This is a genomic window from Brachybacterium sp. EE-P12, assembly GCF_003711805.1.
Lineage (GTDB): Bacteria > Actinomycetota > Actinomycetes > Actinomycetales > Dermabacteraceae > Brachybacterium.
In genome coordinates, this window is the sequence record NZ_QXCP01000005.1 from 1 (window position 1) to 57,671 (window position 57,671).

A 57,671-nucleotide genomic window follows, 5' to 3' on the forward strand; every position below is an offset into this window, starting at 1 on the left:
CTCGATCGCGCCGATGGTACTGCACTCGGGAGGGTGTGGGAGAGTAGGTCGCCGCCGGACATCTTTCATCGGGAGTGGTGGAGTGCTGGAACCCCGTCAGGGTGTTCGCCTCCACCACTCCCTTTTGTCATGCCCGAAACCGGACGCGCCCGTCCGGGACCGCGCGCCTTCGCGGTGGTCGGAGGGTGATGAGGAGGGTCCAGCCGGCGCACGGTCGGTGATGGCGGGCTCTGTGTCGTGCCCGCGGAACTTCCCTCGTGCTCGACGACGTCGTGACCGGGGCGACGCAGAGCGGCCGCGGCGACCGATGCACGCAGTCCCGACCGACAGAAGACGATCACGCCAGCCGCGCGTGGATCCGCCTCGTGGCCCAGATCCGGCCGGCCCAGGTCGCCGGCGAGGACGACGTCGCTGCTGAGCAGGCCCCCGGGGAGCGGGCGAAAGACTCGTCGGACACCAGGAAGGCGAGCCGCTCGGGAGTGTGTCCGGAGGTGTGGCGCGCGGTGCGAGCGCCGAGCGCGATCGGGTCACCGTCGTGGAGGCGTTGCGCCTCGTCGTCGTTCGGCCAGTCCTGATCGCCCTCCTCGGAGACGTGGGCGGTCGCGCACGTCGCGGGTCCCTGTGCCGCGGCCCACGGGCCCGTCCCGTCGGCCCAGCGCACCTCGTGAAAGCAGTCACGGATGACGCCGTTACCCGAGGGTCAAGGGTCCGCCCTCGCTTAGAGTCGCGGGGGACAAGCGCATAGGGCGAGACGAAGAGGCGGACGGTCCAGGTGGCTGATCACAGCAACGACGGGAGCGACCGCGGCCGCGACGACAGGGGTCGTGACGGTCAGCGGCATCACGAGCACGGCTCGGCGCGCCGGTCGGGTGCGCCCACCGGCGCACGACGCGACGGAGCCCGCGATCGGCGGGACGGCACCTCGCGGCCCTACCGCGGCGATCGGGACCGCGACGCCCGACGCGAGGGCGGTCAGCGCGGCGAGCAGCGGGGTCGCCAGGACCAGCGCCCGCGACGCGACGACCGCCGAGGCCGCTCGGACGACGGCCGCGGCGGGGGGCGCGGCCGACGCGACGTCCGTCCTGACCGCGAGCAGCGGGACCGCCGCGACGACCGGGGACGTCGTGACGACCGCGATCGACGCGATGGCCGCGGGCATCGGGACGACGGTGCCCGGAACGGCGCCCCCCGGGACCGGGGGCGCGAGGGCCGACGCGGCGGCCGTCCCGGCGAGGAGCAGCGCGCCGATCGCCCGATCGAGCCGCGCGTCCCGGAGGGCATCACCGGCCGGGAGCTGGACAAGGACACGCGCGAGGAGCTGCGGGGCCTGAGCAAGGAGACCGCCGAGCGCGTCGGCCGCCATCTCGTCTCCGCCGAGCTGCTGCAGTACAGCGATCCCGAGACCGCCCTCGCCCATGCGCGTTTCGCGGCGCGCCTCGGCGGCCGCGTCGGCGTGGTGCGCGAGGTCCACGGGATCTTCGCCTATCACGCCGGGGACTACCGCACCGCCTCGAGGGAGCTGCGCACCGCGATGCGCATCACCGGCCGCACCGACGTGCTGCCGATGATCGCCGACTGCGAGCGCGGGCTGGGACGCCCTGAGCGTGCCCTCGACATCGCCGCTTCCGAGGCCGCCAACGACCTCGGCGTCGAGGCCGCGATCGAGCTCATGATGGTCGTCGCCGGCGCCTACGCCGACACCGGGGACGTCCAGACGGCTCTGCGCACCCTCGAGATCCCTGCGCTGCGCCACAAGGTCGACGGCCGCTGGCAGGTGCGGCTCTGGGTCGCCTACGCCGACCTCCTCGAGCGTGCGGACCGCGAGGACGAGGCGCGGCGCTGGATCACGCTCGCCGCCGACGCCGACACCGACGGGCTCACCGACGCCGCCGAGCGGCTCGGGCGGCCTGCCCCCGTTCCGGCGGAGGACCCCGTGTGGGAGGGTGACGAGCAGATCAGCGTGCTCGACGCCTTCGACCCGGAGGCCGAGGAGGAGCCCGACGCCGCGGAGCCGACGGACGAGGGCGCGGAGGAGCACCAGGAGTCCGAGGTGCGGGACCGGGAAGCGCAGCCGGATGAGGAAGCGAGCCCCGCCTCCCGGGAGGAGCCCGCATGATCCGTCGTCCCGACCTCTCTCTCCTGGACCTCCACGACGCGCTGCTGTTCGACCTCGACGGCACCCTCATGCACGGCGCGCGCCCCATCCCGCACGCCGTCGAGGCCGTCGAGGGCGCACGCGCCGCCGGCCGCGCCGTCGTCTTCGCCACCAACAACGCCTCGCGCACCCCGCAGCAGGCCGCCGACCACCTCGCGGTCATCGGCCTCACGGCGAGCCCCGAGGAGTTCATCACCTCCCCGCAGGTCGCCTCCCGGCTGCTCGCCGAGGATCTCGACCCCGGCGCGAAGGTGCTCGTCGTCGGCGGCCCGAGCCTCGCCGACCAGCTGCGCACCGACGGGCTCGAGCCCGTCGACGCGGACGCCGAGGACGTCGCCGCCGTCGTCCAGGGCTGGTCCCCGGACCTCGACTGGCCGCGCCTGGCCGAGGGCGCCTACGCCATCCGCCGCGGCGCCCGCTGGATGGCCACCAACATCGATGCGACCCTGCCCACCGAACGGGGCATGGCCCCCGGCAACGGATCCCTCGTCGCGGCGCTGCGCCACGCCACCGGTGCCGTCCCGGAGGTCGCCGGCAAACCCGAGCCGGGCATGTTCACCGTCGCGGCGAGCCGGATCGGCGCACGCCGTCCGCTCGTGATCGGCGACCGCCTGGACACCGACATCGAGGGCGCCGTCCGCGCCGGGATGGACGCGCTGCTGGTGCTCACCGGGGTCGACACCGTCGAGACCGCGCTGCGCGCCGAGCCCGTGCGCCGGCCCACGTCCATCGCCCCCGACCTCTCCGAGCTCGGCGCTCCCTTCCCGCTTCCCGTCGTGGACGGGGAGACCGCCCGCTGCGGAGCCGTGAGCGTGCGCCGCGAGGGCGAGGACATCGCCGTCGTCCACGGCGTCCCGGAGGATCCGCGCGTGCTGCGCGCCGTGCTCGCGCTCCTGCGCGCCGTCAGCCCCGAGCAGGCCTGGCACGGACGACTCCTGGACCGCGACGGCGCCGACGCCCTGCCCGCCGCCGCCCCGGCGCGGTGAGCGGGGACCGGCTCGACGTCGCGCTGCTCGCCGCCGGACTCGCCCGCTCCCGCACCCACGCGCGGCGCATCGTCGAGGAGGGGAGGGCACGGATCGACGGCCGACGGGCCGACAAGCCCTCCGCCCCCGTCGGCCCCGACGCCCGGCTGAGTGTCGTGGACGTGCCCGACGGGATCGAATACGCCTCCCGCGCCGCGCACAAGCTCTCGGGCGCGCTCGCGCTGCTCGGCCTCGATCCGCGCGGGCTGCTCTGCCTCGACGCCGGCGCCTCCACCGGCGGGTTCACCGACGTGCTGCTGCGCTCAGGCGCCGCGCGCGTGATCGCCGTCGACATCGGCCACGACCAGCTCGCCGCCCATGTGCGCGAGGACCCCCGCGTCGAGGTGCGCGACGGCACGAGCGTGCGGGACCTCACCCCGCAGCTGCTCGGCACGCGCGTGGACCTCGTCGTCGCGGATCTCTCCTTCATCTCCCTGCGCACCGTGCTCGCCCCGCTCGGCGGGCTCGTCGTCGCGGACGGGCAGCTGCTGCTCATGGTCAAGCCGCAGTTCGAGGTGGGGCGCGAGGCGCTGCCCCGCACCGGAGTGGTCACCGACCCCGGCGAGCGGATCCGCGCCGTCCGCGGGGTGGTCGACGCCGCTGCCGAGGTCGGCCTCCACCTCGCCGCCGTGGGGCCGAGCACCCTGCCCGGCCAGGACGGCAACCGCGAGTACTTCGTGCATCTGCGCCCCGCACCGGCCCGCGCGCCCGGCGCCACCTGCGCCCCTGACGCCGAGGCCTGTGACATGATCGGGGCTGCCGTGCGCGGGGACGTCCCGCAGCGCCGCCGCGACCACCACACCCCCGAGGAGGACTGACCCATGCGACGGTTCCTCCTGTACGTGCACACCGGTCGCCGCGCCGCCCTGCGCGCCACGCTCACCATCCTCGAGGAGCTGCGGCGCCGCGGCGTGCGCGGCGTCATCGTCGACGAGCAGGTCGACGAGATCCTCGCCCTGCCCGAGGACATGGCGCCCCCGCGCCTGCTGACCTTCCTCACCAACGGCGGCGTCGACGTGCTCGACGCCGTCTCCGCCGCGGACCTCGTCGAGCTCGGGATCGTGCTCGGCGGCGACGGCACCATCCTGCGCGCCCTCGAGGCGGTGCGTGAGGCGGACGTGCCCGTGCACGGCGTGAACCTCGGCCACGTCGGATTCCTCGCCGAGAGCGAGGTCGAGGACCTCTCCATCACCGTCGCCCGTCTCCTGGACGGCGACTACGAGATCGAGAAGCGCTCCACCCTCGACATCGCCGTCCTCGACGAGGACGACGAGCAGATCGCCCACCACTGGGCGCTGAACGAGGCGTCCCTCGAGAAGGCCGACCGGCAGAAGATGATCAACGTCGCCATCGAGATCGACGGCCGCCCCGTCTCGAGCTTCGGCGCCGACGGGGTGCTGCTGTCCACCTCGACCGGCTCGACCGCCTACGCCTTCAGCGCCGGCGGGCCCGTCATCTGGCCCGAGGTCGACGCGATGATGCTGATCCCGCTCGCCGCGCACGCGCTCTTCGCCCGCCCGCTCGTGCTGGGACGCTCCTCCGAGGTCGCCGTCGAGATGACCGTCGACAACCGCGAGGAGGCGATCCTCACCCTCGACGGGCGACGCAGCGAGGACATCGTCGCCGGGATGCGGATCGAGGCACGGCTGTCCGAGCACTCCGTGCGACTGGTGCGCCTCTCGCCGACCCCGTTCGCCGATCGACTGGTCGAGAAGTTCCAGCTGCCCGTCGTGGGCTGGCGGGGCCGCGGCCCGCGCACCCGCTGAAGGACCTCGCCGTGCTGTCCACCCTGCGCATCCGCCACATCGGCGTGATCGACGACGCCCTGCTCGAGTTCGGCCCCGGGTTCACCGCCCTGACCGGCGAGACCGGTGCCGGCAAGACCATGATCGTCACCGGGCTGACCATGCTGCTCGGCGGGCGGCTGGACCGCGGCCGCACCAGCGGCTCGAGCACCGTCGACGGCACCCTGGCCCTCGCCGGGCACACCGAGCTCGCCGAGGCGATGGACGAGCTCGGGGCCGACGAGGACGACGGCGAGGTGCTCGTCGTGCGTCGCTTGACCCGCGACGGCCGCTCCCGCGCCCAGATCGGCGGGGTCCCCGTCCCGATCGGGACGCTCTCGCGGCTGGTCGGCACCGCCGTGACCGTCCACGGTCAGTCCGACCAGCAGCGGCTGCGCGACCACGACGCGCAGCGCGAGGCGCTGGACCGCTTCGCCGGCGAGGAGATCCGCCCCCTGCTGGAGCGGCACCGCGGGATCTGGCGGGAGCGCACCGCCCTCACCGAGCGCCTCGCCGAGCTCGAGTCGCTGCTGGCCGAGCGCGACCGGCGCGGCACCGCCCTGGCCGAGGCGCTGGACCGGCTCGAGGGGGCCGATCCCCAGGTCGGCGAGGACGAGTCCCTGCGCGCCGAGATCGAACGGCTCGGCAACGCGGAGGAGCTGCGCGGCGCCGCCGGCCAGGCCGCCCTCGCGCTCGTCGGCGACGACGACGGCCCGTCGGCCGGCTCGCTGCTCGACATCGCGGGGGAATCCCTCGCCCGCGCCGCCCGCACCGATCCGACCCTCCAGCCCCTCACCGAGCGGCTCGACGCGCAGCGCATCGAGCTGTCCGACATCGCCGGGGAGCTCTCCAGCTACGCCGACGGCATCGACGCCTCGCCCGGCCGGATCGAGGAGGCCAACGAGCGCCTCCACGAGCTGACGGTGCTCGTGCGCGACCTCGGCGCCCTGCTCCCCGGCGAGGACGGCCCCGCCGAGGACGTCACCACTCTGCTGGAGACCTCGCGCGCCGCGGCGCAGGAGCTGGACCGCTTCGAGGGCGCGGAGGAGGAGCGGGGGGCCGTCGCCGCCCGCCTCGCGCAGAGCGAGGGCGAGCTCGACGCCGCCGCGGAGCAGCTCACGGCGGCGCGCACCGCGGCCGCGAACGCGCTCGCGGACGCCGTCCAGGAGGAGCTGCGCCGCCTCGAGATGCCCGACGCCGGGATCCGCGTCGCGGTCACCGGGCGTGCCCACCGCTCCCACGGGCGCGACGAGGTCGAGATCCTGCTGGCCCCGCACCCCGGCGCCGACCACCTGCCCGTCGCGCAGGCCGCCTCCGGCGGCGAGCTGTCCCGCGTCATGCTCGCCCTCGAGGTGGCGCTCGCCTCCTCGCGCAGCGACCGCACGGCCGCGCCCGTGTTCGTCTTCGACGAGATCGACGCCGGGATCGGCGGGCGCGCCGCCCTCGCCGTCGGCCAGCGCCTGGCACGGCTGGCCCGCCACGCCCAGGTCATCGTCGTCACCCACCTCCCGCAGGTCGCCGCGCACGCCTCCACCCACCTGCGGATCGTGAAGTCCTCGCAGGACGGCGAGACCAGCTCGACCGTCGAGACCCTCGACCGTGCCGGCCGGATCCGCGAGCTCGCCCGCATGCTCGCCGGGGATGACGCCTCCGACGTCGCCCTCGCCCACGCCGAGGAGCTCCTGGACGAGGCGCGACGCGCGGAGGACGCCGGCCGCGGCCGGGGCGGGGCCCGATGAGCGGCGCCCGCGCGGAGGGCGTGGCCCGGCTCGGCAAGCGCACCAAGGACCTCACCAAGCGGCTGCGGCCCGGCGAGATCGCGATCATCGACCACGAGGACATCGACCGCGTCGCCGCCGAGGCGCTGGTCGAGCGGGAGCCCGCCGCGGTCCTCAACGTCGCCGCCTCCACCTCCGGCCGTTATCCCAACGCCGGACCGCGGATCCTCGTCGACGCCGGGATCATGCTCGTGGACTCCCTCGGCGACGAGGTGTTCGAGGGGATCCGCGACGGGGAGACGATCACCGTCCAGGAGGGGCGGGTCAGGATCGGTGAGGACCTGATCGCCGCCGGCACCGCGCAGGACGACGCGACCATCGCCGCCTCGCAGGAGGCGGCTCGGGAGGGGCTCTCCGAGCAGCTCGAGCTGTTCGCCGAGAACACGATGGAGTACATGCTGCGCGAGCGGGACCTGCTGCTGGACGGGATCGGTGCGCCGGAGGTCACCACCCGCCTGGACGGGCGTCCCGTGCTGATCGTGGTGCGCGGCTACCACTACAAGGAGGACCTCGCGACCCTCAAGCCGTTCCTGCGCGAGAACCGCCCGGTGATCATCGGGGTCGACGGGGGCGCGGACGCGGTGCTCGAGGCCGGGTTCCGGCCCGACATGATCATCGGCGACATGGACTCCGTCTCCGACCGCGCGCTGCGCGGCGGCGCGGAGCTCGTCGTCCACGCCTATCGCGACGGCCGCGCCCCGGGGATGGACCGCCTGGCGGAGCTCGGCCTGGACTCCGACGCGATCTCCTTCCCGGCCTCCGGCACCAGCGAGGACATCGCGATGCTGCTGGCCGACGAGAAGGGCGCCTCCGTCATCGTGGCCGTCGGCACCCACGGCACCCTCGAGGAGTTCCTCGACAAGGGCCGCGCCGGCATGAGCTCGACATTCCTCACCCGGCTGCGGATCGGCTCGAAGCTGGTCGACGCGAAGGGCGTCTCCCGCCTGTACCGTCAGAGGATCTCCACCTTCCAGCTCGTGCTGCTGGCCGTCGCGGGTCTGGCCGCCCTCGCGGTGGCGCTGTGGGCCACACCGGGCGGGCAGGCCCTGGTGCAGATCCTGTTCGCCCGTCTCGACGGGCTCCTGTCCTGGTTCACCACGCTGTTCACACCCCGGGCCACCGGGTCGTAGGAGGGTCCCGACCCCGTGATCGACTTCCGCTACCACCTCGTCTCGCTGATCTCCGTGTTCCTCGCACTCGCCGTCGGCATCGTGCTCGGCGCGGGCCCTCTGCGCGAGAGCCTCGGCGACCAGCTCGCCGGCCAGGTCGAGCAGCTCCGCACCGAGCAGGAGCAGCTGCGCACCGAGGCCGAGCAGCTCTCCGCCCAGAACGACCAGCTCTCCTCCTTCGTCACCGAGATCGGACCCGACCTCGTCGACGGGACGCTCGAGGGGAAGCGGGTCGCCGTCCTCACCGACGACACCTCCACCCGCACCCCCGTCGAGCGGATCACGTCGCTGCTGGACGAGTCGGGCGCCTCCGAGGTCGTGGTCATCGAGCTGCAGAGCACCCTGTGGGAGCCGGGCCGCGAGCAGGAGCGGGCCGATGCGGTCGCCGCGGTGCGCGAGATCGCGCCCGCCGTGCTCGAGGAGGGGGACGGCGAGGAGCTCACCGACTCCCAGCGGCTCTCCGCGATGCTGCCGCGGCTGCTGGCGGGGGAGGAGGACTCCGGCGTGGACGCCGCTCTGCGCGGCCAGCTGTGGCAGGTGCTCGTGGACCGTTCGATGGTGTCCGTCGGCGGGGAGGTCCCCGCCGCGGTGGACGCCGTGATCCAGGCCAGCGCCGCGCCCGAGGAGCTCGCCGACGAGACCGAGGACGACGACGCCGCGGCCGAGCGCGCACAGGGCCTGCTCGCCTCCCGCACCAGCATGCTCGGCACCCTCGCCGGGACGGGGCTGCCTGCCGTGGTCTCCGCCGTCACCCCGGGCAACGACGCCTCCACCGGGATCCTGCGCACCGTGCGCGGCGAGCGCACGTACGACGCGCTGTCGACCACCGACCGGCTCCAGGAGTCCGACGGCCCGGTCCTGGCGGTGCTCGCCCTGGTCGAGCAGACGCGCGGCGGCTCGGGCGCCTACGGCACCACCGCCGACGCCGACGATCGTCTGCCCGCCCTTCCCGAGACCGCCGAGGTCGCCGCCGACGGCGAGACCGACCAGGGAGCCGGCGGCGAGCAGAGCGGCGGGGACGCGCACGGCGAAGGCTCCGACGCGCCCTCCGACGGCGGGGGAGCGGAATGATCCCCGCGCTGCGCGCCGAGCTCGCCCGCACGAACTTCGCCGGACGCGAGGTGAGCCTCGCCGAGGGCGCTCTCGTCGTCGCCGGGACCTGTGCGCTCGCCGCCCGGACCGGCCGGCCCGCGGACCTCGCCGCGCTCACCGGGATCGGCGGCCTCGGCCTGCTCGACGACCTCCTCGAGCCCCATCAGCGCCGGGCCGGGCGCCCCGTGTCCAAGGGGCTGCGCGGCCACCTCAGCTCGCTGCGGCGGGGACGGGTGACCACCGGCGCCGCGAAGGCGCTCGGCATCCCCGTGCTCGCCCTCCTCGCCACCGCTGCGGCGCCGGGCCCGCGCGGCGGCCCGATGGTGCCGCTGGACGCGGCGCTGATGGCCGGCTGCGCGAACCTCGCCAACCTCCTGGACCTGCGGCCCGGCCGGGCGCTCAAGGCGATGCTCCCGCCCGCGGCGCTCCTCGCCCTGGCCGCGGGGCAGGACGCACGCTCCCGCAGCGGCGCGCAGCTCGCCGTCGCCGCCCTGGTGCCGGGGCTGGCCGCCCTGCCCGTCGACCTGCGCGAGCGGGGCATGCTCGGGGACGCCGGGGCGAACGTGCTCGGCGCCGCCGTGGGCGCGGCCGCGACGCGCGTCCTGCCCGTCCCGGCGCGGTTCGCGCTCCTGGGAGGCGTCGTGGCGCTGACCCTCGCCAGCGAGCGGGTGAGCTTCAGCGCCGTCATCGAGGGCACCCCGGCGCTGCGGTCCCTGGACCGGCTGGGGCGCCTGCCCGTCCCGGACGCGGGCACGCCGAGCGGGGGGGAGCGATGACGGGGCCCGGCACCGCCTCCCGCCCTTCCGAGGCCGTCCCCTCCCGCGGGGGCGGCATCGCCCGCTCCATCCTGCGCGGCGCCGGAGTGATCCTCGTGGTCACCGTCGTCGCCCGGATCGCGGGCTTCGTGCGCTATCTCGTCTTCGGCGCGAGCGTCGGCGCGGGCGACGTCGGCACCGCGTACACGACCGCGAACATGCTCCCGAACGTCCTGTTCGAGATCGTGGCGGGCGGGGCTCTGGCCGCTGCGGTGGTCCCCCTCGTCGCAGGGCTCGTCCCCGAACGGAGTCCCGCCCGGGAGGATCCCGTGCGGGCCGAGGGACCCGCCGCAGCGGGGGAGGCCCGGGCGGCCGAGAGCACGACGATGAGCACGCGGGAGGCCGAGCGCGCCCGCCGCGCCGCCGGGGGAGCGGCGCTCGCCGACCGGATCATCTCGGTGCTGCTGACCTGGACGGTGCTCGGCACGGTGCTGCTCGCCGCGGTCCTGATCCTCCTCGCCGAGCCGCTCGCCGAGCTGCTGCTGGCCACCGACGAGGCGGGAGCGGCGGGCGTCGGCCTCGGCGCCACGCTGCTGCGGATCTTCGCCGTGCAGCTGCCCCTGTACGGGATCTCGGTCGTGCTCGCCGCCTACCTGCAGGCCCGTCGCCGGTTCCTGTGGCCTGCGATGATGCCTCTGCTGTCCTCCCTCGTGGTGATGGGCAGCTACCGCGTCTACGCGCTGCTCGTGCCGTCGGTGGCGACGATCTCCACCATCGACCGCACCGCCGTGTGGTGGCTCGGCTGGGGCACCACCGCGGGCGTCGCCGTCATGGCTGCCCCCGTCGCGGTCGCCGCCGCCCGGGCGGGCCTGCGGCTGCGCCCCGCCCTGCGTCTGCCGTCCGAGCACGTGCGCCGTGCCCTCGCTCTGGGCGGGGCCGGCCTCGGCGCGGTCGGCGCCCAGCAGCTCGTGCTCGCCCTGGTGATGGCCCTGGCGATGCGGGCCGGCGGCGTCGGCACGCTGCCCGTCTTCCAGTACGCCCAGGCGCTCTACCTGCTGCCCTACGCGGTGCTCGTCGTGCCGCTGGTGACCTCCGTGTTCCCGCACCTGTCCGAGCTGCGCCTGGTCGGCGACGTCACCGGCTTCGCCCGCGTCGCCGCGGTGTCCGTCCGCACCGTCATGGCCGTCTCCGTGGTCGGCGCCGCGATGCTGATCGCCGCCGGTCCTGCCCTCGGCCAGTTCTTCCGCCACATCGACCGCGCCGAGGCGACCGGGGTCGGCGCCGCCACCGCCGGGCTCGCCCTCGGCCTGGTCGGCTTCGCGGTCTCCACCCAGTGCACCCGCATCCTCTCGGCCGCCCTGCGCGCTCGCGACGCGCTCCTCGTCGGTGCCGTCGGCTGGGGGATCGCGGGGGTCGTCCTGCTCGTGGTCGTCCTGCCCAGCCCCGTCCGCTCGGCCGCCGAGGCCGCCACCGCATTCGCCCTCGCGATCGCGGCGGGGATGGCCGTGGGAGGCCTCGTCGGGCTCTCCCGGATCTGGGACATGCTTGAGCACGGCGGGCACGCCCGCCAGGTCCTGCGCACCTCGGTCGCGGTCCCCTTCGCCGTCCTCGTCGGCGCCGTGCCCGGGCTCCTGCTGGACCGCCTGCTGGTGACCGTCGAGACCGGCGAGGCGATCTCGGTGCTCGCCGGGATCCTCAGCGGCCTCGTCGCGGCCGTGCTCTCGGCCGGGCTGCTCGCCGCGGTCGACCGGGAGCTGGCCCGCAGCGTGCTGGGACGGCTGCGGAGGGGACGCTGATGCGCGTCCTGCTCGTCCGCCCCACGGCGAGCGGCGGCCTCGCCGCCCACGTCGACCAGGAGCTCGCGCTGCTGGAGAGCGCGGGGCACCGCGTCGCCGAGGCGCCGGTGCGGATCCGGGAGCGCCCCAGCCCCCGGCTCGACGCCGCCACCGTCGCGACGCTGCGCCGAGTGCTGCGCCGGTGCCCGGAGCCGGTCGCCGTGCACGCGCACGGCCTGCGCGCCGGAGCCCTGGCCGCCCTCGCCGTGCCCCGCCGCGGCGGGCACCGCCTCGTGGTCACCCTCCACAACCGCACCATCGGCTCCCGCGCCACGCGCATGGTCGGCAGCGCGCTGCTGCGCCTGCTCGCCCGGCGCGCCGACGTCGTCCTCGCCGTCTCCCCGGATCTCGCCGTGCAGGCCCGGGGCGCTGGGGCCCGGGAGGTGCGACACGCCGTGGTGCCCGCCCCCTCCCGCACCGGTGTCGCGGAGATCACGGGCGCCCCGACGAGCACACCGCCAGACGCGCCGCAGCGCCCGCCGGCACCCGGCGCGCCGCACCCGGACGGCCCTCTCACCGCTCTGGTCATCGCCCGGCTCGCCCCGCAGAAGGGCCTCGACGACCTGCTCGACGCGGCCGCCCGGCTGCGCGGCCGGGGAGTGAGGATCCTCGTCGCGGGCGACGGGCCGCTGCACGACGAGCTCGCCGCACGGATCGCCGCCGAGGGCCTGCCCGTCGAGCTCCTCGGGCGCCGCCAGGACGTCCCCGACCTGCTCGCCGGCGCCGATCTCGTGCTCTCCGCAGCCCGCTGGGAGGGACAGCCCGTCGCCCTCCAGGAGGCCCTCGGCGCGGGCCGCGCGATCATCGCGACCGACGCCGGCGGCACCCGCTGGGTGACCGGCACCGCCGCGCACCTCGTCCCCGTCGGCGATCCCGCCGCTCTCGCCGAAGCCGTGCTCGCGCTGCGCGATCCCCTCGAGCGCGGCCGCTGCGAGGCCGCCTCCCGGCGACGTGCCCGCGAGCTCCCGGGCGCCGAGGATCTCCTCGCACAGCTCGAGGAGGTCCTCGCCCCCGCCCCGCGCCGATGGTAGGTTGGCCGTCCGTGGCAGACACGAGCGCGAGCACCCCCCAGTCCGGACCCGTCCCACCGACCGGCACCGGCACCATCCCCAGGATCGGGGCGGCCGCAGCTCCCCGCCCCTTCCGCAACGCGGGCACCACCAAGCACATCTTCGTCACCGGCGGAGTCGTCTCGAGCCTCGGCAAGGGGCTCACCGCCTCCTCGCTGGGGATGCTGCTGCGCAGCCGCGGGCTGCGGGTGACGATGCAGAAGCTCGACCCGTACCTGAACGTGGACCCGGGCACCATGAACCCCTTCCAGCACGGCGAGGTGTTCGTCACCGAGGACGGCGCCGAGACCGACCTGGACATCGGCCACTATGAGCGGTTCCTGGACGAGGACCTCACCGCCGACGCGAACGTCACCACCGGCCAGGTCTACTCCACCGTCATCGCCAAGGAGCGTCGCGGCGAGTACCTCGGCGACACCGTCCAGGTCATCCCCCACATCACCGACGCCATCAAGGAGTCGATGCGCTCCCAGGCCGGTGAGGACGTCGACGTGATCATCACCGAGATCGGCGGCACCGTCGGCGACATCGAGTCCCAGCCCTTCCTCGAGGCCGCCCGGCAGGTGCGCCAGGACGTCGGCCGCGACGACGTCTTCTTCGTGCACGTCTCCCTCGTGCCCTTCATCGGCCCCTCCCAGGAGCTGAAGACCAAGCCCACCCAGCACTCCGTCGCCGCGCTGCGCTCGATCGGCATCCAGCCCGACGCGATCGTGCTGCGCTCGGACCGGGCCCTGCCCACCTCCGTCAAGGCGAAGATCTCCTCGATGTGCGATGTGGACCTCGACGCGGTCGTCACCTGCGCCGACGCCCCCTCGATCTACGAGATCCCGCTCGTGCTGCACGGCGAAGGGCTCGACGCCTACGCGATCCGCCGCCTGGACCTGCTCAGCCACGACGTGGACTGGACCCGGTGGGAGGAGCTGCTGCGCCGCGTCCACCACCCCGCTTACGAGGTCACCGTCGCGCTGGTCGGCAAGTACGTGGACCTCCCCGACGCCTATCTCTCGGTGACGGAGGCGCTGCGCGCCGGCGGCTTCCACCACAGCGCGAAGGTCACGATCCGCTGGGTCGAGTCGGACCTGTGCACGAGCGAGGACGGGGCCCGCGAGCAGCTCGCGGACGTCGACGCGATCGTGGTCCCCGGCGGCTTCGGGGTGCGCGGCGTGGACGGGAAGGTCGGCGCGCTGCGCCACGCCCGCACCCACGGCCTGCCCGCCCTCGGACTGTGCCTGGGCATGCAGTCGATGGTCATCGAGTACGCCCGCACCGAGCTGGGGCTGTCGGACGCGCACTCCACCGAGTTCGCGCCCGACACCGCCCATCCGGTCATCGCCACCATGGCCGAGCAGGAGGACATCGTGGCCGGCTCCGGCGACCTCGGCGGCACGATGCGGCTGGGCGCCTACGCGCACACCCTGGCCGAGGACTCCCTCGCCGCGCAGGTGTACGGCGCGACCGAGGTCTCCGAGCGCCACCGCCACCGGTACGAGGTCAACAACGCCTACCGCGACCGGCTCGAGGCGGCGGGGCTGCGCATCTCCGGCGTCTCCGAGCTGGCCGGGGAGCACTCCCTCGTCGAGTTCGTCGAGCTCGACCCGGCCGTGCACCCGTTCTACATCGGCACCCAGGCCCATCCCGAGCTGAAGTCCCGCCCCACCCGCGCCCACCCGCTGTTCGCCGGGCTGATCGGCGCGGCGCTCGAGATCCAGAAGGCGACGCGTCTGCTCGAGGTCGCGCCCGACGGGACGGTGCCGGAGCTCGCCGGCGACGAGGACGGCGGGCAGGTGAGCTCCGATGACGAGCGCTGACGCGGCCCGCGCCGACGGCCCGCTGCGGGACGAGGCGGACCGACGCCCCGTCCCCGCGCAGCGCACGGTGCACGAGGGGATGGTCTTCGACCTCGTGCGCGACACGATCGACTTCGCCCCGGGCGTGCGCTTCGACCGCGAGTACCTCCGCCACACCGGGGCGGTCGCGGTCCTCGCCGTGGACGAGGCCGACCGGGTGCTGCTGATCCAGCAGTACCGCCATCCGGTCGGCCACCGGCTGTGGGAGATCCCCGCCGGGCTGCTCGACCTCGCGGGCGAGCCGCCGCACGTCGCCGCGGCGCGCGAGCTCGCCGAGGAGGCCGGCTGCGAGCCGGTGCGGATGTCCACCCTCGTGGACCTGCGGCCCAGCCCGGGCGGCAGCGACGAGGTGATCCGGGTCTATCTCGCCGAGGGCGTGCGCCCGAGCGAGGAGGAGTTCGAGCGCGTCCACGAGGAGGCGGAGCTCATCTCCCGCTGGGTGCCGCTCACGGAGGCGGTCGCCGCCGTGCTCGAGGGCCGGATCACCAACGCCACGACGGTCGCGGCGCTGCTCGCCCTGCAGGCGCTGCGCAGCGGGGGAGCAGGCACCCCGTCGCTGCGCCCGGCCGATGCGCCGTTCATGCTGCGCCCGGGCCGCGGCTGAGCCGCGAGGCAACGTCAGAGCCGCGAGCGCTCCGGGAGCACGGCCCACGCCGCTCACGAGGCCGTGAGCGCCTCCCGCAGGGCGACCAGGCCGAGGCGGAGCACGTCCTCGCTGTCCGCCGTCCCCGCACCGTGCAGGCGCGCGTAGCCGGGAGCCAGTCGCTCGTCGACCGGCGTCGTGAGCTCCTCCTCGTCGAGCGCGCTGGTCATCGCGCTGCCGATCACGAGGTTGGACAGGGCGTAGGCCGCGGCCAGGGGATCCCGCGCCCCCTCGTGCTCGAGCAGTCCGCACATCCGCTCCGACAGCGCCAGATGGTGCGGCCCGCGCAGCGCACGACGGGGGAGGACCTGCAGCGCCCAGGGGTGCCGGCACAGATGCCGGAAGTGGCTCAGCAGCAGCTCGTCGAGCACCTCGGGCCCCGCGGTGCGCGCACGGACCAGCGCCTGCACGGCCGGGTCGGCGCCGAGCGCCGCGTCCAGCGCGAGATCGAGCACGTCCTCGAGGGAGCGCACCCGGGAGTAGAGGCTCGAGGGCGCCACCCCGAGCGCCGCCGCCACCGCCCGCAGGGTCAGCGCCTCGAGGCCGCCCTCGTCCAGCAGGGCGAGGGCCGCCCGTGCGATCCCCTCCGCATCCACCGCGCGGGAGCGGTGCACGGGGCGATGATCCGTCCAGTAATTCATGGACTCAGGCTAACCGAATGCTGTTAGTTTAACGGCATGCTCCGCTCAGATCTGCTCCCGCTCGCCTCCGACCGGGCCCGGCTGCGTCCGATGCGCGCCGAGGACGCCGTCGCCTACGCCGAGGGCACCGCCGATCCGGAGGTCCGCGCCCATGCCCACCTGCCCGCCCCGCGCTACACCCCGGCGTCGGTCCGGGCCATGATCACCGAGGACGCGGAGCCCGGGCTCGCCCGCGGCGACCTCGCCGTGCTGACCATCGCCGAGCCCGGGACCGACGCCTTCGCCGGTTCCCTGGTGCTCTTCGACGTCGCCGAGAACGCGGCCGAGGTGGGGTTCTGGATGCACCCCGCCCATCGTGGCCGAGGCCTCGCACGTGCTGCTGTGGACCTCGCCGCCGCGCTCGTCGCCGGCAGCGGCCTGCGGCGCCTGCGCGCTCGCACCGCTCCCGAGAACGCCGCCTCGCGGGCGCTCCTGGCACGCGCGGGCTTCGCGGAGGACGGGCGGGGCGCTGGGACTGCACCGTCGGGCGAGACCGTCGAGCTCGTCTCCCTCGTGCGCGAGCTGCCACGCCCCATCGACCTCCCCGTGGACACGGACCGGCTGCGTCTGCGCCTCCACCGTGAGCAGGACCGGGAAGCGTTGCTCGCGATCTACTCGCGCCCCGACGTGGCCCGTCACCTGCTCGAGGAGCCGTGGACGACGGAGGACTCCCGTCGCAGGATCGAGGAGCGGCTCGCGCGGACCGGGCTCCACACCGGCGAGGGCGCGCTCGCGCTCGTGATCGAGCACGAGGGACGCGTCATCGGGGACGTGGCGCTGTGGCTGACCGACCGCGCGCACCTCGCCGCCGAGATCGGCTGGGTACTCGATCCCGCCGAGGGTGGGCAGGGCCTGGCGACCGAGGCCGTGCGCGCCGTGCTCGACCTGGCCCTCGGGAAGAGCGGACTGCATCGCGTCGCCGCCCGCATGGACGCGCGCAACACCGCCTCCGCCCGTCTCGCCGAACGGGTCGGCATGCGGCGCGAAGCCCACCTGCGCGAGGACTGGTGGAGCAAGGGCGAGTGGACGAGCACCCTGGAGTTCGGGGTGCTCGCGAGCGACCGCTGAGCTCAGCGTGCCTCGACGAGGGCCCGATGGATCACCGGCGCGGTCTGCTCCGCCTGCCAGGGACGGGCGCCGAGGTCGCGCAGCGCCTGCTCGACCTCCGCCTCGGTCCCTGTCTGCTCGTGCTCCCACACCCACTGCCGCAGCAGGGCCGGCTGGAGGACGTTCTCCGGAGGCATCTCGAGATCCTCCGCGCGCTCGTTCACCGCGGCGCGCACCAGCTGGTAGCGCTCGGCCACCTCGGGATGCTTCTTGGACCAGAGCTTGTGGGGCGGGGGATAGGAGCGCTCGGACCGCTCGGGCAGGTGCGAGGCGGGCAGCTCGATACCGGCGCGTGCGGCCTGCCACCACCGGTCCTTGTGCTTGAGCTTCGACGGCAGCGCCCGGTCGAAGGCCTCCCGGCCGCGCGGTGCCTCCTTCGCCGCGGCCACGAGGTCGCGGTCGCGGATCACGCGGTGCGGGGAGAGATCCGCCTCGCTCGCCAGCTCGTCGCGCCGGGTCCACATCTCCCGCGCCGCGGCGAGCTGCTTCGCGGTGCGCAGCGAGCCGAGGCCGTGCAGGCCCCTCCAGCTCGCCGAGCGCGTCGGGCCGTGCTCGCGCGTGCTCTCGTGGGCGAACTCCTGCTGCGCCCACTCCGCCTTCCCGGCCGTCTCGAGACGCTCCTGCAGCACGTCCCGCACCTGCACCAGCACCTCGACGTCCAGCGCCGCGTAGACGAGCCAGCTCTCCGGCAGCGGCCGCTTCGACCAGTCCGCGGCCGAGTGCTCCTTCGCCAGGCGCAGGCCGAGGGTGTCCTCGACGACGGCGCCGAGCCCCACCCTCTCCATGCCCAGCAGCCGGGCGGCGAGCTCGGTGTCGAACAGGGATCCGGGGTGCAGGCCCAGCTCGGCGAGGCTCGGCAGGTCCTGCCCGGCCGCGTGCAGCACCCATTCCCGCTCGGCGAGGAGCGTGCGGAGCGTGCCGGGCATCGCGAAGGCGAGCGGGTCCAGCAGCGCCGTGCCGGCCGCCTCGGTGCGCAGCTGCACGAGATAGGCGCGGGAGCTGTAGCGGTAGCTCGAGGCGCGCTCCGCGTCGACCGCGACCGGCTCCTCGGGCGCTGCGGCGGCGGCCTCGCACCACTCCAGCAGCGGCTGGATGCGGTCGATCACCGGGACGAGGCCGTCCTGGGGAGCGGTGAGGTCCTCCAGGGTCGGCGTGGAGCTCTTCGTGTCCATCACAGGTCCTCGTCGTCCTCCGTACGTGGTGCGCGGGCGTGATGGGTCGGGGCGATCGGCGCGATCTGCGGCGGGGCCGGGGGCAGGCCGCCGGCGGCCGCGAGCATCGCCGTCCAGGCCGCGAAGTGCGGGGCGAGCGCGAGGTCGTCGCCGTCCTCGGGCTCCGGCGTCCACGAGACCCGCATCTCCACGTCCACCGTCGAGGGGCGGGAGGCGAGCGCGCCGTAGGACTGGGAGACGACGCGGGTCGCCGTGCACCCGAGCTCGCGCGCATCGGCGCCGTGCAGCTCGAGCGATTCGGTCACCCACGACCAGGCGACGTCCCCGAGCATCGACTCGATCGCGAACTCGGGCTCGAGCTGCGCCTGGACCAGCGCCACCATCCGCGAGGTGCCGTCCCAGGACTCCTGGCCGGCGGGATCGTGCAGCACCACCAGGCGGCCCGCGGCGAGCTCCTCGTCATGCACCAGGATCTCGCCGGTGCAGGCCCACGTCGACGGCGCCATCCGGGACGGGGCCGGGATGGTGTGCCAGGTGAACTCCGAGCGCTGTCGAGCGCTGGTCATGGCGTCGATGGCGGCGCGGAAGGTGTCGTCGCCGGTGCGGATTCGATGGACGGACACGCAGGGAGGCTACCGCCGGCGCACGGGCCCGCCCGGCAGGCGCGCCGGGAGGGTGCGCCGGGAGGGTGCGCCGGGGGAGCGCCCATCGGGCGTGGGCCGACGGGCAAGGGTCGCCCGCAGGGCCGCACGACCTCCCCGCGGAGGATCAGCCGGCGGCGGGGGCGTCGTCGCTGTGGAGCAGGCTGACGGAGTTGATGCAGTAGCGCTGATCCGTCGGCGTCGAGAAGCCCTCGCCCTCGAAGACGTGGCCCAGATGCGAGCCGCAGGCCGCGCAGCGCACCTCGATGCGCCGCATCCCCAGCGAGGTGTCCTCGAGCAGCTCGACGGCGTCGGAGTCGCTCGGGGCGTAGAACGCCGGCCAGCCGCAGTGCGCGTCGAACTGGGTCTCGGCCGTGAACAGCTCGGCGCCGCAGGCCCGGCACGCGTAGGTGCCCGCAGGGCGCACCTCCTCGTACTCGCCGGTGCCGGGGCGCTCGGTCGCGCCCTGGCGCAGCACCTGGTACTCGGCGGGGGAGAGGCGCTCGCGCCACTCCTGCTCGCTGATCGCCACCGGGTAGGGACGGGAGCCGATGGGATGGGTGGACATGGTGCCTCCGCTCTGCGGCGCCTCGCGCCGCCTGGTCCGCGCGCCGGGCCGGACGGGTGCGTCGCAGTCCGCGCGGACGGGTGTTCTCAGGCCCGATGCTAGTGCGTCGATAGGATGCGCGGCATGATGCATGACCTCTCCCGGCTCCGCACGGCCCCTGGCGGCACGCTGCTCCAGCGCATGCTCCCTCCTCGTCCTGACCAGGCGCGATGGCCTCATGTGGCGGGATACGGGCTTGCCGGGGCGGCCGGGGCGTTCGCGCTCAGCGCAGGTCTGCTCACCGTCGGGGCCCGGGTCATGGCGCGCCTCCCGCTCGTGCCGCGCGAGAGCCTGCGCGGCCGTCGTGATGTCACCGTCCGCGCGGTGCACCCCGAGCGTGTGCATCTCGACGACTCCGCCACGACGCGCCGCGACGGACTGCTCGCGCTGCGCCAGTCCGGCGGGACCGTCCACGTGCGCCTCGGGGCGGTCGACGGCCGCCCCACCCCCACCACCGTCTCCCGGCCGCTGCTGGCGGCGGACACCGCCGAGCCGCTGCGCGTGGATCGGGCCACGACCAACGGCTTCTTCTGGGCCGGCACTCCGCGGACCGCGCACGGTCTGGACACCGAAGAGGTGGAGATCAGCTCGCCCGTCGGCCCGATGCCGGCCTGGCGCGTCCGCCCCGACGAGAGCGCCGGCTCCGCTGCCGGGCAGGCGGACACCTGGGCGATTCTCGTCCACGGGCACGGCTCGGCCCGCGGGGAGGCGCTGCGCATCATCCCGCTGCTGCACCGGCTGGGGCTGACGAGCCTCGCGATCACCTATCGCAACGACGTCGGCGCCCCCGCCTCCGCGGACCGGATGCACCACCTGGGCTCGGCCGAGTGGGAGGATGCGGAGGCCGCGATCGACTACGCCGTCGACCACGGGGCGAAGCGCCTCGTGCTCGTCGGCTGGTCCATGGGCGGAGGGATCGTGCTGCGCACCTCCGTGCGCTCCGCCCACCGCGACCGCATCGCGGCCCTCGTGCTGGACTCGCCGGCCGTCGACTGGCAGGACATCCTCGTCTACCACGCCACTGCGCTGAGGGCCCCCGCGCCGATGCGCCGCCTCGCCCTGTGGATGATGACCTCCCGGATCGGGGCGCGCATGGTGCGCCTGCACGAGCCGCTGGCGCTGGACGAGATGACGCCCGACCACTACGGACGACACCTGCGCCACCGCACCCTGCTCTTCCACGCCCTGGACGACGCGACCGTGCCCCCGGCGCCGAGCCGGCATCTCGCGGCGCTGCGACCGGACCTCATCGAGTTCGAACCCTTCGAGGGCGCCTCCCACACCCGCGAGTGGAACCGCGACCCCGCCCGCTACGAGCGCCTGCTCGCCGACTTCCTGGGGGACGTGCTGGACCTGCGCGAGGAGGCGGCCGCGCTCGAGGTGCCGGTGCGGGATCCCGCGACCCCTGCCCTCGCGGGATCGATCGGGCTGCGGCTGTGAGCACCGCGCGCCGAGACGCCCCTACACTGACCGGCGTGACCGACTCCCTCTGCGACCGCCGTCCCGAACCGACCCTGGAACGGCTGCTCGCGGACCTGGTGCCGCCGCCTCGCTTCGCCGAGGCGCGCCTGGTGACCTACGAGCCGGACCCAGCGCATCCCTCGCAGCAGGAGGCCAAGGAGCGCATCGGCGACTTCGCCGACTCGCTCGCCCGGCCCCGCGGCGGGTTCCTGTCCCGCCTGCGCCGACGCAGCGAGCCGGCCCGGGGGATCTACCTCGACGGCGGCTTCGGCGTCGGCAAGACCCACCTGCTCACCTCCCTGTTCCACGAGGTCGAGGGGGAGAAGGTCTACGGCACCTTCGTGGAGTACACCGACCTCGTCGGCGCGCTCGGCTTCCAGAAGGCCGTGGACCTGCTGGGCACCTCCCGCCTGGTGTGCATCGACGAGTTCGAGCTCGACGACCCCGGCGACACGCTGCTGATGACCCGGCTGATCCGCGAGCTCTCCGACCGGGGCGTCGCGATCGTCGCGACCTCGAACACCCTGCCCGACGCGCTCGGGGAGGGCCGCTTCGCCGCCCAGGACTTCCTGCGCGAGATCCAGGCGATGGCCGAGCGCTTCGAGGTGCTCAGGATCGACGGCGAGGACTACCGGCGCCGCGACGGCGTCAGCGAGATCGCGGCGCTGCCCGAGGCGGAGGTGCGCGAGCATGCGGACGCGCAGGAAGGGGCGACCCTCGACGAGTTCGACCCGCTGCTGACGCATCTCACCCGGGTCCACCCCTCCCGCTACGGCGCGCTGATCGACGGAGTCGCCGCCGCGCACCTGGTGGGCGTGCACGGGCTCACCCACCACCACGACGCGCTGCGCTTCGTCGTGCTCGTGGACCGGCTCTACGACCGCGAGGTGCCCGTGCTGCTCTCTCTCGCCGCGGCGGCCGACGGGGGCGCGGCCCCTGCCGGCGACGGCGTGCTCGAGGAGCTCTTCTCCGCCGAGCTGCTGCGCTCCGGCTACCGCAAGAAGTACTTCCGGGCCCTCTCTCGTCTGGCCTCCCTCGCCCGCGACGGTCGGGTCCTCAGCCGCTGACCTCCGCGCCGCGCAGCACCGCGGCGCCCGGGCCGTCCAGGCGCACCGTCCCGTCCTCCCCGTGCCCGGGCGCCCCGAAGCCCGCGAGCAGCTCGCTCGCCCGCAGCACCCGCCCGGCCTCGAGGACCAGGGCGTCCGGCCCGCGGTGGGCGAGCACCGCGAGCTCCCCGCGCCGCATCAGCACGGCGTCCTCGCAGAGCACCTCGACGCCGGTCGCTGCGAGGTCGCCCGCGCCGAGCTCGGCATGCGCGCGGCGCAGTGCGATCAGCTCGCGGTACCACTGCAGCATCCTCGCGTGCTCGCCCTCCGTGCGCTCCTGCCAGCGCAGCTGGGAGCCGACGAAGGTCGCCCTCGCCTGAGGATCCGGCACCTCCTCCGCCCAGCCCATGGCCGCGAACTCCTCCACTCGGCCGGCGCTGACCAGCGGACCGAGCTCCTCGTCGTGGTCGGTGAAGAACGCGAACGGCGTCGAGGCCGCCCACTCCTCGCCCTGGAAGAGCATCGGCGTGCCCGGGCCCAGCAGGATCAGCGCGATCGCGGCGGCATGCGCGCCGGGGGCGATCCCGTGATGGATCCGGTCGCCCGCGGCGCGATTGCCCACCTGGTCGTGGTCCTGGAGGAAGGTGACGAAGGAGTGTCCGTCGTAGTCGGGGGAGGAGGGGTCCACCGGCGCGCCCCACACCTGACCGCGGAAGCTCGACCAGGTCCCGGCGTGCAGGAAGATGCCCGGCAGCACGCGGGCGAGCACCTCGGTGTCGCCGAAGTCGCCGTAGTATCCGGTGCGCTCGCCGGTGATCCAGGCGTGCACGGCGTGGTGCACGTCGTCGGCCCACTGCATGTCCATGCCGAGGCCGCCGGCGGCGGTGGGCGTGACCGTCGAGGGCTGGTTCCGGTCGGACTCGGCGATCAGGGCCAGAGGCCGGCCCGTCTCCTCCTCCCAGGCGCCGACGGCGTCGGCCAGCTCGGCGAGCAGGTGCGGGGAGGAGTCGTCCTTCAGCTCGTGCACCGCGTCCAGCCGCAGCCCGTCCAGCCCCAGCTCCACCAGCCACTGCCGGGCGCTGCCCAGCAGGAAGTCGCGCACCTGGCGGGAGCCCGGCTGGTCGAGGTTCACGGCCTCGCCCCAGGGCGTCTCGTGCTCGGCGGTGAAGTACGGACCGAACCGGCCCAGGTAGTTGCCCGAGGGACCCAGGTGGTTGTGGACCACGTCCAGCACGACGGCGAGGCCGCGGTCGTGGGCGGCGCGCACGAAACGGGCCAGCGCCGCCGGGCCCCCGTAGGCGGCGTGCACCGCGTACAGCCCCACCCCGTCGTAGCCCCAGCCGCGCTCGCCGGGGAAGGTCGCCAGCGGCATCAGCTCGACCGCGTCGACGCCGAGGTCGACCAGTTCGTCGAGATGCTCGATCGCCGAGTCGAGGGTGCCGCCGGCCCCGTCCGGCCCCGGGGCGAAGGTGCCCACGTGCAGCTCGTAGAGCACCGCCCCTCGCAGGTCCCGGCCCGGCCAGCGCCCCGAGGGCGCGAGAGCGGCGGGGTCGACGACCTCGCTCGCACCATGGACGCCGTCGGGCTGGGACAGGGAGCGGGGATCGGGCAGCCACGGCTCGGCGTCGTCGAGCCGGAAGGCGTAGCGGGCACCGGGCACGGGCGCGGGATCGGCGAGCTCGAACCATCCCCCGCCGGCAGCGTCCATAGGATGCTCGACCCCGTCGATCCGGATCCTCACGGCACGGGCCGACGGGGCCCAGACCCGGTAGCGGTCCCGGTCCCCGAGCGGGGTCGGCGGGATCGGCGGCGCCGGGCGTCCCGTCGGCGCGGCCGACGAGGCGTCCCGGGGCGGGTGGCTCTGCGCAGGGCGGGTCATCGCTCCTCCTCCGCGACGGGAGCGGCGACCGGGAGGGCGCCGGTCGGGGTCGCGCCGACTCGCACCAGCAGCGCGACCGGCCAGTTCTCCAGAAGCGCCTCCAGCGGCACCATCCCGCCCGCGTGCTCGGTGCCGTCCAGGGCGCTGCGCCACCTGCCCTCGGGCAGCGCCACACGGCCCTCGCCCCAGCCGCCGCGCTGGGAGAGGCCGTGGGCGAGGCGGGTCACGACGGTGACGACCTCGACCGGCCCCTCGCCCCGGGCCCGGCCGAAGGCGACGGCGTGGCCCGTCGTCGTGGGCAGCGCGTGATAGGCAGCCTCCCGCCCCTGGAACAGGTCCGGCCGCTCCCGCCGCAGCACCAGCGCGCGGTGCGTCAGCCACAGCTTCTCATCGCCGATGCCCTCCGGTCCGGCCCCCTCGATCATCCGCTCGAGCCGCGCCGCGTGCGCGGCATGGTCCACCTCGCGGCGGTTGTCGGGATCGACCAGGGAGAGGTCCACGCTCTCGTTGCCCTGGTAGACGTCCGGAACGCCCGGCATCGTCAGCTGCACCAGCTTCTGGCCCAGGATCGCGGCGCGCTGCACGGCGGCGGTGCGCCGGGTCCACGAGTCGAGGATCGCGGCGACCTCCTCCGAGGCCAGCGCCGCCCGGCCCAGCTCCTGCACCTCCCGCTCGTACTCCGCATCCTGCTCGGTCCAGGTGGTGCGGGTCTTCGCCTCGCGCATCGCCTTGGCGAGATAGCCTTCGAGCCGCTCGGCGTCCAGCGGCGCCGCCCCGGAGCCGGGCAGCTCCCAGCACGCGGCGAGGGTCTGCCACAGCAGCAGCTCGATGGCCCCGTCGACCCTGTCACCGCGCGCCGCGGCGGTCGCGCGGTCGAGATCCTGCACCACCAGAGCCCACTCGAGGGGCTGCTCGGTGAGGACCGCGAGCCGGGCCCGCACGTCCTCGCTGCGCTTCGTGTCGTGGGTGGACAGGGTGGTCATCGCGTCCGGCCGGGTGCGCACCATGTGCTGGGCGTGGTCGTGCAGCTCGTCCGGCTCGACGCCGATCCGGTCGGGATCCGCGCCCACCTCGTTCACGGCCAGGAAGCGGGTGTAGCGGTAGAAGGCCGTGTCCTCGAGCCCCTTGGCGTGGACCGGGCCGCAGGTCTGCGCGAAGCGCACCACCACCTCGTCCCGCTCGGCGCTGCGGCGTCGGCCGGCGCTGCCCACCTCGTCGCCGCACACCAGCGAGAGGACCAGCTCGAGCGTCGCCGCCACGTCCTCGCCCTCCCCGAGGCGGGCCCGTGCCCGCGCCGCCGCCTGCTCGACCACGGCGCGCTCGGAGCCCGGAGCGTGCTCGCCCGGGACGATGTACGCGCGATAACGATCCATCGAGCCCAGCAGTGCGACGACGACCTTCTGGATGTTGCGCCGGGTGGTGTCCCGCAGCCGGATGTCGTCCTGGCAGATCCGGTGGATCAGGGTGGTCAGCCGCTCGATCTCCGCCCACAGGCTCGTGGAGACCACGAGATCGGTCGACTCGGCGGCGACCTCCTCGAAGGGGCGCAGGTCGCCGGTGCGGCGCTGCCACAGGTGGGTCAGCCCCAGCGCGCCGTGCGGGTCGTGGAACAGCCCCGTCACCCGCCACAGCGCGTCGTAGCCCGTCGTGCCCGCGCAGGGGAAGTCCCCGGGCAGACGCTCCTCGCCCTCGAGGATCTTCTCGATCACGGTCCACGCACCGCCGGTGGCGCGCTCGAGGTCGCGCAGGTAGCCGCGCGGGTCGGCGAGACCGTCGGGATGGTCGATCCGGTACCCGTCGATCACGCCCTCCGCCTGCAGGCGCAGCAGCGTCGCATGGGTCGCCTCGAACACCGCAGGGTCCTCGACCCGCACCGCGGCGAGGGTGTCCACGTCGAAGAACCGTCGATAGTCCAGCTCGTCGTCGGCGATCTTCCAGTACGCCAGGCGGTACCACTGCCGGTCCAGCAGGTCCGCGAGACCGAGGTGCTCGGTGCCCGCCGCGACGGGCAGGACGTGGTCGTGGTAGCGCACGACGGTCTCGCGCTGCGCGGACCCGTCCGCCTGCGGGACCTCCTCGCTGTCGAGGCTGATCTCCCCGTCGGCCAGGACCGCGCCGACGGGCCGACCGAGCACGGGCACGAGCACCGAGCGCTCGCCGGTCAGATCCACGTCGAACCAGTCGGCGTAGGGGGAGGCGGGGCCGTCGCGCAGCACCGACCACAGCGCCCGGTTCCGCCAGATCGGGGTGGGGAACGACATGTGGTTCGGGACGACGTCGACGATCATGCCCATGCCGTGCGCGTGCGCGGCGTCGGCGAGGCGGCGCAGCGCCTCCTCCCCGCCGATCTCCTCGCCGATGCGGGAATGGTCGACGACGTCGTAGCCGTGGGTGGAGCCCGGCGCGGCCTGCAGCACGGGGGAGCAGAACACGTGCCCCACCCCGAGGCGGGCGAGATAGGGCACCAGCTGCGCGGCGTCGTCGGCCGTGAACCCGGCGTGCAGCTGGAGGCGATAGGTCGAGGTGGGCACCTGCCGCACCGCCGGCAGGGCGCCGGTGACGGTGCGCCGGGCGGCATCGGCGGCAGCGTCCTGCTGCGGGGGACGGGGACCGGTCTCGATGGTCACTTCGGCTGTCCTCCTCGGGTCCGGGCGGACCCTGTCGGCGATGTCCGGCGGCCTCGCCGCGGACGGGGGAACGCTCCTCGCTCAGGCACGGATCGGGTGCTCGATCTCCTCGGCGGCACGGTCCTCCTCCTCGGCCTCGACGGCGGGGCGCATGAGGATCAGCAGCGAGTGCCCGGGCCGCACGATCGACTCGCCGGCCTCGACCACGGTGCTGACATCGATCGTGTCGCCCGTTCCGAGCACGACCTCCCAGGCCTGCCCGTACTCCGTGCCGGGCAGCACGAACTCCACCCCGTTGCCGGAGGCGTTGAACATCACCAGTGAGGAGTCGTCCACGATCCGCTCCCCGCGGCTGGTCGGCTCGGGGATCGCCGAGCCGTTGAGGAACATGGTCAGGCACTTGTTCTCCGGGTCCTCCCACTCCTCCTCGGTCATGGGGGCGCCGTCGGTGGCGAGCCATTCGACGTCCTTGAGCACGGAGCCGGAGTCCTCCCGCACGACGCCCTGCAGGAAGCGGCGGCGGCGGAAGATCGGGTGCTCGTGGCGCAGCGCGATCATGCGCCGGGTGAACCAGAGCATCTCCTCCTGGTGCTCGTCCAGGTCCCAGTCCACCCAGGAGAGCTCGTCGTCCTGGCAGTAGGTGTTGTTGTTGCCCTGCTGGGTACGGCCCATCTCGTCGCCGTGCAGGATCATCGGCACGCCCTGGCTGAGCAGCAACGTGGCCATGAGGTTCTTCGCCCGACGCTTGCGCAGCGCGAGCACGCCCGGGTCGTCGGTCTCCCCCTCGACGCCCGAGTTCCAGGAGCGGTTGTGGCTCTCGCCGTCCGTGCCGCCCTCGAGGTTCGCCTCGTTGCGGCGCTCGTTGTAGGAGACCAGGTCCCGCAGCGTGAAGCCGTCGTGGGCGGTGACGAAGTTGATCGAGGCGATCGGCGTGCGGCCGGTGTGCTGGTAGAGGTCCGAGCTGCCGGCCAGGCGCGAGGTGAAGTCGCCGACGGTCCCGGGCTCGGAGCGGTGGAAGTCCCGCACGGTGTCGCGATAGCGGCCGTTCCACTCCGACCACAGCGGCGGGAAGCCGCCCACCTGGTAGCCGCCCTCGCCGAGGTCCCACGGCTCGGCGATGAGCTTGACCTGGGAGATGATCGGGTCCTGCTGGATGATGTCGAAGAAGGCGGAGAGGCGGTCCACCTCGTGCAGCTCGCGCGCGAGAGTGGAGGCGAGGTCGAAGCGGAAGCCGTCCACGTGCATCTCGGTGACCCAGTAGCGCAGCGAGTCCATGATCAGCTGGAGCACGTGCGGGGTGCGCATCAGCAGCGAGTTCCCGGTGCCGGTGGTGTCGTAGTAGTGCGCCTCGTCGCCCTCGACCAGGCGGTAGTAGGAACTGTTGTCGATGCCGCGGAAGCACAGCGTGGGACCGAGGTGATTGCCTTCCGCGGTGTGGTTGTAGACCACGTCGAGGATCACCTCGATGTCGGCCTCGTGGAGGTTCTTGACCATCTGCTTGAACTCCTGGACCTGCTGGCCCAGCTCGCCCGCGTAGGAGTACTCGTTGTGCGGGGCGAAGAACCCGATCGTGTTGTACCCCCAGTAGTTGCGCAGGCCCTTCTCGACGAGGTGGCCGTCCTGCACGAACTGGTGCACGGGCATGAGCTCCACCGCGGTGACCCCGAGCTGCTGGAGATGCTCGATCACGGCCGGATGCCCCATCGCGACGTAGGTGCCGCGGATGTTCTCGTCGATCTCCGGGTGCAGCATCGTCAGGCCCTTGACGTGCGCCTCGTAGATCACGGTGTCGTGGTACTCGTGGGCCGGGGGATGGTCGTTGCCCCAGTCGAAGAAGGGGGAGACCACCACGGAGTGCATGGTGTGGGCGGCGGAGTCCTCCGTGTTGCGCTCGGACGGATCCTCGAAGTCGTAGCTGTAGAGCGAGGGATGGTTGCTCGCCATCCCCGCGATCGCCTTGGCGTAGGGGTCCAGCAGCAGCTTCGAGGGATCGCAGCGCAGACCCGAGGCCGGATCGAAGGGCCCGTGCACGCGATAGCCGTAGCGCTGACCGGGCTGGACCGCGGGGAGGTAGACGTGCCAGACGTAGGCGTCGACCTCGGTGACCTCGACCCGCCGCTCCGTGCCGTCCTCGTCGATCAGGCACAGCTCCACCCGCTCCGCCGCCTCGGAGAAGAGCGCGAAGTTCGTGCCCGAGCCGTCGAAGGTGGCGCCGAGCGGATACGACTGACCTGTCCAGATCTGCATGGCCCCACACTAGTGCGCGGGCGGCGGACGGGCCCTGGCTCGTGCAGGGCACGGAGGCGGGGCGCGGCGGTGGAGCTCGGCCTGCGGGGTCGGCGGCCGGCGGCGGAGCGCCGGGGACGACGAAGGCCCCGGCCGGAGCCGGGGCCTTGTGTGGTGGGCGATACTGGGTTCGAACCAGTGACCTCTTCCGTGTCAGGGAAGCGCGCTACCGCTGCGCCAATCGCCCGTCGCGCCGGAGGCGCGGGGGAGGGATGGAGCGGACGACCGGATTCGAACCGGCGACCCTCACCTTGGCAAGGTGATGCTCTACCAACTGAGCTACGTCCGCACATCGGCCAGGCCGACGAGGAGTCACTCTAGGGGCGACCGGCCGCTCGGCGCAAACCGGGAAGCCCCTCAGTGTCCGAGGTCACGGCGGGAATGCCGTCCAGGCGGCACGGCGCCGCGGAGGGGGATCAGCGGGATGCAGGTCACACCCGCATGTGGCGCGAGCACCCCGAGACAGCGTGTAGGCTTCTACGAGTCCGATCGAGAGAGCGGACGGCACCTCAGGGCGATTGGCGCAGGGGTAGCGCGCTTCCTTCACACGGAAGAGGTCACTGGTTCGATCCCAGTATCGCCCACGGCAGGATCCTTGGATCCCTGTCCTGCGGACGTAGCTCAGCTGGTAGAGCATCACCTTGCCAAGGTGAGGGTCGCCGGTTCGAATCCGGTCGTCCGCTCCGGGGGGACGGCGCTCCCGACATCACGTCGGGAGCGCTGTTCCGTATGATGCGAGAGCATCACCCGGTGGGTTGGCCGAGAGGCGAGGCAACGGCCTGCAAAGCCGTGTACACGGGTTCGAATCCCGTACCCACCTCGAACGGCACCCTCGGGTGTCGCCCCGGGCGATTGGCGCAGCGGTAGCGCGCTTCCCTGACACGGAAGAGGTCACTGGTTCGAACCCAGTATCGCCCACCATCGCGGAAGGGCCCCGGTCTTCGGACCGGGGCCCTTCGCCATGCCGTCCTGCCGCGGTGCGCCATCCCGGCCCGGGGTGCGACGAGAGCCCCTGCCGTCGGCAGGGGCTCTCGGGGGTCGGTCGCGAGGAGCTCGCGCCGGGCGTCAGCCGCGGGAGCCGGAGCCCTCGTCGTCGGCCGGGCTCCCGCCCGCCCCGGCCGCCGGGGCGGCCGACCCCTCGGAGGAGGCGGCGGCGTCGCCGCGGCGGCGCGCCTTGTCCGCCGCCATCTTCTCGGCATCGGCGGCCGAGACCTCGACCACGGCCTCCACGGTGCGCAGCTCGAAGGCCTCGCCGTCGTGGCGGTCGACCGCCGAGTCCACCGCCTCCTCCAGCACGTGGCGCGCCAGACGGTTGCGGATGATCAGCGGGTCCTTCGAGAGGTCCTTCCAGATCGCCACGCACAGCAGGAGCATGACGAGCACGAACGGCAGGGAGGAGACGATCGTGATGTTCTGCAGGCCGTTGAGCGCCGCGGTGCGATCGCTCCCGCCGGCCAGCAGCATGATCGCCGCGACCGCACCGGTGGCCACGCCCCAGAAGATCACGGAGCGACGGCTCGGCTCCTCCGCGCCGTGCTCGGACAGGCCGCCCATGACGATCGAGGCGGAGTCCGCGCCGGTGACGAAGAAGATCGCGACCAGCACCACCGACAGGGCGATGAGGACCATCGCGATCACGCCGCCCACGGGCAGGGACTGGAGCAGCTCGAACAGGATCGAGTCGGTGACGATGTCCGGGACCCCGTCGACCAGCTGAGCGAGCATGCCGCCGGTGTCCTGCGCGCGCTCGGCGCGCTCCTGGAGGCCGATCGCCCCGCCGCCGAAGACGGAGAACCACAGCAGCGAGACCACCGAGGGGACCAGCAGCACGCCGACCACGAACTGACGGATCGTGCGGCCGCGGGAGATCCTGCCGATGAACAGGCCCACGAAGGGCGACCAGGAGACCCACCACGCCCAGTAGAAGATCGTGTAGGAGCTCATCCACTCGGCGAGCGACTCGTCGCCGGAGGAAGCGGTGCGCGAGGCCATCTGCGGCAGGTCCGCGATGAATCCGCCCACCGCGTTGGGGATGATGTTGAGGATGAACAGAGTCGGTCCGCCGATGAAGACGATCACCGCGAGCACCACCGCGAGCACCATGTTGATGTTCGAGAGGTACTGGATGCCGCGCTCGATCCCGGAGACGGCCGAGGCGACGAAGCACGCGGTCAGGAACGCGATGATCAGCACCAGGACGGGGGAGGTGACGTCCTCCATCAGCCCGGAGGAGGTGAAGCCGCCGCCGATCTGCAGGGCGCCCAGGCCCAGCGAGCACGCCGAGCCGAACAGGGTCGCCAGGATCGCCAGGATGTTGATGACCTTGCCGCCGGCACCGCGCGTCGCCCGCTCCCCGAACAGGGGGGTGAACATCGAGGAGAACAGCTGGGAGCGTCCCAGCCGGTAGGTGCCGTAGGCCATGCCCAGGCCCACGATCGCGTACATCGCCCACGGGTAGAGGGTCCAGTGGAACAGCGCGGTGCCCATCGCCGTGGTCGCGGCCTCGGGCGTCTGGCCCTCGACGGTGCCGGGCGGCGGGGACATGTAGAAGTACAGCGGCTCGGCCACGCCGTTGAACATCAGGCCGATGCCCATGCCGGTGGCGAACATCATCGAGATCCACGAGGCGGTGCGGAACTGCGGGGTCTCCCCGTCCTTGCCCAGCGGGATCCGGCCGAACCGGCTGAACGCCACGACGAGCACGAAGAGCGTGAAGACCGTGGCGGCGATGACGTAGAGCCAGCTGAAGTTCTCCAGCACGCCGCCGAGGGCCTTCTCCGCCACGGTGCCGAGCGAGCTCGCGGAGACGATGCCCCACACGATGAAGCCCAGAGCGATGGCGCCGGCGCTGCCGAACACCACCCAGTCGGTCCCCGGGGAGGTCTGGGTCCCGCGTCGGCGTCGGGGTCGCGCTCTGCGGAGGTCGTGGACCAGATCCTTGGTGGTCTGAGTGTTCTGGCTCATGATGACGCCCCGGCGCACCGAGGACGGTGGGAGGAGGGGGCGCTCTCCTTTCGGGAAGGGGACGAGAACGAGCTCACGATACGCCGGATCCAGGCCTCCGGTCGTCCGACGATCGGGCGTACGTGCGTCCGGGGGCCGGGATGTCGGCGAGATGTGCACGGCGCCGCCCCTCCCGGCAGGTCCGGGGGGCTGTGCGCCGTCCCGTCACCGCTCGGGCTCCCCGTACCATTCTCCGTGGAGCCGGCATCGTCGGCCGGCTCGACCCGAGAACGAAGGAGCACCCCCGTGGCCCAGATCGCCATCACCCTCGACGGAATCTCTCAGCACCTCGAGGAGGGCACCACGGGCACCGCGCTCTTCGAGCAGGCCCCCTCCGTCGTCGCCCTGCGCATCGACGGGGAGCTGCGCGACCTCGCGACCGTGCTCGAGGACGGCCAGAGCGTCGAGGGCGTGGACATCTCCAGCCCCGACGGGCTCTCGATCCTGCGCCACAGCGCCGCTCACGTGCTCGCCCAGGCCGTGCAGAGGACGAACCCCGACGCGAAGCTCGGGATCGGCCCGCCCATCACCGACGGCTTCTACTACGACTTCGACGTCGCCGAGCCCTTCACCCCCGAGTCGCTCAAGGCGCTCGAGAAGGAGATGACCCGGATCGTGAAGTCCGGGCAGCGCTTCGTGCGGCGCGAGATCACCGACGACGCCGCGCGGGCCGAGGAGGCCTCCGAGCCGTACAAGCTCGAGCTCATCGGCCTGAAGTCCTCGGCGGGAGATGCCGCCGAGGGGGCGAGCGTCGAGGTGGGCGAGGGCGGCCTGACCATGTACGACAACGTGGACAAGAAGGGCGAGGTGGTCTGGACCGACCTCTGCCGCGGCCCCCACCTGCCCTCGACCAGGCTCATCGGCAACGGCTTCGCGCTGACCCGCTCCGCCGCCGCCTACTGGCGCGGCAGCGAGAAGAACCCGATGCTGCAGCGCGTCTACGGCACCGCCTGGCCCTCCAAGGAGGAGCTGCGCGCGCATCAGGAGCGGATCGCAGAGGCCGAGCGCCGCGACCACCGACGCCTCGGCAGCGAGCTGGACCTGTTCTCGTTCCCCGACGAGATCGGCTCCGGCCTGCCCGTCTTCCATCCCAAGGGCGCGATGATCCGGATGGAGATGGAGGACTACTCGAGGCGCCGTCACGTCGAGGCCGGCTACTCCTTCGTCTCCACCCCTCACATCACGAAGAAGAACCTCTTCGAGACCTCTCGACACCTGGAGTGGTACGCCGAGGGCATGTACCCGCCCATGCACATGGACGAGGAGGTCGACGACGACGGCAACGTCACCAAGCAGGGCCAGGACTACTACCTCAAGCCCATGAACTGCCCGATGCACAACCTCGTCTACCGCTCACGCGGCCGCTCCTATCGGGAGCTCCCCCTGCGGCTGTTCGAGTTCGGGCACGTCTACCGCTACGAGAAGTCGGGTGTGGTGCACGGGCTCACCCGGGCGCGCGGCTTCACCCAGGACGACGCGCACATCTACACCACCCGCGAGCAGATGAAGGAGGAGCTCGCGAGCCTGCTGCAGTTCGTCCTGGACCTCCTGCGCGACTACGGGCTCGACGACTTCTACCTCGAGCTGTCCACCCGCGACCCGGAGAAGTCCGTGGGCGACGACGCGGCCTGGGAGGAGGCCACGGCCACCCTCGAGGAGGTCGCGGCCTCCTCGGGGCTCGAGCTCGTCCCGGATCCGGGCGGCGCCGCCTTCTACGGCCCCAAGATCTCAGTCCAGGCCAAGGACGCGATCGGGCGCACCTGGCAGCTCTCGACCATCCAGCTCGACTTCTTCGAGCCCGAGCTCTTCGAGCTCGAGTACACCGCCCCCGACGGCTCCCGGCAGCGGCCGGTCATGATCCACCGGGCCCTGTTCGGCTCGATCGAGCGCTTCTTCGGCGTGCTGCTCGAGCACTACGCCGGCGCCTTCCCGGTCTGGCTCGCGCCGGTCCAGGTCGTCGCGGTCCCGGTCGCCGCCGAGTACGTGCCCTATCTCGAGCAGGTCGCGGCGAAGCTGCGCGCCCGCGGTGTGCGGGTCGAGGTGGACGCCTCCGACGACCGCATGCAGAAGAAGATCCGCACCCACACCAAGGAGAAGGTGCCCTATCTCCTCATCGCCGGCGGCGAGGACCAGGCGGCCGGCGCGGTCTCCTTCCGGATGCGCGACGGCAGCCAGGACAACGGCATCGACGTCGACGTGGCCGTGGAGCGGATCGTCACCGCCATCGCGGACAAGGTGCAGGTGTGAGCTCGCAGGAGGAGCAGGGCGCCTCGCGTCCGGTCCTCGAGGACGCCCGCGACTTCGCGGGCGTCCCCGACGACACCGAGCGACTGTGGACCCCGCACCGGATGGCGTACATCGGCGGCGAGAACAAGCCCGTCGACCCGCACGACGGGGAGCAGTGCCCCTTCTGCGCCGGCCCGCGCCGCAGCGACGAGGACGCCCTGATCGTCCACCGGGGCCGCACCGCCTACGCGATCCTGAACCTCTACCCCTACAACGCCGGCCACCTGCTGGTGTGCCCGTATCGGCACGTCTCGGACTACACGGAGCTGACGGAGGAGGAGGTGGCGGAGGTCGCCGAGATCACCCGCACCGCCATGCGCGTGATCCGGGAGGTCTCCGCCCCGGCCGGCTTCAACCTGGGCATGAACCAGGGAGAGGTCGCCGGCGCCGGGATCGCCGCGCACCTGCACCAGCACGTGGTGCCGCGCTGGGCGGGGGATGCGAACTTCCTGCCGATCGTCGCCCGCACCAAGGCCGTGCCGATCCTGCTGGCGGACACCCGCCGGCTCTACGCCGAGGCGTGGCCCGGCACCGGACGGCCCTGAGCTAGCATGACCGGCGACGTCCAGGGGAAAGGACCGCGGTCCGGGCGCGGCCCCGCGAGGTCAGCGCACCGGGGGAGAGGCAGGGCCAGGCAGTGACCAGCTCGACCGGCGCCCCGACGCGCTCCGCGGATACCCCTCGCACCGCGGGCGGTGCGGACTACGGCTACGACATCGCACGGGTGGACCCGCGCGCGCCCGGACGCCTCGGCCCCGGGCACCGCCCGACGGGCCGGCCCCGACGGCGGTGGCTGCGATGGCTGCTGCTGGGGCTGTCCGTGCTGGCGCTGATCGCCTCGCTGATCGTGCTCTACGTCTTCGTGATCCTCCCGCTCGGCTTCGGGACCTCCCTGGTCGCCTTCACCGCGGCGCTGGTCCCGGTCGCACTCGTCTTCACCGCGGTGTGGTGGCTGGACCGGTACACGCCCCAGCCCCGCCTCTCCCTCGTCTACGCCTTCGCCTGGGGCGCGATCGGCTCGGTGCTGCTGTCGCTGTTCTTCGGCGGGTTCTTCGACGCCTGGATCTCCCCGCAGGACGAGACCGAGCTGATCGACTCCTTCCTCGGCGCCGCGGTGCAGGCCCCGATCGTCGAGGAGACGATGAAGTCCGCGGGCCTGTTCGGGCTGCTCGTGTGGGGCAGGCGCTACATCTCCGGCCCGCTGGACGGGGTGGTCTACGCCGCCCTGATCGCCGGAGGGTTCGCCTTCACCGAGAACATCCTCTACTTCAGCAACTCCTTCCACCAGGCGCAGGCCGCCGGATCGGTCGACGCCTTCTGGCAGACGTTCTTCCTGCGCGGGGTGCTCTCCCCGTTCGCCCACGTCTCCTTCACCTCGCTGTGCGGGCTCGGGATCGGGCTGGCCGCCGAGCGGCGCTCGCTGATGCTCTACTTCGGCCTGGGGCTCGGCGGTCTCTCGCTCGGCATGGTGCTGCATGCGCTGTGGAACGGCTCGGCCTTCTTCCTCCCCGTGGATCCGGAGGCGCCGCTGGCCGGCTTCCTGCGCTACTACGTGAGCGTGCAGGTGCCGATCTTCCTGCTGCTGGTGGGGATCGTGCTCTTCCTGCGGCTGCGCGAGAAGCGGATCCTGCGCCGCCAGCTCGCCGAGTACGGCAGGGCCGGCTGGTTCTCGCCCGACGAGGTGCGGATGCTGGTCTCCATGCGCCGTCGACGGCGTGCGGAGGCATGGGCCGGGCGCCACGGCGCCGTGGCGAGGATGGGGATGCACGACCTGATCCGGGCGGCCGTGTCGCTGGGCATGGAGCGGCACAGCGTGCTGTTCGCCCGGCCGACGGCGAGGACCCGCGCCCGCGAGCGGGAGCTGCTCGAGCGGATCACCGCGGACCGTCGTCTGATCGGGGCTCTGACCGCGCCCGTCGTGCGCGGCTGAGGGCTCCTCGCGCGTGCCACTAGGATGGGGCGGCGATCCGCCCTCCCAGGCGGACGATCGGAAGGAGAGAGATGGCCGGGCATTCCAAGTGGGCGACCACCAAGCACAAGAAGGCTGCCCTCGATGCCAAGCGGGGCAAGCTGTTCGCCAAGCTGGTGAAGAACATCGAGGTCGCGGCGCGCATGGGCGGTCCTGACCCGGCCGGCAACCCGACCCTCTACGACGCCATCCAGAAGGCGAAGAAGACCTCCGTCCCCAATGACAACATCGACCGCGCGGTCAAGCGCGGCGGCGGCCTCGACGGCGGCGGCGTCGACTACGAGACGCTGATGTACGAGGGCTACGCGCCGGGCGGCGTCGCGGTGCTGGTCGAGTGCCTCACCGACAACAAGAACCGGGCCGTCTCCGAGGTGCGCCTGGCCTTCAACCGCAACGGCGGGAACATGGCCGACTCGGGCTCGGTCTCCTACCTCTTCGAGCGCCGCGGCGTGGTCACGGTCGCGAAGGGCGAGCACACCGAGGACGACCTGCTCGAGGTGGTCCTCGATGCCGGGGCGGAGGAGATCAACGACGAGGGCGAGGCCTTCGAGATCCTCTCCGAGGCCACCGACGTGGTGGCGGTACGTTCGGCGCTCCAGGAGGCCGGGATCGACTACGAGAGCGCCGAGGCGCAGTTCGTGCCGACGATGCGCACGCCCGTGGACCTCGAGGGCGCGCAGAAGGCGCTTCGCCTCATCGACGCCCTCGAGGACAGCGACGACGTCCAGGCGGTGTACTCGAACCTCGACATCCCCGACGAGGTCGCGGCCCAGCTGGGCGAGGACGAGTGAGCGGACGGGACGGCGCGGTGATCGCCGGTGCGAGCGCGCTGTCCCGTCGCGCCCGCGCGCACGCGAGGCGGGGATGACCACGCTGCGCGTGCTCGGCATCGACCCGGGCCTGACCCGCTGCGGCATCGGCGTGGTCGACGCCCTGGGCGGGCGTCGGGCCCGGCTGGTCCACGCCGGCGTGATCCGCTCCGCCTCCGAGGCCCCGCTCGAGCGGCGGCTGCTCGTGATCGCTCACGGCCTGCGCGCCGCGCTCGAGGAGTTCGGGCCCGACGCCGTGGCCGTCGAGCGCGTGTTCAGCCAGGCCAACACCTCCACCGTGATCGGCACTGCGCAGGTCTCCGGGATCGCGCTGCTCGAGGCGCACGAGCGGGGGATCCCCGTCGCGCTGCACACCCCCTCCGAGGTGAAGGCCGCCGTGACCGGCAGCGGCCGCGCCGACAAGAAGCAGATCCAGACGGTCCTGACGAAGCTGCTCGGGCTCGATGCGCCTCCGCAGCCCGCCGACGCCGCCGACGCCGTCGCGATCGCGCTGACCCAGCTGTGGCGCGGCGGCGGGCCGGTCGCCCTGGATCGCAGCGGCGGGGCGCGCACGAGCGCCCAGGCCGTGTGGGCCGAGGCCGAGCGCAGGGCCCGACGCGCCCGGGAACGCTCGACCTCCCGCCAGTGATCGAACAGGTGTTCTAGGGTGGTCCCGTGATCGCATCCCTGACCGGGCGGGTCGTCCGCCTCGACCTCGACGCCCTCGTGCTCGAGGTGGCCGGCATCGGCTATCTCGTGCGCACCACGCCGCAGGCCCTGGCCGCCACTCGCCACGGGGCCGAGCTCACCCTGCACACCGAGCTCGTCGTCCGCGAGGACTCCCTGACCCTGTACGGCTTCCCCGAGCCGGAGGAGGCGGAGACCTTCCGCATCGTGCAGTCCGTCTCCGGGATCGGACCGCGCACCGCCCTCGCCGTGCTCGCCGTGCTCGCTCCCGAGGAGCTGCGTCGCGCCGTCGCGGAGCAGGACACGAAGACCATCACCCGCACCCCGGGCATCGGTCCGAAGGTCGCCGGACGGATGCTCCTGGAGCTCGGAGGGAAGCTGCCTGCCCCGTCCGCGCCCGCGACCCCGGCGCCTGACGTCGCCCCGACGGCGGGCGGCCCCGACGCCGACGTGGTGGAGGCGCTCGTCGGACTGGGCTGGGCGGAGAAGGCCGCTCGCGGCGCCGTCGAGTCCGCCCGGACGGAGGGCGGGGAGCAGCTCGACGCGGCCACGCTGCTGCGCACCGCGCTGCGCGGCCTCGGGGGTCACCGGTGACCGGAAACGGCGTCGGCCCCTCGGGCGCAGTCGGCACCGAGGGGGCAGCGGAAGGGCCCGGGGCGGTGACGAGCCCCGAGTCGATGCCGCCCGAGCGCACCGCCGAGGCGGCCCTGCGCCCGCGTCGGCTCGAGGAGTTCGTGGGTCAGCAGGTGGTCCGGGACCAGCTCTCGCTCGTGCTCGACGCCGCCGCCGCACGCGGCGGAGCACCCGAGCACATGCTGCTCTCCGGCCCGCCCGGCCTCGGCAAGACCACGCTCGCGATGATCATCGCCGCGGAGCTGTCGGCCCCGCTGCGGATCACCTCGGGGCCCGCGATCCAGCACGCCGGCGATCTCGCCGCGATCCTCTCCTCGCTCGACGAGGGCGAGGTGCTCTTCCTCGACGAGATCCACCGCCTGGCCCGTCCCGCCGAGGAGATGCTCTACATCGCGATGGAGGACTTCCGGGTCGACGTCGTGGTCGGCAAGGGTGTCGGCGCCACGTCGATCCCGCTGGACCTGCCGCCCTTCACCGTCGTCGGCGCGACCACCCGTGCGGGTCTGCTGCCCGCCCCGCTGCGGGACCGCTTCGGATTCATCGGCCATCTGGACTTCTACGGCGCCGAGGAGCTGCGCGAGGTCGTGCGCCGCTCCGCCGTGCGGCTCGAGGTCGAGCTCGAGGACCGGGCCGCGGAGGAGATCGCCTCCCGCTCGCGCGGCACGCCCCGGATCGCGAACCGGCTGCTGCGCCGCGTACGGGACTGGGCGCAGGTGCGGGGCAGCGGCGCTCTCGATCTCGGTGCCGCCAAGGAGGCGCTGCGGGTCTACGAGGTCGACGAGCGGGGCCTGGACCGGCTGGACCGCGCGGTGCTGAACGCGCTGTGCGGCCGCTTCGCGGGAGGGCCCGTCGGCCTGTCCACCCTCGCCGTCGCGGTGGGGGAGGAGACCGAGACGGTCGAGACGATGGTCGAGCCGTATCTCGTGCGCGAGGGCTTCCTGCTGCGGACCCCTCGCGGGCGCGCCGCCGCCCCAGCGGCCTGGGAGCACCTCGGCCTCACCCCGCCCGAGGGACCGGAGGGCACCGCGCCGATGCTCGGCCGCTTCTGATCCCGGGGGCCTGACCCCGGGTGCGCTGTGCACCACCCCTGGGAGGCGTGCGGAGGGTCGGCGGGTACAGTAGGGCGGTCAGTCGCCCGCGGCAGGCCCGCCCCGTGCACGAGCACGGCGTGCAGGGGCTGTCCGTCGAGAGGAATTACGTGGAACTCCTTCCCATCCTGCTCATCTTCGCCGTGATGATGCTGCCCCTGCTCTTCCTGTCCAACCGGCAGCGCAAGGCGCAGGCGAAGCAGCAGGAGCTGGTCAAGCAGCTCGGTGTCGGTGACGAGGTGCGCACCCACTCCGGCTTCTACGGCCTGATCGTCGAGTCCTACGACGACGTCGTGGTGCTCGAGTCCGAGGACGGCACGCAGACCAAGTGGGCCCGCATGGCGATCGCCATGTCCGTCGACCCGATCGAGCCCGCGGACGGCGAGACCCTCGAGGGCGAGACGGCCGAGGACGCGCAGGACTCCGCATCCTCCGACCAGATCCCCGGTGTCACCGTGACCGACGAGGACCCGCGCGAGGACGGCACCGCCCGCGATCGCTGAGCCCCCGCGCCCAGCGCGCCGCGCACCCGAGTGCGCACGACAGCGCGGGGCCTCCTCGCCCCGCGCACCCCTCCCTGGCCCGTCGTCCTGAGGAACCCCCACCATGCCCGCACGCCGCATCGCCCTGGCGACCCTCGCGGTGCTGATCCTGCTGCTCGGCGGCGGGATCGGCGCCGGGGTCTGGAAGGGCGGCTGGCAGGCCGCCCCGAAGCTCGCCCTGGATCTCGAGGGCGGCACCCAGGTCATCCTCCAGGCCCAGTCCCGCGACGGCTCTGCCATCGACGCGACGGCCATGGAGCAGGCCCGGCAGATCATGAGCCAGCGCATCAACGCGATGGGCGTGGCGGAGACCGAGATCACCGTCCAGGGCGGCACCAACATCGTCATCGACGTGCCCGGCCAGATGGACCAGGAGACCTCCGCGGCGATCCGGCAGACCGCCGCGATGTCGTTCCGTCCGGTCCTCGGGGTGGTCGCCCCCGAGGCGGAGGGCGACAGCGCCGCGTCGGACGGCGGCGGCGAGGCCCCCGACGGCGGCGGAGAGGCCTCCGACGCGGGCGGCAGCGGTGACGACGAGGCCTCCACGGCCCCCGCCGATCCGTCCCAGCACCTCTTCGACGGCGCGCTCAGCGACGACTCCTCGCTCGCGCCCTCGGCCTCCTCCACCTCGGAGGGCGAGCTCGCCCATCCGGCCTGGAGCATGGACTGGATGACCCCCGAGGTCCAGAACGAGCTGATGAGCGCCGACTGCGTGGACCCCGCGGCGCAGCAGGAGAGCGCCGCCCGCGCTGCCCCCGACGAGCCGATGGTCGCCTGCGCCCCGGACGGCAGCGCGAAGTACCTGCTCGGCCCCGAGGTCGTCGCGGGCTCCGCGATCGAGGGCTCCTCCGTCGCCTCCGACGTCACCCCCACCGGGCAGCCCACCGGCTACTACGTCGTGAACATGTCCTTCGACGACTCGGCCGCGCAGTCCTTCTCGACGATGACCAGCGCGCTGTACAACGGCGAGGGTGCCACCGCGGCCTTCGGCATCGTGCTCGACGGCATGGTCATCTCCGCTCCCGAGGTCCAGGAGCCCTCCCCGGGCGGTGAGGCCTCGATCTCCGGCAACTTCAGCCAGGACCAGGCGACCCAGCTCTCCGACCAGCTGCGCTTCGGCGCGCTGCCGCTCGAGTTCGAGGTCGCCTCCGAGCAGCAGATCTCCGCGACACTCGGCGCGGACCAGCTCGAGATGGGCCTCGTCGCAGGGCTCATCGGGCTGGCCCTGGTGGTGCTCTACGCGGTGGGCCAGTATCGCCTGCTCGCGGCCGTGACCACGTCGAGCCTGCTGATCATGGGCCTGCTGACCTACGGCACGCTCACCGTCCTGTCCAACATCCCCGAGATCGGCTACCGCTTCTCGCTGGCCGGGGTGGTGGGCCTGATCGTCGCGATCGCCTTCACGGCGGACTCCTTCATCGTCTACTTCGAGCGGGTGCGCGACGAGATCCGCGAAGGGCGCGGAATCGCCGCGGCGGTCGACCACGGCTGGGACCGCGCCAAGCGCACCATCCTCGCCTCCGACTCCGTCAACGTCATCGCGGCCGTGGTGCTCTACCTGCTCTCCACCGGCGGCGTGCGCGGCTTCGCCTTCGTGCTGGGCCTGACCACAGTGCTCGACCTCGTGGTCGTCTTCCTGTTCACCCACCCCGTCCTGCAGGCCCTCGTGCGCACCCGCTTCTTCGGCAAGGGTCATCCCTGGAGCGGTCTGGACCCGGCCCGGCTCGACCGAGACGTGCCCGCCTACGCCGGTCGCGGCCGGGTGCGCGTCGGCGAGGAGCGCGGTCGCGGCGCGGGGAACGGTCGCGCCGCGAGGAACGGCCGCGGCCGCCGCGGAGCTGACGACGCCGAGGCGGCTCCCGTCCGCGAGCCGATCGCCGTGCGCCGCGCCCGTGAGGCGCGCGAGGCGCAGGCGGCAGCCGCCGCGACCGGCGACGGCGCCGCCGCGCCACGGGACGGCTCCGCGGACGCGCAGCAGCCCACGCCCGCCGAGCCCGACGGACCGACCGAGGACACCGACGAGACCGAGGAGCAGGGCCGATGAGCGCGACCTTCGCCACGTTCGGCAACGACCTCCATGCGGGGCGGCGCGTCCTGCCCATCGTCACCAGGCGCCGCACCTGGTATCTGCTCGGCCTCGTGATCGTCGTGGTGCTCGGTGCCCTCGCGGTCCTGCGCGGCCCGAACTTCGGCATCGAGTTCACCGGCGGCTCCGAGTTCCAGGTGGCCGGGGTCGCCGACACCGAGCAGACCACGGCGCGCGATGTCGTGCGAGAGCACCTGCCCGACAACGAGCCGAAGGTCACCCAGCTCGGCAGCGACACCCTGCGGGTGCAGACCGAGCAGCTCGACTCGGAGCAGACCGCCGAGCTGGCGGGCGAGCTCGCCGCCGCCTACGACGTGCCGGCCGACGCGGTCTCCACCTCGTACATCGGTCCCGTATGGAGCGGCGACGTCACCACGAAGATGGCCCGTGGCGTGGTCGTCTTCCTGGTCCTGGTCGCCGCGATGATGGCGCTGTACTTCCGCGACCTCAAGGCCTCCGCCGCGGCGATGCTCGCGCTGGGCCACGACATGCTGCTCACCGTCGCGGTCTACGGCGTGGTGGGCTTCGAGATCACGCCCGGCACGGTGATCGGATTCCTGACGGTCATGGGCTACTCGCTGTACGACACGATCGTCGTCTTCGACAAGGTCCGGGAGAACACGGCCGACCTCACGGGGCAGAGCAGAAGCACCTATGCCGAGCTGGTCGAGCTCGCGGCGAACCAGACCCTGGTCCGCTCGATCAACACGTCCGTCGTCGCGCTGCTGCCGATCGGGTCGATCCTCGCCATCGGCGCCTTCCTCCTCGGGGCCGGCACGCTCAAGGACATCTCGCTCGCGCTGTTCATCGGCATCATCGCCGGCACCTACTCCTCGATCTTCCTCGCCCCCGGCCTGCTGGTGGACTTCCGTCGCCGCGAGCCCGGGATCCGCGAGCACACCGCCGCGGTCGAGCGCTCCCGCGCCGGGCGGGATGACGACGGGGAGCCCGGCCGGACGGATCCCGAGCACGGCGCCCCCGCCGCGGACGCGCGGGGAGGGGACGGCTCCGATGCCGCGAGCACCGGCGGCACCGCCGACGGCGAGCCGGTGCGCCAGGACGCCGGCGGCCCCGCCACCACCCGCACTGCCCGGCAGCAGCCGCGCAGGACCACCCGACGCCGGCGCACCGGCAGGTGAGGAACCCGATGGACGACACCCAGCCCGCTGCTGCCCGGATCCAGGCGCTGCGCAGCACGCACATCGCCGAGTACCCGGACTTCCCGACCCCGGGCGTGCTCTTCCGCGACATCACGCCGCTGCTGCGCGACGCCGCGGCGCTGCGCGAGGTGATCCGCTACTGGACCAGCCTGCTGCCCGAGGGGATCGACTTCGTCGTGGGCACCGAGGCACGCGGCTTCGTGCTCGGCGCGCCGCTGGCGTACGAGCTCGGCGCCGGCTTCATCCCCGTGCGGAAGGCCGGCAAGCTCCCCGGCCGCCCCGCCGGGCTGAAGTACGACCTCGAGTACGGCAGCGCCGAGATCCAGATCCCGGAGAACTCGCTGCCGGCCGGAGCGCGCACCGTCGTCGTCGACGACCTGCTGGCCACGGGCGGCACCGCCGCGGCGACGATCGAGCTGACCAGGCGCTTCGACGTCGAGCTGCTGGGGGCGTCCTTCCTCCTCGAGCTCGAGGCGCTGGGCGGCCGGGAGAAGCTGTCCGGCGTCCCGCTGACCGCCGTGTGGAGCATCCCCGACTGACCTGCCCGGCGCGCTCGCCCGCTGACCTGCGTGGTGCCTCGGTCCGCTGCGCTCCGGCGCACCGGTCCGCTCGCCGGAGCGTGCGCGCCCATCGCCCGCCCGCGCGTAGACTGAGGCCTTCCAGACAGGGAGGTGTGCATGCAGGAGCGGACCGCATCCGAGCACGCCGAGGGTCGCAGCACCCCGGCGGATCAGACGACGCGCCCGCCCGCGGCCACGCCCTCCTCGCCCCGGACCCCCTCGACGTCGCCGCGCCGCTCCCGCTCGCGGCTGTCCTTCTTCGCCCCGCGAGCCGCCTCCGCGGTGGATCCGCTGCTGGCCCCGCTGCTGGAGACCATGACGGCGGTCAGTCCGAAGGAGAACCAGGAGCTCGTCCGCCGGGCCTACGCGGTCGCGGAGCGCTCCCACCGCGGCCAGACCCGCAGGAGCGGCGACCCGTACATCACCCATCCGGTCTCGGTCGCCACGATCCTCGCCGAGCTCGGCTCCCCGGCCGATGTCGTCGCCGCCGCGCTCCTCCACGACACGGTCGAGGACACCGACTACTCCCTGGACCAGCTGCGCTCCGAGTTCGGCGAGATCATCGCCGTGATGGTCGACGGCGTGACGAAGCTGGACAAGGTCACCTACGGCGAGGCCGCTCAGGCAGAGACGGTCCGGAAGATGATCGTCGCCATGAGCCGCGACGTGCGGGTGCTGCTGATCAAGCTCGCCGACCGCCTCCACAACGCCCGGACCTGGAAGTACGTGCCCGCCGCCTCCGCCGAGCGGAAGGCGAAGGAGACCCTCGAGATCTATGCGCCGCTCGCGCACCGCCTGGGCCTGAACACGATGAAGTGGGAGCTCGAGGACCGCTCCTTCCAGGTGCTGTACCCGAAGGTGTACGAGGAGATCGTCTCTCTCGTGGCGCAGCACGCGCCGGCGCGCGAGCAGTACCTCAGCACGGTCTCCTCCCAGATCCAGGAGGACCTCAAGAAGGCACGGATCAAGGCCGAGGTCACCGGTCGACCCAAGCACTACTACTCGATCTACCAGAAGATGATCGTGCGCGGCCGCGACTTCTCCGACATCTACGACCTGGTCGGGGTGCGGGTGCTGGTGGACACGGTCCGCGACTGCTACGGGGTGCTCGGCACGCTGCACGCCCGCTGGTCGCCGGTGCAGGGCCGCTTCAAGGACTACATCGCGCTGCCGAAGTTCAACCTCTACCAGTCCCTGCACACCACGGTGATCGGTCCCACCGGCAAACCGGTCGAGATCCAGATCCGCACGCGGGAGATGCATCGTCGCGCGGAGTACGGCGTCGCCGCGCACTGGAAGTACAAGGCGATGGCAGGCGGTCAGGGCGGTGCCGAGTCCGCCGCGATCTCGAACGACGCCGCCTGGCTGCGCCAGCTCATGGACTGGCAGAAGGAGACCACCGACTCCGGGGAGTTCCTGGACTCGCTGCGCTTCGAGATCAACACGCAGGAGGTGTACGTCTTCACGCCGAAGGGCGACGTGCTGGCGCTTCCGCAGGGCTCCACCCCGGTGGACTTCGCCTACTCGGTCCACACGGAGGTCGGCCATCGCACGATCGGCGCCCGCGTGAACGGGCGCCTGGTCTCCCTGGAGTCGACGCTCTCCACCGGCGACGTGGTCGAGGTGTTCACCTCGAAGTCCGCGGACGCGGGGCCGAGCCGGGACTGGCTCGGCTTCGTGAAGTCGCCGCGCGCCCGCAGCAAGATCCGCCAGTGGTTCTCGAAGGAGCGGCGCGAGGAGGCGCTCGAGCGGGGAAAGGAGGAGCTCGCCAAGGCGCTGCGGCGGCAGGACCTGCCGATGCGCCGACTGCTGACCCACGACACCCTCGCCACGATCGCCACGGAGCTGAACCTCTCCTCGATCGACGGGCTCTACACCTCCATCGGGGAGGGGCACACCGGCGCCCAGCACGTCGTCGAGAAGCTCCGCGCCTCCTTCGGCGGGTCCGACGGCGCCGAGGAGGACCTCGCCGAGATCACTCTGCCCTCGCGGGCACGGCGCCGCGGCAGCCGCCAGGAGCGTCACACCTCGGAGACCGATCAGGGCGTGATCATCGACGGCCACGCCGATCTGTGGGTCAAGCTCGCCAAGTGCTGCGCCCCGGTGCCCGGCGACCCGATCGTCGGCTTCATCACCCGCGGCTCCGGCATCTCGGTGCATCACACGAGCTGCACGAACGCGATCCAGCTGCAGGAGCAGCAGCCCGATCGGATGGTCGAGGCCACCTGGTCCGGTCGTCACAGCACCGCCTATCTCGTGCACATCAAGGTCGAGGCGCTGGACCGGCCCCGGCTGCTGACCGATCTCGCCCTGGTGATCTCCGAGCAGCAGGTGAACCTGCAGTCCGCCTCGGCGCAGTCGAACACCGACCGGCTGGCCACGACCTTCTTCTCCTTCGAGCTGGCTGACCCCTCCCACCTCCAGTCCGTGCTCGCGCAGGTGCGGCGGGTCGAGGGGGTCTACGACGTCTACCGGGTCACCGCGGACGGCCACCCCGTGGGCGCCGGCACCCCGCTCACCGCGAGCTGACGGGTCCTGCCCGCCCGTGCGGCCGCACCAGCGGTCGCGGTGCGCTGGATGGCGGGCCGACGCCGGAGCCGAGGATCCTCGCCAGGCGCTCCCGGGCGGCCTGCACCCCGGGATGACGGTGCAGGCGGTGCAGATGGGCGCGCACCTCCTCGGCCTCCACCAGGCCTGCCCGCTCGAGGCCGCGCAGCAGCGGGCGGGCCGTCTCCTCGGGGCTGAACCGCAGCAGGTCGACAGCGGTGCGCCGGGGCGTCGTGACCGGTGCGCCGCCCAGGGTGTCGATCTCCCCGGGTGCCAGACGGGCGTGGCGCTGCACCACCCCGGCGAGCACCCCGCGGTGGGAGGGGGAGAGCAGCTCGAGCGGTGCGGGCGGGATGCCGCCCAGATGCACCCAGGCCGCGGTCGGGCCGGCGATCACATGATGGGGCTGCAGATGCTCGCCGAGCGCGCAGCCGACGGCGAGCGCCCGCCGTACCGCGCTGTCGAGCAGGTCGGGCGGGAGGAAGATCCCCGGCCGCAGCCGGGCGAGCTCCCCGCGGCCCACCATCGCGGCCGTCGTGGGTGTCTCCTCCCAGCGCTGGAGGTCGCCGCCGAGGGCCAGGGCCAGCTCCGCAGCGTGATGGGACCAGGCGGCGCACAGCCCGATCGGACGTGCTGCGGAGGTGATCACCGGGGCCGGGGGAGGGTCCCACGGTCGAGCGTCCGGGACCTCGTCCGGCACTTCGTGACGTGGGCCGGCCGGTGCGTCGTGCGCGGTATCGGAGCAGGCGTGGGCGGTGGCAGCGGAGCGGGACGGTGTCGTCATGCTCCGACCCTCCCCGGCGCGGCCCCGCACGGCAATGCCCCGCCCGTCGCTGTGGACGGGCGGGGCATGGGGAGGGACGATGCGGCGCCGGGCGCCGGCCGGCCAGAGGCTCAGCCCAGGTCGCGGGCGGAGCGCTCGATCACGGCGAGCCACTCCTTGCGGGCCTCGAGCGCGGCCTCCGCCTCGGCGATCCTCTTCGGGTCGCCGCCCTCGCGCGCCTTCTCCAGCGCCTCCTCGTAGGAGGCGATCGCGGAGTGCAGCTGGGAGGACGCCCCCTCGACCCGGGCCCGGGTGCGGGGGTCGGTGCGGCGCCACTCGTCCTGCTCGGCGTTCTTCACGGCCCGCTCCACGGCGCGCAGTCGGTCGTCGATGCGCCGCATGTCCCCGCGCGGCACCTTGCCGGCCTCCTCCCAGCGATCCTGGACGGAGCGCAGGGCCGTCTTCGCGGCCTCGAGATCCTTGCCCGGGTCGATGGCCTCGGCCTCGACCAGGAGAGCCTCCTTGGCCTCCAGGTTCTTCCGCTGCTCGGCCTCTGTCTCGTGCAGATCGGCGTTGCGGGCGGCGAAGAACGTGTCCTGCGCGGCCTTGAACCGCTTCCACTGGGCGTCGTCCTTCTTGCGGGCTCCGCGGGGAGCGCGGCGCCACTGCTCCATCAGGTCCTTGTACGCGCGGACCGTCGGGCCCCAGTCGGTGGAGTCCTGCATCGCCTCGGCGCGGGCGATGAGCTCCTCCTTGTGCGCGGCGGCCTCAGCGTGCTTCTCGTCGAGCTTCGAGAAGAACTGCTTGCGCATCCGGTCGAAGGAGGCGCGGGCGGCCGAGAGCCGCTTCCACAGTGCCTCCTCGGTCGGGCGGTCGAGGTTGATGTCCTCGGACTGCATCTGCTTCCAGGTCGGGACCATCTGTCGCATGGTCTCCCCGGCGTTCTTCCAGGAGATCTGCTCCGGGGGCGTGGCGACCAGCGCCTCGATCGACTCGACGAACTCGGTGCGGCGCGCCGTCGCGGCCTCACGCTGCTCAGCCCGCTTCGCCTCGAGCGCCCGGATCTTCTCCTTCGCCTGCTCGCGCAGCTCCGACGCTCGGGCGCGGAGCGCCGGGATGTCGCCGACGACCTGCGGCTCCTTCATGTTCTTGCGCAGGTTCTCCAGGAGCCGGTTCAGCTCGTTCTGCGTGTGCTCGGGAGCGTTCAGCGTCGTGGCCGTGAGGTCGAGGAAGGCGACCAGGTCGAGATACGCCGAGGCGAAGGGCTCGAGCGCCGCATCGCGGTCGGTCTCCGTCGTGGTGCCGATCGTGCGCACCTGGGTACCGTCCTGGACGGTGACCGTGCCGTCCTCGGCCACCGCGCCGAAGGCCTTCGCCTCCGCGATCTTCTCGGGGTCGTGCTCGGTGATGGCCGGGGCGACCGGCAGCAGCGCGGCGGTGGGCTTCTTGCCGGCGAGCGCGGCGGGGGAGGGCGCCGCCGGACGCGGGGCCGACGGGGAGGGCGCGGCGGGCTTCGGGGTGGCCGGGGCCTGCGCCTCGGCGGTCTCGGCCTCGGCGGAGGGCGACGGCCCGTCGGCGGCCGGGGCCTGGGCGCCGGACTCGGGCACCTGCTCCGAGGTCGTCCGCTCGGCGTCGGCCGGTTCCTGCGGCTGCGGCTCGGCGGGCGCCTGCTCGGCGGATGCCTGCTCGGCCGTCTCGTCGACGACGCCGTCGGCCTCGGGGACGGAGGACTGGTCGGCGGGGAGGGGAGTCTCGGACTCGCTCACGATTGAGCTCCTTCGATGGGATCCGCTGCAGGGCGGGACACTGCCGCCACGAGGACGGCCGGGCTGTCGGGGCGCTCGCCCCGGCGGGACCGGGACGACCACGTCAGGGAACTCTACAGCGGCCCGCGCCCTCGGAGCGCCGCGTCCGACAGCGACGGCCCCGACAGGGGATAATGGGTGCGCCCCGCCGACGACCAGAAGGAAGTGCACCGCATGGCGAAGATCGCCGCCCTGTCAGGATTCCCGGAGTGGCTCCCCGCGGAGCGGCTCGTCGAGCAGCACGTGATCGACGTGTTCCGGGAGGTCGCGGAGCTGCACGGGTTCTCCGGCGTCGAGACTCGCGCGGTCGAGCCGCTCGAGCAGCTCCTGCGCAAGGGCGAGATCGACAAGGAGGTGTACGTCCTGCGTCGCCTGCACGCCGAGGAGGGCGATGACGACGCCGGCGCTGACCGCTCGCGCACCCTCGGCCTCCACTTCGACCTCACCGTGCCGCTGGCCCGCTACGTGCTCGAGCACCAGAACGACCTCGCCTTCCCGTTCCGCCGCTACCAGATCCAGAAGGTGTGGCGCGGCGAACGGCCCCAGGACGGCCGCTTCCGCGAGTTCTACCAGGCCGATCTCGACGTGATCGGCCAGGACACCCTGCCCGGCCACGTCGAGGCCGAGGTCGCCATCGTGATGGCCGAGATCCTCTCGCGCCTGCCCCTGCCGCAGGTGAGCATCCACGCCAACACCCGCAAGCTGTCCGAGGGCTTCTTCCGCGCGATCGGCTTCGAGGACCACACCCCGGTGCTGCGCGCCCTGGACAAGCTGCCGAAGATCGGCGCGGAGGCCGTGCGCACCCTGCTGCGCGAGGAGGCCGGGGCCAGCGAGGAGCAGGCGGAGAAGGCTCTCGCCTTCGCCTCCATCCGCACCCGCGACGCCTCCTTCGCCCAGCAGGTCCGCGACCTCGGCGGCAGCGGCGAGACGGTCGAGGAGGGGATCGCGGAGCTCACCGCGGTCCTCGAACGGGTCGAGGCGGCCGTGCCCGGGATGATCCTCGCCGACCTGTCCATCGCCCGCGGCCTCGACTACTACACCGGCACCGTCTTCGAGAGCTTCGTCGCCGGGCACGAGTCGCTCGGCTCGATCTGCTCCGGTGGACGCTACGACCGCCTCGCGGCGGACAACCGTCACACCTACCCCGGCGTCGGCCTCTCCATCGGTCTCTCGCGCCTGGTCTCCCGCCTCGTCTCGGCGGGGATGGTCGCACCGAGCCGCTCGGTCCCGACCTGCGTGCTGGTCTCGGTCGCCGATGAGGAGCACCGCGAGCGCAGCGACGCCGCCGCCCGGGCCCTGCGCGCCCGCGGCATCCCGTGCGAGGTCGCCCCGACCGCCGCGAAGTTCGGCAAGCAGATCCGCTACGCGGACCGGCGGGGCATCCCCTTCATCTGGTTCCCCGGCGCCGAGGGCGCAGAGGGGGAGGTCAAGGACATCCGCAGCGGCGAGCAGACCGCAGCGGACCCCGCCGTCTGGATGCCGCCGGCCGAGGACCTGCGCCCCCGCGTCCTCGCCGCCGGGAACGGGCAGGACGCCTGAGACCCCGGCAGGCCGGGGCCACCGGCCGGCCAGGAGCGGATGAGCTGGCTCACATCACGGTGTCGGGGGAATGATCCCGGGGGCTGCGGCGTTCCACCGGTCATGGCTACGCTCACCCTGACCACCGAGAACCACGACAAGACCGTCGAGGACGGCATCGTCCTGATCGACTTCTGGGCGGGCTGGTGCGTGCCGTGCCAGCGCTTCGCCCCGATCTTCGAGGAGGCCTCGGACGCCCACGAGGACGTCACCTTCGCGAAGGTCGACACCGAGGACCAGCAGGAGCTGGCGATGCGCTATGGCGTCACCTCGATCCCGACCCTCGTCGCCTACCGCGAGGGCATCCCGGTCTTCTCGCAGGCCGGCGCTCTCCCGCAGTCCGCGCTCGAGGACCTCATCGGCCAGGTGAGGAACCTGGACATGGACGAGGTCCGCAAGGCCTACGCCGAGGCCCAGCAGCAGGGCTGACGCCGCCGCGACCCGAGCGCACGAGGAGGGCCCCGCCACCGGATGATCCGGTGACGGGGCCCTCCTCGTCGTGCGAGGCCCGGGTGCTCAGGCCTCGTCGCGGCGGTAGGGGCGACGCTTGCCCTCGAAGCGCCCGCCACGGTCGTCACGCCGCGGACGGTCGTCCCGGCGGAAGGGTCGCTCGCCGTCGCGGCGCGGTCCCTTCCCGCCGCGGGGCCCGCGATCCGGGCCGATGCGCAGCTCGCGCCCGCCGACCTTCGCCCGGGAGATCCGCTCCAGCTGCGTGGCGTCGAGGGAACCGCGGATCTGCACGAGGGAGAACGTGGGGAAGATCTGGATCTTGCCCACATCCTTGCCGTGCAGACCGCCCTCGCCCGTGATCGCGCCGACGATCGCCGGGGGACGGGCGCCGTGGGTGTGGCCCACGCCGATCTTGTAGGAGGTGTAGCCGCGCTCGGTCTGCTGTCCTTCCCGGCGCGGGCCCCGCTCGCGGTCGCCGTGGCGGTCCTCGCCCGACAGACGCGCGCCGGTGAACTCCTCGTCCTCGGTCGCGGCGCCGGGCCCCTCGTCGCCCACGGTCATCGCGCCGAGCACAGCGGCGAGCTCGAGCGGGTCGATCTCGTTCTCGGCCGACGAACTCGCCGATCAGCTCGCGGTACAGCTCGAGGCGGCCGCGCTCGATCCGCTCGGGGACCTGGGTGAGCAGCGCCGCGAGACGGTGCTTGGAGACGTCGCGGGGCGAGGGGATGTCCGCCTCGGCGAGGGTCTGCCTGGTGGCGCGCTCGATGTTCTTCAGCGCCCGGCGCTCGTGGGGGCCGATGAAGGTCAGCGCCTCGCCGGAGCGTCCGGCGCGACCCGTGCGGCCGATGCGGTGGACGTACGACTCCGCCTCCTTGGGCACGTCGAAGTTCACCACCAGACCGATCCGCTCGACGTCCAGCCCGCGTGCGGCGACGTCGGTGGCGACGAGCACCTGCAGGGACCCGTCGCGCAGCCGCTCGACGATCTTCTCGCGCTCCTTCTGCGGCACGTCCCCGCTGATGGAGGCCGCGATCAGGCCGCGGGAGACGAGCGCGGAGCCCACCTCCTCCGCGGCGGCGCGGGTGCGGACGAACACGATCGCCGCCTCGGCCGAGGACGTCGCCAGCACACGGGCCAGCGCACCGGTGCGGTGCTTGAACGGCACAACCGCGTAGGACTGGCTGACGCTCTTGACCGTCGAGGACTGCGGGGTGACGCTCACCCGCACCGGGTCCTTCATGTGGTCCTGGGCGACGCGCTGGATCGCGGAGGGCATCGTCGCGGAGAACAGCGCGACCTGCCGGGACGCGGGGGAGTGGGAGAGGATCTCCTCGACGTCCTCCGCGAAGCCCATGCGCAGCATCTCGTCGGCCTCGTCGAGCACCGCGAAGCGGATCGTGTCCAGCTTGAGGTTCGCACGACGCATGTGGTCCATCACGCGGCCCGGGGTGCCGACGACGACCTGCGCGCCGCGGGAGAGCGCACGCTCCTGCGGGCCGTAGGGCGAACCGCCGTACAGGGCGATCACGTCGAGCCCGCCGATGGCGGTGGCGAAGGAGGAGATCGCGTCGGCGACCTGCATCGCGAGCTCGCGGGTGGGGGCGAGGACCAGTCCCTGCACCTCGCGCAGGGAGGGATCGATCGCCGCGAGCAGCGGGAGCCCGAAGGCGGCGGTCTTGCCGGTGCCGGTCTGGGCGACGCCGATCACGTCGCGGCCCTCGAGCAGCGAGGGGATCGCCTGCGCCTGGATCGCGGAGGGGGTCGTGAAGCCGAGCTCGTCCACCGCGCGGCGCAGCGGCGCCGGCAGGTCGAGGTCGTCGAAGGAGGGGCCTGCCGGCGCCTCGGTCGCGGCGCTCCCCTCGGTGCTCTCGGTCACGGTCTCGGCGGTGATGTCGGACCCGGCGGGCTCGAGGACATCGGAGGCAGGGCGGGATTCAGTCATGGCGTCCTTACGACGGTCAGGGGGTTTCAACAGGCCCCAACAGGTCGCAGGGCGTGGATGCCCATACATTTCGCGCGACGAGGACCATGCGACGGCACGGCGCGGCTCGGGCGAACTCGGGCGGAGAGGACCTGCGCTCTCGCAGGTCGGACCGTCGACGAGTCTACGGGTGCGATCGCGCGAGCGACAGGGCGGCGGTGGCGAGATCCCTCACGCTGCGCGCTAGGCTGGGGTCTCCGCAGAGCCCGGCGCGAGGACCATCCCGGCTCCCCGCCCGGCGCGACCGTCCGCGTCGCAGGCCTGCGGAGCAATGACCGCCGGACCCCATCCAAAGGACACCTCTCGTGCTGCGCACCCACACCGCCGGTGAGCTCCGCCAGGAGCACATCGGACAGACCGTCACCCTCACCGGCTGGATCGGCCGTCGCCGTGACCACGGCGGCGTGACGTTCCTCGATCTGCGCGACGCCGCGGGCGTCACCCAGGTGGTCGTGCGCGAGGACGAGGCGATGCACCTGCGCAGCGAGTACGTGCTGAAGGTGACCGGCACCGTCGACCGCCGCCCCGAGGGCAACGAGAACCCGCAGCTGCCCACGGGCGAGATCGAGGTCACGGCGACCGAGGTCGAGGTGCTCAGCGCCTCCGCCCCGCTGCCCTTCCAGCTCGACGAGCACAGCGAGGTGGGGGAGGAGACCCGCCTGCGCTACCGCTACCTGGACCTGCGCCGGCAGGGACCGGCCGCGGCGATGCGTCTGCGCTCCGAGGTCAACCGCGCTGCGCGCGACACCCTCCTGGAGCAGGGCTTCGTCGAGGTCGAGACCCCGACCCTGACCCGCTCCACCCCCGAGGGCGCCCGCGACTTCCTGGTCCCCGCCCGCCTCGCGCCCGGCTCCTGGTACGCGCTGCCGCAGTCCCCGCAGCTGTTCAAGCAGCTGCTCATGGTCGGCGGGATCGAGAAGTACTTCCAGCTCGCACGCTGCTACCGCGACGAGGACTTCCGCGCGGATCGCCAGCCCGAGTTCACCCAGCTCGACGTCGAGATGAGCTTCGTGGACCAGGAGGACGTGATCGCCCTGGCCGAGCAGATCCTCGCCGCCGCCTGGGCGAAGGGCGGCCACGAGATCTCCGGCCCCTTCCCGCGCATCACCTACGCCGAGTCGATGCGCCGCTTCGGCTCGGACAAGCCCGATCTGCGCTTCGACCTCGAGCTCGTCGAGATGACCGACTACTTCGCCGACACGCCGTTCCGCGTCTTCCAGGCCCCCTACGTCGGGGCGATCGTGATGGCCGGCGGCGCGTCCCAGCCCCGCCGCCAGCTCGACGCCTGGCAGGAATGGGCCAAGCAGCGCGGCGCGAAGGGCCTCGCCTACGTGCTGGTCCAGGAGGACGGCACCCTCACCGGTCCCGTCTCCAAGAACATCTCCGAGGACGAGAAGGCCGGTCTGCTCGAGAAGACGGGTGCCGCCCCCGGGGACTGCATCTTCTTCGCCGCCGGCGAGCCGAAGAGCTCCCGCGCGCTGCTGGGCGCCGCCCGCGGCGAGATCGCCGAGAGGCTCGGCCTGATCGACGAGGACGCCTTCGCCTTCGTGTGGGTCGTGGACGCGCCGATGTTCGAGCCCGCGGCCGAGGCGCGCGCCGCCGGCGACGTCGCCGTCGGCGGCGGGGCGTGGACCGCCGTGCACCACGCCTTCACCTCGCCCAAGCCCGAGTTCCTCGACACCTTCGACAGCGACCCGGGCTCGGCCCTGGCCTATGCCTACGACATCGTGTGCAACGGCAACGAGATCGGCGGCGGCTCCATCCGCATCCACTCCCAGGACGTGCAGCAGCGCGTCTTCGAGGTGATGGGCATCGGGGCCGAGGAGGCGCAGGAGAAGTTCGGCTTCCTGCTGGACGCCTTCCAGTTCGGCGCCCCGCCCCACGGCGGCATCGCCTTCGGCTGGGACCGGATCGTGGCGCTGCTGGCCGGCGAGGACTCGATCCGCGAGGTCATCGCCTTCCCCAAGACCGGCAACGGCTACGACCCGCTGACCGCCGCTCCGGCCCCGATCACGCCCCAGCAGCGCAAGGAGGCCGGTGTGGACGCGAAGCCCGCCGCCAAGGGCACGTCCCAGGGCGAACAGGACTCCGCGGGAGCGGCCGAGAGGGCCTGACCCCGCCCGCACACGACGACGGCCGACGCGATCCTCCGCGTCGACCGTCGTCATGTGGGCAGGTGGGCGCGAGGGACTCGCCCTGCAGGGGCTGTGTCAGCGGGGAGCCTCGCCGTGCTTGATCTGGGCGCGCGGGAGGCGGAAGCGACGGATCTGGATCGCCCGCATGATGCCGTAGCCGACCAGGCCCCGCTGCACCTCGCCGAAGCGCTCGGTGAGCTTCGCCCGCAGGGAGCGGCGCAGGAAGAGGCTGTCCACGACGCACAGCGCGATGCCGCCCCACAGCACGATGATCATGCCGGTGCTCATCGCGGTGGTGATCTCCGGGCGGATCAGCGGCAGCACCAGCGCGATCAGCATGAACACGAGCGCGATGGGGAAGAAGTACTCGGCGATGTTGCGGCGCGAGTCCACGATGTCGCGCACGTAGCGGCGCTCTGGCCCGCGATGCTGCAGCGGCATCTTCCGCTCGTCACCGGTCATGAGCGCCTGCTGCGCCTCCATCCGCTCCTGGGAGGCGCGCTCGCGATCCCGCCGGCGGGCCTCCTTGCGGTCGTCGACGACGAGGGGCCGACGACGTGCCGCCTCGGCCTCCTTGCGCGTGCGCGTCGGGCGTCCCTTGGTGCCGGGACGCGAGGGCTCGGGCGCCGGCTCGGCGCTCTGCGGGGGCTCGGACTTGCGGAAGATCACCAGGGCATCCTAGGCGATGCGGCTGGGGACGCCCCGGGGCCGATCCCGGCGGTCCGGCGGTACGGTGAGCACCATGAGTCCCGAGGAAGATCCCGCACCGCCCGCCGACGCCGCCGCCGAGGAGGTCCGGGCGCTGAGAGAACGTCTGCAGCCCCTGCTCCCCGCCGCGATCGAGGACCTCGAGGACCTGGTGAGGATCCCGTCGATCGCCTTCGAGGGCTACGACCGCGAGCCCGTCCAGCGCAGCGCCGAGGCCGTCGCGGAGCTGCTGCGCGGGGCCGGGATGACGCAGGTCTCCCTCGAGTCCGTCGACGGCGGCAGCCCCGCCGTGATCGGTCGCACGCCCGCCGCCGAGGGACGGCCGACGGTGCTGCTGTACGCCCACCACGACGTCCAGCCCACGGGCGATCCCGCCGACTGGAGCAGCGACCCCTTCGAACCCGTCGAGCGCGACGGCCGCCTCTACGGCCGGGGCGCCGCCGACGACAAGGCCGGCGTGATGGCGCACGTCACTGCGCTGCGCCTGGTGGGCGAGCAGCTCGCGGCCGACGGCATCGGCGTGACCGTCTTCGTCGAGGGCGAGGAGGAGGCGGGATCCCCGACCTTCCGCCCCTTCATCGAGGCGCATCGCGACGCGCTCTCGGCCGACCTCATCATCGTCGCGGACTCCGCGAACTGGGCCGTGGGCACCCCGGCGCTGACCACGAGCCTGCGCGGCGTGGTCGACCTCGTCGTCGAGGTGCGCGCTCTGGACCACGCCGTCCACTCGGGGCTGTTCGGCGGTCCGGTGCTCGACGCGCTCACCCAGCTCAGCCGGCTGCTGGCGACCCTGCACGACGAACGGGGAGAGGTCGCCGTCGAGGGCCTCCACCGCGCCGCGGACCCGAGCGTCGAGATGGACGAGGCCGACTACCGTCACGACGCGGGCGTGGTCGAGGGTGCCGAGCTCTCGGGCGAGGGCCCGCTCGCAGCCCGGCTGTGGACACGCCCCGCGCTGAGCGTGATCGGGATCGACGCGCCGACGGTCCGCGAGGCCTCCAACACCCTCGTCCCCGTCGCACGGGCCAAGGTGTCCCTGCGCATCCCGCCGGGGGAGGACCCCGCCCGCGCGATGGACGCACTGGCGGCGCACCTGGAGGCGCACGCTCCCGCCACGGCAGAGGTCACGATCCGTCGCGGCGAGCAGGGCAGGCCGTACAGCGCCCCCCAGGCCTCTCCCGCGATGGACCTCGCCCGGCGCTCCTTCGCCCGAGCCTGGGGGAATGACGCGGTGGACACCGGGCTCGGCGGGTCGATCCCCTTCATCGCCGATCTCCTGGAGGTCTTCCCGCAGGCGGACGTGCTGGTCACCGGGGTGGAGGATCCGGAGTCCCGCGCGCACGGGATCGACGAGTCGCTGCACCTGGGGGAGTTCGCGAAGGTGTGCCTGGCCGAGGCGCTGCTGCTCCTGGGCGCCGGGGACCTCGCCGCCGGTCCCGCGCATCGCACCCGGGAGCAGGCATGAACGGCACCGACCGCGCCTCGCGCGGGACGGGAGCGGAGCGGGACGGATCGGGCAGCACCCCCGTCTCGCCGCTGATGATCCCGCTGCTCGTGGCCGGTCTCGCCATCGGCTTCCTCGCCGGCTACTTCCTGCTGTGGTGGGGAGCCCTCGTGGTGCTCGCCGTCGTCGTCGCGGCGATCTCGACGGTGCTGCGCGGGCGCAGCCGCGATGGGGCGACGGGTGCGATCGCGGGCGTGCTCCTGGGCTACGCGGGCGTGATCCTCGTGGCACTCTTCCGCGGAGTGGTGTGAGCCGCCGCCGGGCACGGCCCGACGAGCGCGGGGAGGATCGCCGCCGGAGGTCCTCCCCGTTCCGCACGGCCGGGGCGTATCCTGGCCGCAATCGAGCTTCGAGGAGGACCTCATGACCACGACCACCACCGAGCGCCCCGCGGCGCATGGCGTCACCCTCACCTCCGGTGCCGCCCAGAAGGTCACCACCCTGCTGGAGCAGGAGGGGCGCGACGACCTCCGCCTGCGCATCGCGGTGCAGCCCGGCGGCTGCTCCGGGCTGATCTACCAGCTCTACTTCGACGAGCGTCTCATGGACGACGACCAGGTCGTCGACTTCGAGGGCGTCGAGGTGATCGTCGACAAGATGTCCAGCCCGTATCTCACCGGTGCGGTCATCGACTTCTCCGACACCATCGAGAAGCAGGGCTTCACGATCGACAACCCCAATGCGGGCAGCTCCTGCGCCTGCGGCGACTCCTTCGCCT

44 protein-coding genes, 6 tRNA genes and 1 pseudogene (1 of these 51 running past the window's edge) are annotated in these 57,671 nt (G+C 73.2%); 37 read left to right on the top strand and 14 right to left on the bottom strand.

Annotated elements, in window-relative coordinates:
- The first annotated feature begins 772 nt into the window (after positions 1-772).
- The 12 genes from D1648_RS18165 to D1648_RS07640 are packed head-to-tail and all read left to right on the top strand — an operon-like array spanning position 773 to position 15,114.
- Entirely contained in the window at positions 773-2,116 is a 1,344-nt protein-coding gene (locus D1648_RS18165; RefSeq protein ID WP_241155401.1) for a hypothetical protein, read from the top strand.
- Complete coding sequence (locus tag D1648_RS07590; protein WP_122940345.1) at positions 2,113-3,141, top strand: HAD-IIA family hydrolase; 1,029 nt, start codon at positions 2,113-2,115, stop codon at positions 3,139-3,141. Before D1648_RS18165 ends, D1648_RS07590 begins: the two co-directional genes overlap by 4 nt.
- A complete protein-coding gene (locus D1648_RS07595; protein ID WP_122940347.1) occupies positions 3,138-3,998 on the top strand; it encodes a TlyA family RNA methyltransferase in 861 nt (286 codons plus the stop codon). The genes D1648_RS07590 and D1648_RS07595 overlap by 4 nt, the downstream gene beginning before the upstream one ends.
- Before the next feature lie 3 nt (positions 3,999-4,001).
- Positions 4,002-4,946 (top strand): NAD kinase, encoded by a 945-nt coding sequence (locus D1648_RS07600; RefSeq protein ID WP_122940349.1) that lies wholly within the window; start codon positions 4,002-4,004, stop codon positions 4,944-4,946.
- Between the two features lie 11 nt (positions 4,947-4,957).
- The gene (recN, locus tag D1648_RS07605; protein ID WP_122940352.1) at positions 4,958-6,703 is read left to right on the top strand and encodes a DNA repair protein RecN; all 1,746 of its coding nucleotides are present in this window, start codon (positions 4,958-4,960) and stop codon (positions 6,701-6,703) included.
- Positions 6,700-7,872 (top strand): putative cytokinetic ring protein SteA, encoded by a 1,173-nt coding sequence (steA, locus tag D1648_RS07610; RefSeq protein ID WP_122940354.1) that lies wholly within the window; start codon positions 6,700-6,702, stop codon positions 7,870-7,872. The genes recN and steA overlap by 4 nt, the downstream gene beginning before the upstream one ends.
- Before the next feature lie 15 nt (positions 7,873-7,887).
- Entirely contained in the window at positions 7,888-8,982 is a 1,095-nt protein-coding gene (locus D1648_RS07615; protein WP_122940356.1) for a copper transporter, read from the top strand.
- Positions 8,979-9,779 carry a hypothetical protein gene (locus tag D1648_RS07620; protein ID WP_122940358.1) on the top strand — a complete coding sequence of 267 codons (801 nt, stop codon included), beginning with the start codon at positions 8,979-8,981 and terminating at the stop codon, positions 9,777-9,779. The genes D1648_RS07615 and D1648_RS07620 overlap by 4 nt, the downstream gene beginning before the upstream one ends.
- Positions 9,776-11,554: a lipid II flippase MurJ gene (locus D1648_RS07625; RefSeq protein WP_122940361.1), complete on the top strand. Its 1,779-nt coding sequence runs from the start codon at positions 9,776-9,778 to the stop codon at positions 11,552-11,554. Before D1648_RS07620 ends, D1648_RS07625 begins: the two co-directional genes overlap by 4 nt.
- Positions 11,554-12,624 (top strand): glycosyltransferase family 4 protein, encoded by a 1,071-nt coding sequence (locus D1648_RS07630; RefSeq protein ID WP_122940363.1) that lies wholly within the window; start codon positions 11,554-11,556, stop codon positions 12,622-12,624. Before D1648_RS07625 ends, D1648_RS07630 begins: the two co-directional genes overlap by 1 nt.
- Positions 12,625-12,635: 11 nt before the next feature.
- Positions 12,636-14,471: a CTP synthase gene (locus tag D1648_RS07635; protein WP_122940365.1), complete on the top strand. Its 1,836-nt coding sequence runs from the start codon at positions 12,636-12,638 to the stop codon at positions 14,469-14,471.
- The gene (locus D1648_RS07640; RefSeq protein WP_122940367.1) at positions 14,458-15,114 is read left to right on the top strand and encodes an NUDIX domain-containing protein; all 657 of its coding nucleotides are present in this window, start codon (positions 14,458-14,460) and stop codon (positions 15,112-15,114) included. The genes D1648_RS07635 and D1648_RS07640 overlap by 14 nt, the downstream gene beginning before the upstream one ends.
- Positions 15,115-15,167: 53 nt before the next feature.
- On the opposite strand, the gene D1648_RS07645 is transcribed toward D1648_RS07640, so the two are convergent.
- Entirely contained in the window at positions 15,168-15,794 is a 627-nt protein-coding gene (locus tag D1648_RS07645) for a TetR/AcrR family transcriptional regulator (RefSeq protein WP_122940370.1), read from the bottom strand.
- 36 nt (positions 15,795-15,830) lie between these two features.
- On the opposite strand from D1648_RS07645, the gene D1648_RS07650 reads away from it, so the two are divergent.
- Positions 15,831-16,901: a GNAT family N-acetyltransferase gene (locus D1648_RS07650; RefSeq protein ID WP_122940372.1), complete on the top strand. Its 1,071-nt coding sequence runs from the start codon at positions 15,831-15,833 to the stop codon at positions 16,899-16,901.
- Positions 16,902-16,903: 2 nt separating this feature from the next.
- Here the strand turns inward: D1648_RS07650 and D1648_RS07655 are convergent, their stop codons facing one another.
- The 3 genes from D1648_RS07655 to msrB form a co-directional block, all read right to left on the bottom strand.
- Positions 16,904-18,112, bottom strand: a complete 1,209-nt coding sequence (locus tag D1648_RS07655) for an HRDC domain-containing protein (RefSeq protein WP_122940374.1) — start codon at positions 18,110-18,112, stop codon at positions 16,904-16,906.
- A complete protein-coding gene (locus tag D1648_RS07660; RefSeq protein ID WP_122940376.1) occupies positions 18,112-18,735 on the bottom strand; it encodes a DUF3000 domain-containing protein in 624 nt (207 codons plus the stop codon). Before D1648_RS07660 ends, D1648_RS07655 begins: the two co-directional genes overlap by 1 nt.
- 145 nt (positions 18,736-18,880) lie before the next feature.
- The gene (msrB, locus tag D1648_RS07665; protein WP_122940378.1) at positions 18,881-19,321 is read right to left on the bottom strand and encodes a peptide-methionine (R)-S-oxide reductase MsrB; all 441 of its coding nucleotides are present in this window, start codon (positions 19,319-19,321) and stop codon (positions 18,881-18,883) included.
- Between the two features lie 123 nt (positions 19,322-19,444).
- Between msrB and D1648_RS07670 the strand changes: the two genes are divergently transcribed.
- Together D1648_RS07670 and zapE are read left to right on the top strand one after the other, a co-directional pair.
- On the top strand, positions 19,445-20,800 hold the full coding sequence (locus D1648_RS07670; RefSeq protein ID WP_164518642.1) for a S9 family peptidase: 1,356 nt from the start codon (positions 19,445-19,447) through the stop codon (positions 20,798-20,800).
- 35 nt (positions 20,801-20,835) lie between these two features.
- Positions 20,836-21,888, top strand: coding sequence for a cell division protein ZapE (gene zapE, locus D1648_RS07675; RefSeq protein ID WP_122940380.1), 1,053 nt, complete (start codon positions 20,836-20,838; stop codon positions 21,886-21,888).
- Here zapE and treZ read toward each other — a convergent pair.
- From treZ to D1648_RS07700, 5 genes are all read right to left on the bottom strand, one after another.
- Positions 21,878-23,746: a malto-oligosyltrehalose trehalohydrolase gene (gene treZ, locus D1648_RS07680; RefSeq protein ID WP_122940382.1), complete on the bottom strand. Its 1,869-nt coding sequence runs from the start codon at positions 23,744-23,746 to the stop codon at positions 21,878-21,880. The genes zapE and treZ overlap by 11 nt on opposite strands.
- Positions 23,743-26,373: a malto-oligosyltrehalose synthase gene (gene treY / locus D1648_RS07685; RefSeq protein ID WP_164518643.1), complete on the bottom strand. Its 2,631-nt coding sequence runs from the start codon at positions 26,371-26,373 to the stop codon at positions 23,743-23,745. The genes treZ and treY overlap by 4 nt, the downstream gene beginning before the upstream one ends.
- Positions 26,374-26,454: 81 nt before the next feature.
- Positions 26,455-28,620 carry a glycogen debranching protein GlgX gene (gene glgX / locus D1648_RS07690; protein ID WP_122940385.1) on the bottom strand — a complete coding sequence of 722 codons (2,166 nt, stop codon included), beginning with the start codon at positions 28,618-28,620 and terminating at the stop codon, positions 26,455-26,457.
- A 151-nt stretch (positions 28,621-28,771) separates the two neighbouring features.
- Positions 28,772-28,846 (bottom strand) — tRNA-Val (locus D1648_RS07695).
- A gap of 26 nt (positions 28,847-28,872) precedes the next feature.
- A tRNA-Gly gene (locus D1648_RS07700) sits at positions 28,873-28,948 on the bottom strand.
- A gap of 223 nt (positions 28,949-29,171) precedes the next feature.
- Here D1648_RS07700 and D1648_RS07705 point away from each other — a divergent pair.
- From D1648_RS07705 to D1648_RS07720, 4 genes are all read left to right on the top strand, one after another.
- A tRNA-Val gene (locus D1648_RS07705) sits at positions 29,172-29,243 on the top strand.
- A gap of 26 nt (positions 29,244-29,269) precedes the next feature.
- A tRNA-Gly gene (locus D1648_RS07710) sits at positions 29,270-29,342 on the top strand.
- Between the two features lie 66 nt (positions 29,343-29,408).
- Positions 29,409-29,479, top strand: a tRNA-Cys gene (locus D1648_RS07715).
- A gap of 26 nt (positions 29,480-29,505) precedes the next feature.
- Positions 29,506-29,580, top strand: a tRNA-Val gene (locus tag D1648_RS07720).
- Between the two features lie 144 nt (positions 29,581-29,724).
- On the opposite strand, the gene D1648_RS07725 is transcribed toward D1648_RS07720, so the two are convergent.
- Positions 29,725-31,623, bottom strand: a complete 1,899-nt coding sequence (locus D1648_RS07725; RefSeq protein ID WP_122941068.1) for a BCCT family transporter — start codon at positions 31,621-31,623, stop codon at positions 29,725-29,727.
- Between the two features lie 285 nt (positions 31,624-31,908).
- Between D1648_RS07725 and thrS the strand changes: the two genes are divergently transcribed.
- From thrS to D1648_RS07785, 12 genes are all read left to right on the top strand, one after another.
- On the top strand, positions 31,909-33,909 hold the full coding sequence (gene thrS, locus D1648_RS07730; protein ID WP_122940387.1) for a threonine--tRNA ligase: 2,001 nt from the start codon (positions 31,909-31,911) through the stop codon (positions 33,907-33,909).
- Positions 33,906-34,493, top strand: coding sequence for an HIT domain-containing protein (locus D1648_RS07735; protein ID WP_122940389.1), 588 nt, complete (start codon positions 33,906-33,908; stop codon positions 34,491-34,493). The genes thrS and D1648_RS07735 overlap by 4 nt, the downstream gene beginning before the upstream one ends.
- A 92-nt stretch (positions 34,494-34,585) precedes the next feature.
- Positions 34,586-35,878 carry a PrsW family intramembrane metalloprotease gene (locus tag D1648_RS07740; RefSeq protein ID WP_122940391.1) on the top strand — a complete coding sequence of 431 codons (1,293 nt, stop codon included), beginning with the start codon at positions 34,586-34,588 and terminating at the stop codon, positions 35,876-35,878.
- A 71-nt stretch (positions 35,879-35,949) separates the two neighbouring features.
- Positions 35,950-36,708: a YebC/PmpR family DNA-binding transcriptional regulator gene (locus D1648_RS07745; protein WP_122940393.1), complete on the top strand. Its 759-nt coding sequence runs from the start codon at positions 35,950-35,952 to the stop codon at positions 36,706-36,708.
- A 73-nt stretch (positions 36,709-36,781) separates the two neighbouring features.
- Positions 36,782-37,375 carry a crossover junction endodeoxyribonuclease RuvC gene (ruvC, locus tag D1648_RS07750; protein ID WP_122940396.1) on the top strand — a complete coding sequence of 198 codons (594 nt, stop codon included), beginning with the start codon at positions 36,782-36,784 and terminating at the stop codon, positions 37,373-37,375.
- Between the two features lie 26 nt (positions 37,376-37,401).
- A complete protein-coding gene (ruvA, locus tag D1648_RS07755) occupies positions 37,402-38,007 on the top strand; it encodes a Holliday junction branch migration protein RuvA (protein WP_122940398.1) in 606 nt (201 codons plus the stop codon).
- Positions 38,008-38,090: 83 nt separating this feature from the next.
- Positions 38,091-39,095, top strand: a complete 1,005-nt coding sequence (gene ruvB, locus D1648_RS07760) for a Holliday junction branch migration DNA helicase RuvB (RefSeq protein WP_122940400.1) — start codon at positions 38,091-38,093, stop codon at positions 39,093-39,095.
- A 149-nt stretch (positions 39,096-39,244) separates the two neighbouring features.
- A complete protein-coding gene (yajC, locus tag D1648_RS07765) occupies positions 39,245-39,637 on the top strand; it encodes a preprotein translocase subunit YajC (protein ID WP_122940403.1) in 393 nt (130 codons plus the stop codon).
- A 103-nt stretch (positions 39,638-39,740) separates the two neighbouring features.
- Positions 39,741-41,720 carry a protein translocase subunit SecD gene (secD, locus tag D1648_RS07770; RefSeq protein ID WP_122940406.1) on the top strand — a complete coding sequence of 660 codons (1,980 nt, stop codon included), beginning with the start codon at positions 39,741-39,743 and terminating at the stop codon, positions 41,718-41,720.
- Positions 41,717-42,901, top strand: a complete 1,185-nt coding sequence (secF, locus tag D1648_RS07775; RefSeq protein WP_122940408.1) for a protein translocase subunit SecF — start codon at positions 41,717-41,719, stop codon at positions 42,899-42,901. Before secD ends, secF begins: the two co-directional genes overlap by 4 nt.
- Positions 42,902-42,909: 8 nt before the next feature.
- Entirely contained in the window at positions 42,910-43,461 is a 552-nt protein-coding gene (locus D1648_RS07780) for an adenine phosphoribosyltransferase (protein ID WP_122940410.1), read from the top strand.
- 138 nt (positions 43,462-43,599) lie between these two features.
- The gene (locus tag D1648_RS07785; RefSeq protein ID WP_122940412.1) at positions 43,600-46,011 is read left to right on the top strand and encodes a bifunctional (p)ppGpp synthetase/guanosine-3',5'-bis(diphosphate) 3'-pyrophosphohydrolase; all 2,412 of its coding nucleotides are present in this window, start codon (positions 43,600-43,602) and stop codon (positions 46,009-46,011) included.
- Here D1648_RS07785 and D1648_RS07790 read toward each other — a convergent pair.
- The gene (locus D1648_RS07790) at positions 45,998-46,678 is read right to left on the bottom strand and encodes a hypothetical protein (RefSeq protein ID WP_122940414.1); all 681 of its coding nucleotides are present in this window, start codon (positions 46,676-46,678) and stop codon (positions 45,998-46,000) included. The genes D1648_RS07785 and D1648_RS07790 overlap by 14 nt on opposite strands.
- A gap of 245 nt (positions 46,679-46,923) precedes the next feature.
- Positions 46,924-48,558: a DUF349 domain-containing protein gene (locus D1648_RS07795; RefSeq protein WP_122940416.1), complete on the bottom strand. Its 1,635-nt coding sequence runs from the start codon at positions 48,556-48,558 to the stop codon at positions 46,924-46,926.
- A 213-nt stretch (positions 48,559-48,771) separates the two neighbouring features.
- Here D1648_RS07795 and hisS point away from each other — a divergent pair, with 213 nt between their 5' ends.
- Positions 48,772-50,136, top strand: a complete 1,365-nt coding sequence (hisS, locus tag D1648_RS07800; RefSeq protein ID WP_122940418.1) for a histidine--tRNA ligase — start codon at positions 48,772-48,774, stop codon at positions 50,134-50,136.
- 102 nt (positions 50,137-50,238) lie between these two features.
- Positions 50,239-50,604, top strand: coding sequence for a thioredoxin (gene trxA / locus D1648_RS07805; RefSeq protein WP_122940421.1), 366 nt, complete (start codon positions 50,239-50,241; stop codon positions 50,602-50,604).
- An 87-nt stretch (positions 50,605-50,691) separates the two neighbouring features.
- Here the strand turns inward: trxA and D1648_RS07810 are convergent.
- Positions 50,692-52,567 (bottom strand): annotated as a pseudogene (locus D1648_RS07810) (DEAD/DEAH box helicase).
- Positions 52,568-52,911: 344 nt separating this feature from the next.
- Between D1648_RS07810 and aspS the strand changes: the two are divergent.
- The gene (aspS, locus tag D1648_RS07815) at positions 52,912-54,720 is read left to right on the top strand and encodes an aspartate--tRNA ligase (protein WP_122940423.1); all 1,809 of its coding nucleotides are present in this window, start codon (positions 52,912-52,914) and stop codon (positions 54,718-54,720) included.
- A gap of 96 nt (positions 54,721-54,816) precedes the next feature.
- Here aspS and D1648_RS07820 read toward each other — a convergent pair whose 3' ends face one another.
- Positions 54,817-55,410, bottom strand: coding sequence for a DUF3043 domain-containing protein (locus tag D1648_RS07820; protein WP_122940425.1), 594 nt, complete (start codon positions 55,408-55,410; stop codon positions 54,817-54,819).
- Positions 55,411-55,483: 73 nt separating this feature from the next.
- On the opposite strand from D1648_RS07820, the gene D1648_RS07825 reads away from it, so the two are divergent.
- From D1648_RS07825 to erpA, 3 genes are all read left to right on the top strand, one after another.
- The gene (locus tag D1648_RS07825) at positions 55,484-56,914 is read left to right on the top strand and encodes a dipeptidase (protein WP_122940427.1); all 1,431 of its coding nucleotides are present in this window, start codon (positions 55,484-55,486) and stop codon (positions 56,912-56,914) included.
- Complete coding sequence (locus tag D1648_RS07830) at positions 56,911-57,204, top strand: hypothetical protein (RefSeq protein WP_241155402.1); 294 nt, start codon at positions 56,911-56,913, stop codon at positions 57,202-57,204. The genes D1648_RS07825 and D1648_RS07830 overlap by 4 nt, the downstream gene beginning before the upstream one ends.
- 112 nt (positions 57,205-57,316) lie before the next feature.
- A protein-coding gene (erpA, locus tag D1648_RS07835) for an iron-sulfur cluster insertion protein ErpA (RefSeq protein WP_122940429.1) crosses the window boundary here: on the top strand, positions 57,317-57,671 show its 5' portion. 2 nt of this gene lie beyond the right edge of the window; 355 of the gene's 357 nt are visible here — the first part of the coding sequence; it begins with the start codon at positions 57,317-57,319; its stop codon straddles the right edge of the window (only 1 of its three bases is visible, at position 57,671).

Coding starts and splice junctions, on each gene's coding strand:
- D1648_RS07590 (WP_122940345.1), top strand. CDS start 2,113: ATGATCCGTCGTCCCGACCTCTCTCTCCTGGACCTCCACGACGCGCTG.
- D1648_RS07600 (WP_122940349.1), top strand. CDS start 4,002: ATGCGACGGTTCCTCCTGTACGTGCACACCGGTCGCCGCGCCGCCCTG.
- steA (WP_122940354.1), top strand. CDS start 6,700: ATGAGCGGCGCCCGCGCGGAGGGCGTGGCCCGGCTCGGCAAGCGCACC.
- D1648_RS07620 (WP_122940358.1), top strand. CDS start 8,979: ATGATCCCCGCGCTGCGCGCCGAGCTCGCCCGCACGAACTTCGCCGGA.
- D1648_RS07625 (WP_122940361.1), top strand. CDS start 9,776: ATGACGGGGCCCGGCACCGCCTCCCGCCCTTCCGAGGCCGTCCCCTCC.
- D1648_RS07630 (WP_122940363.1), top strand. CDS start 11,554: ATGCGCGTCCTGCTCGTCCGCCCCACGGCGAGCGGCGGCCTCGCCGCC.
- D1648_RS07640 (WP_122940367.1), top strand. CDS start 14,458: ATGACGAGCGCTGACGCGGCCCGCGCCGACGGCCCGCTGCGGGACGAG.
- D1648_RS07645 (WP_122940370.1), bottom strand. CDS start 15,794: ATGAATTACTGGACGGATCATCGCCCCGTGCACCGCTCCCGCGCGGTG.
- D1648_RS07650 (WP_122940372.1), top strand. CDS start 15,831: ATGCTCCGCTCAGATCTGCTCCCGCTCGCCTCCGACCGGGCCCGGCTG.
- D1648_RS07655 (WP_122940374.1), bottom strand. CDS start 18,112: ATGGACACGAAGAGCTCCACGCCGACCCTGGAGGACCTCACCGCTCCC.
- msrB (WP_122940378.1), bottom strand. CDS start 19,321: ATGTCCACCCATCCCATCGGCTCCCGTCCCTACCCGGTGGCGATCAGC.
- D1648_RS07670 (WP_164518642.1), top strand. CDS start 19,445: ATGATGCATGACCTCTCCCGGCTCCGCACGGCCCCTGGCGGCACGCTG.
- treZ (WP_122940382.1), bottom strand. CDS start 23,746: ATGACCCGCCCTGCGCAGAGCCACCCGCCCCGGGACGCCTCGTCGGCC.
- glgX (WP_122940385.1), bottom strand. CDS start 28,620: ATGCAGATCTGGACAGGTCAGTCGTATCCGCTCGGCGCCACCTTCGAC.
- D1648_RS07725 (WP_122941068.1), bottom strand. CDS start 31,623: ATGAGCCAGAACACTCAGACCACCAAGGATCTGGTCCACGACCTCCGC.
- D1648_RS07745 (WP_122940393.1), top strand. CDS start 35,950: ATGGCCGGGCATTCCAAGTGGGCGACCACCAAGCACAAGAAGGCTGCC.
- ruvC (WP_122940396.1), top strand. CDS start 36,782: ATGACCACGCTGCGCGTGCTCGGCATCGACCCGGGCCTGACCCGCTGC.
- ruvB (WP_122940400.1), top strand. CDS start 38,091: ATGCCGCCCGAGCGCACCGCCGAGGCGGCCCTGCGCCCGCGTCGGCTC.
- secD (WP_122940406.1), top strand. CDS start 39,741: ATGCCCGCACGCCGCATCGCCCTGGCGACCCTCGCGGTGCTGATCCTG.
- secF (WP_122940408.1), top strand. CDS start 41,717: ATGAGCGCGACCTTCGCCACGTTCGGCAACGACCTCCATGCGGGGCGG.
- D1648_RS07780 (WP_122940410.1), top strand. CDS start 42,910: ATGGACGACACCCAGCCCGCTGCTGCCCGGATCCAGGCGCTGCGCAGC.
- D1648_RS07785 (WP_122940412.1), top strand. CDS start 43,600: ATGCAGGAGCGGACCGCATCCGAGCACGCCGAGGGTCGCAGCACCCCG.
- hisS (WP_122940418.1), top strand. CDS start 48,772: ATGGCGAAGATCGCCGCCCTGTCAGGATTCCCGGAGTGGCTCCCCGCG.
- trxA (WP_122940421.1), top strand. CDS start 50,239: ATGGCTACGCTCACCCTGACCACCGAGAACCACGACAAGACCGTCGAG.
- D1648_RS07825 (WP_122940427.1), top strand. CDS start 55,484: ATGAGTCCCGAGGAAGATCCCGCACCGCCCGCCGACGCCGCCGCCGAG.
- D1648_RS07830 (WP_241155402.1), top strand. CDS start 56,911: ATGAACGGCACCGACCGCGCCTCGCGCGGGACGGGAGCGGAGCGGGAC.